The sequence below is a fragment of the Pseudomonas weihenstephanensis genome (assembly GCF_016812185.1).
Classification (GTDB): domain Bacteria; phylum Pseudomonadota; class Gammaproteobacteria; order Pseudomonadales; family Pseudomonadaceae; genus Aquipseudomonas; species Aquipseudomonas weihenstephanensis.
The window spans coordinates 396437-453325 of sequence record NZ_JAAEBV010000002.1 but is presented as its reverse complement, the minus strand read 5'-3'; the positions used below and the strand labels follow the sequence as shown (position 1 = coordinate 453325).

At 58.2% G+C, this 56889-nt stretch carries 53 protein-coding genes and 1 pseudogene (1 of these 54 running past the window's edge); 31 read left to right on the top strand and 23 right to left on the bottom strand.

Annotated elements, in window-relative coordinates; genetic code table 11:
- The 9 genes from coxB to GYN01_RS09490 all read left to right on the top strand — a co-directional run.
- A protein-coding gene (gene coxB / locus GYN01_RS09530; RefSeq protein WP_048363887.1) for a cytochrome c oxidase subunit II crosses the window boundary here: on the top strand, positions 1 to 657 show its 3' portion. The gene continues 471 nt to the left of window position 1, outside the view; 657 of the gene's 1128 nt are visible here — the last part of the coding sequence; its start codon lies beyond the left edge, outside the window; it ends in the stop codon at positions 655 to 657.
- 34 nt (positions 658 to 691) lie between these two features.
- Positions 692 to 2284, top strand: a complete 1593-nt coding sequence (gene ctaD / locus GYN01_RS09525) for a cytochrome c oxidase subunit I (protein ID WP_048402066.1) — start codon at positions 692 to 694, stop codon at positions 2282 to 2284.
- Between the two features lie 68 nt (positions 2285 to 2352).
- A complete protein-coding gene (locus GYN01_RS09520; protein ID WP_048402065.1) occupies positions 2353 to 2922 on the top strand; it encodes a cytochrome c oxidase assembly protein in 570 nt (189 codons plus the stop codon).
- Between the two features lie 12 nt (positions 2923 to 2934).
- Positions 2935 to 3822 carry a cytochrome c oxidase subunit 3 gene (locus GYN01_RS09515; protein ID WP_203306939.1) on the top strand — a complete coding sequence of 296 codons (888 nt, stop codon included), beginning with the start codon at positions 2935 to 2937 and terminating at the stop codon, positions 3820 to 3822.
- Positions 3823 to 3832: 10 nt separating this feature from the next.
- Positions 3833 to 4570 (top strand): SURF1 family protein, encoded by a 738-nt coding sequence (locus GYN01_RS09510; RefSeq protein WP_048402064.1) that lies wholly within the window; start codon positions 3833 to 3835, stop codon positions 4568 to 4570.
- Positions 4545 to 5138, top strand: a complete 594-nt coding sequence (locus GYN01_RS09505) for a hypothetical protein (protein WP_048363892.1) — start codon at positions 4545 to 4547, stop codon at positions 5136 to 5138. The genes GYN01_RS09510 and GYN01_RS09505 overlap by 26 nt, the downstream gene beginning before the upstream one ends.
- A 10-nt stretch (positions 5139 to 5148) precedes the next feature.
- A complete protein-coding gene (locus GYN01_RS09500) occupies positions 5149 to 6219 on the top strand; it encodes a COX15/CtaA family protein (RefSeq protein ID WP_048363893.1) in 1071 nt (356 codons plus the stop codon).
- A complete protein-coding gene (gene cyoE / locus GYN01_RS09495) occupies positions 6216 to 7115 on the top strand; it encodes a heme o synthase (RefSeq protein ID WP_048402061.1) in 900 nt (299 codons plus the stop codon). Before GYN01_RS09500 ends, cyoE begins: the two co-directional genes overlap by 4 nt.
- A complete protein-coding gene (locus tag GYN01_RS09490) occupies positions 7112 to 7747 on the top strand; it encodes an SCO family protein (protein ID WP_048363895.1) in 636 nt (211 codons plus the stop codon). Before cyoE ends, GYN01_RS09490 begins: the two co-directional genes overlap by 4 nt.
- A gap of 91 nt (positions 7748 to 7838) precedes the next feature.
- Here the strand turns inward: GYN01_RS09490 and GYN01_RS09485 are convergent, their stop codons facing one another.
- The 3 genes from GYN01_RS09485 to GYN01_RS09475 form a co-directional block, all read right to left on the bottom strand.
- Positions 7839 to 8609 carry a MetQ/NlpA family ABC transporter substrate-binding protein gene (locus GYN01_RS09485; protein ID WP_048363896.1) on the bottom strand — a complete coding sequence of 257 codons (771 nt, stop codon included), beginning with the start codon at positions 8607 to 8609 and terminating at the stop codon, positions 7839 to 7841.
- Positions 8610 to 8692: 83 nt separating this feature from the next.
- The gene (locus tag GYN01_RS09480) at positions 8693 to 9367 is read right to left on the bottom strand and encodes a methionine ABC transporter permease (protein WP_048363897.1); all 675 of its coding nucleotides are present in this window, start codon (positions 9365 to 9367) and stop codon (positions 8693 to 8695) included.
- A complete protein-coding gene (locus GYN01_RS09475) occupies positions 9367 to 10374 on the bottom strand; it encodes a methionine ABC transporter ATP-binding protein (protein ID WP_048363898.1) in 1008 nt (335 codons plus the stop codon). The genes GYN01_RS09480 and GYN01_RS09475 overlap by 1 nt, the downstream gene beginning before the upstream one ends.
- A 200-nt stretch (positions 10375 to 10574) precedes the next feature.
- On the opposite strand from GYN01_RS09475, the gene katE reads away from it, so the two are divergent.
- Entirely contained in the window at positions 10575 to 12767 is a 2193-nt protein-coding gene (katE, locus tag GYN01_RS09470; RefSeq protein ID WP_203307024.1) for a catalase HPII, read from the top strand.
- Positions 12768 to 12857: 90 nt separating this feature from the next.
- Here the strand turns inward: katE and GYN01_RS09465 are convergent, their stop codons facing one another.
- The 4 genes from GYN01_RS09465 to GYN01_RS09450 are packed head-to-tail and all read right to left on the bottom strand — an operon-like array spanning position 12858 to position 15663.
- On the bottom strand, positions 12858 to 13574 hold the full coding sequence (locus GYN01_RS09465; protein ID WP_048363900.1) for a PA5502 family lipoprotein: 717 nt from the start codon (positions 13572 to 13574) through the stop codon (positions 12858 to 12860).
- Between the two features lie 37 nt (positions 13575 to 13611).
- Positions 13612 to 14400, bottom strand: a complete 789-nt coding sequence (gene znuB / locus GYN01_RS09460; RefSeq protein WP_048363901.1) for a zinc ABC transporter permease subunit ZnuB — start codon at positions 14398 to 14400, stop codon at positions 13612 to 13614.
- Positions 14393 to 15181, bottom strand: a complete 789-nt coding sequence (gene znuC / locus GYN01_RS09455) for a zinc ABC transporter ATP-binding protein ZnuC (protein WP_048402058.1) — start codon at positions 15179 to 15181, stop codon at positions 14393 to 14395. The genes znuB and znuC overlap by 8 nt, the downstream gene beginning before the upstream one ends.
- On the bottom strand, positions 15181 to 15663 hold the full coding sequence (locus tag GYN01_RS09450) for a Fur family transcriptional regulator (RefSeq protein ID WP_048363903.1): 483 nt from the start codon (positions 15661 to 15663) through the stop codon (positions 15181 to 15183). Before GYN01_RS09450 ends, znuC begins: the two co-directional genes overlap by 1 nt.
- Before the next feature lie 66 nt (positions 15664 to 15729).
- Between GYN01_RS09450 and GYN01_RS09445 the strand changes: the two genes are divergently transcribed.
- Entirely contained in the window at positions 15730 to 16650 is a 921-nt protein-coding gene (locus GYN01_RS09445; protein WP_203306938.1) for a metal ABC transporter solute-binding protein, Zn/Mn family, read from the top strand.
- 89 nt (positions 16651 to 16739) lie between these two features.
- Here the strand turns inward: GYN01_RS09445 and GYN01_RS09440 are convergent, their stop codons facing one another.
- Positions 16740 to 17381, bottom strand: coding sequence for a transporter substrate-binding domain-containing protein (locus tag GYN01_RS09440; protein ID WP_203306937.1), 642 nt, complete (start codon positions 17379 to 17381; stop codon positions 16740 to 16742).
- Positions 17382 to 17517: 136 nt separating this feature from the next.
- Here GYN01_RS09440 and GYN01_RS09435 point away from each other — a divergent pair, with 136 nt between their 5' ends.
- Entirely contained in the window at positions 17518 to 17943 is a 426-nt protein-coding gene (locus GYN01_RS09435; protein WP_048363905.1) for a DUF4399 domain-containing protein, read from the top strand.
- 63 nt (positions 17944 to 18006) lie between these two features.
- Here GYN01_RS09435 and serA read toward each other — a convergent pair whose 3' ends face one another.
- Positions 18007 to 19236 (bottom strand): phosphoglycerate dehydrogenase, encoded by a 1230-nt coding sequence (serA, locus tag GYN01_RS09430; RefSeq protein ID WP_048363906.1) that lies wholly within the window; start codon positions 19234 to 19236, stop codon positions 18007 to 18009.
- 206 nt (positions 19237 to 19442) lie between these two features.
- Between serA and GYN01_RS09425 the strand changes: the two genes are divergently transcribed.
- From GYN01_RS09425 to GYN01_RS09395, 7 genes are all read left to right on the top strand, one after another.
- Positions 19443 to 20837: an FAD-binding oxidoreductase gene (locus GYN01_RS09425; RefSeq protein WP_203306936.1), complete on the top strand. Its 1395-nt coding sequence runs from the start codon at positions 19443 to 19445 to the stop codon at positions 20835 to 20837.
- 104 nt (positions 20838 to 20941) lie between these two features.
- Positions 20942 to 21607, top strand: coding sequence for a fumarylacetoacetate hydrolase family protein (locus GYN01_RS09420; protein ID WP_048402056.1), 666 nt, complete (start codon positions 20942 to 20944; stop codon positions 21605 to 21607).
- A gap of 145 nt (positions 21608 to 21752) precedes the next feature.
- A complete protein-coding gene (locus GYN01_RS09415) occupies positions 21753 to 22796 on the top strand; it encodes a DUF5924 family protein (protein WP_048363909.1) in 1044 nt (347 codons plus the stop codon).
- A gap of 51 nt (positions 22797 to 22847) precedes the next feature.
- The gene (locus tag GYN01_RS09410) at positions 22848 to 23996 is read left to right on the top strand and encodes an ABC transporter permease (RefSeq protein WP_048364282.1); all 1149 of its coding nucleotides are present in this window, start codon (positions 22848 to 22850) and stop codon (positions 23994 to 23996) included.
- A gap of 8 nt (positions 23997 to 24004) precedes the next feature.
- Positions 24005 to 24796, top strand: a complete 792-nt coding sequence (locus tag GYN01_RS09405; RefSeq protein ID WP_162207803.1) for an ABC transporter ATP-binding protein — start codon at positions 24005 to 24007, stop codon at positions 24794 to 24796.
- 1 nt (position 24797) lies between these two features.
- Positions 24798 to 25736, top strand: coding sequence for an MlaD family protein (locus tag GYN01_RS09400; protein WP_048402055.1), 939 nt, complete (start codon positions 24798 to 24800; stop codon positions 25734 to 25736).
- A complete protein-coding gene (locus GYN01_RS09395) occupies positions 25733 to 26359 on the top strand; it encodes an ABC-type transport auxiliary lipoprotein family protein (RefSeq protein WP_203306935.1) in 627 nt (208 codons plus the stop codon). Before GYN01_RS09400 ends, GYN01_RS09395 begins: the two co-directional genes overlap by 4 nt.
- A 44-nt stretch (positions 26360 to 26403) precedes the next feature.
- Here the strand turns inward: GYN01_RS09395 and GYN01_RS09390 are convergent, their stop codons facing one another.
- From GYN01_RS09390 to GYN01_RS09370, 5 genes are all read right to left on the bottom strand, one after another.
- A complete protein-coding gene (locus GYN01_RS09390) occupies positions 26404 to 27633 on the bottom strand; it encodes a nucleoside recognition domain-containing protein (protein WP_048402054.1) in 1230 nt (409 codons plus the stop codon).
- 104 nt (positions 27634 to 27737) lie between these two features.
- A complete protein-coding gene (gltP, locus tag GYN01_RS09385) occupies positions 27738 to 29057 on the bottom strand; it encodes a glutamate/aspartate:proton symporter GltP (protein ID WP_048402053.1) in 1320 nt (439 codons plus the stop codon).
- 557 nt (positions 29058 to 29614) lie between these two features.
- Positions 29615 to 30079, bottom strand: coding sequence for an inhibitor of vertebrate lysozyme family protein (locus GYN01_RS09380; RefSeq protein ID WP_048363915.1), 465 nt, complete (start codon positions 30077 to 30079; stop codon positions 29615 to 29617).
- Positions 30080 to 30081: 2 nt separating this feature from the next.
- Positions 30082 to 30246, bottom strand: coding sequence for a DUF1328 domain-containing protein (locus GYN01_RS09375; protein ID WP_019828122.1), 165 nt, complete (start codon positions 30244 to 30246; stop codon positions 30082 to 30084).
- Positions 30247 to 30332: 86 nt separating this feature from the next.
- On the bottom strand, positions 30333 to 30617 hold the full coding sequence (locus GYN01_RS09370) for a hypothetical protein (protein WP_048363916.1): 285 nt from the start codon (positions 30615 to 30617) through the stop codon (positions 30333 to 30335).
- A gap of 433 nt (positions 30618 to 31050) precedes the next feature.
- On the opposite strand from GYN01_RS09370, the gene algB reads away from it, so the two are divergent.
- Both algB and GYN01_RS09360 read left to right on the top strand, forming a co-directional pair.
- A complete protein-coding gene (gene algB / locus GYN01_RS09365) occupies positions 31051 to 32397 on the top strand; it encodes a sigma-54-dependent response regulator transcription factor AlgB (RefSeq protein WP_048363917.1) in 1347 nt (448 codons plus the stop codon).
- Positions 32398 to 32407: 10 nt separating this feature from the next.
- The gene (locus GYN01_RS09360) at positions 32408 to 34195 is read left to right on the top strand and encodes a KinB sensor domain-containing domain (protein ID WP_203306934.1); all 1788 of its coding nucleotides are present in this window, start codon (positions 32408 to 32410) and stop codon (positions 34193 to 34195) included.
- A 7-nt stretch (positions 34196 to 34202) separates the two neighbouring features.
- On the opposite strand, the gene GYN01_RS09355 is transcribed toward GYN01_RS09360, so the two are convergent.
- From GYN01_RS09355 to GYN01_RS09325, 7 genes and pseudogenes are all read right to left on the bottom strand, one after another.
- On the bottom strand, positions 34203 to 35840 hold the full coding sequence (locus tag GYN01_RS09355) for an EAL domain-containing protein (protein ID WP_239658775.1): 1638 nt from the start codon (positions 35838 to 35840) through the stop codon (positions 34203 to 34205).
- Positions 35841 to 35891: 51 nt separating this feature from the next.
- Positions 35892 to 36668 (bottom strand): N-acetylmuramoyl-L-alanine amidase, encoded by a 777-nt coding sequence (locus GYN01_RS09350; RefSeq protein ID WP_203306933.1) that lies wholly within the window; start codon positions 36666 to 36668, stop codon positions 35892 to 35894.
- A gap of 55 nt (positions 36669 to 36723) precedes the next feature.
- Positions 36724 to 38760, bottom strand: a complete 2037-nt coding sequence (locus tag GYN01_RS09345; RefSeq protein WP_203306932.1) for a GGDEF domain-containing protein — start codon at positions 38758 to 38760, stop codon at positions 36724 to 36726.
- Positions 38757 to 39635, bottom strand: coding sequence for an endonuclease/exonuclease/phosphatase family protein (locus GYN01_RS09340; protein WP_048402050.1), 879 nt, complete (start codon positions 39633 to 39635; stop codon positions 38757 to 38759). Before GYN01_RS09340 ends, GYN01_RS09345 begins: the two co-directional genes overlap by 4 nt.
- 15 nt (positions 39636 to 39650) lie before the next feature.
- Positions 39651 to 40295, bottom strand: coding sequence for a thiol:disulfide interchange protein DsbA/DsbL (locus GYN01_RS09335; RefSeq protein WP_048363922.1), 645 nt, complete (start codon positions 40293 to 40295; stop codon positions 39651 to 39653).
- A gap of 200 nt (positions 40296 to 40495) precedes the next feature.
- Entirely contained in the window at positions 40496 to 41116 is a 621-nt protein-coding gene (locus tag GYN01_RS09330) for a c-type cytochrome (protein ID WP_048363923.1), read from the bottom strand.
- A gap of 54 nt (positions 41117 to 41170) precedes the next feature.
- Positions 41171 to 41449 (bottom strand): annotated as a pseudogene (locus tag GYN01_RS09325) (c-type cytochrome).
- A gap of 190 nt (positions 41450 to 41639) precedes the next feature.
- Between GYN01_RS09325 and yihA the strand changes: the two are divergent.
- On the top strand, positions 41640 to 42284 hold the full coding sequence (gene yihA / locus GYN01_RS09320; RefSeq protein ID WP_048402049.1) for a ribosome biogenesis GTP-binding protein YihA/YsxC: 645 nt from the start codon (positions 41640 to 41642) through the stop codon (positions 42282 to 42284).
- A 268-nt stretch (positions 42285 to 42552) separates the two neighbouring features.
- On the opposite strand, the gene polA is transcribed toward yihA, so the two are convergent.
- Positions 42553 to 45318 (bottom strand): DNA polymerase I, encoded by a 2766-nt coding sequence (gene polA, locus GYN01_RS09315; RefSeq protein ID WP_048402048.1) that lies wholly within the window; start codon positions 45316 to 45318, stop codon positions 42553 to 42555.
- A 74-nt stretch (positions 45319 to 45392) separates the two neighbouring features.
- Between polA and GYN01_RS09310 the strand changes: the two genes are divergently transcribed.
- The 5 genes from GYN01_RS09310 (at position 45393) to GYN01_RS09290 (ending at position 49360) form a co-directional block, all read left to right on the top strand.
- A complete protein-coding gene (locus GYN01_RS09310; RefSeq protein ID WP_048363926.1) occupies positions 45393 to 45683 on the top strand; it encodes a DUF2782 domain-containing protein in 291 nt (96 codons plus the stop codon).
- A gap of 58 nt (positions 45684 to 45741) precedes the next feature.
- Positions 45742 to 46692, top strand: a complete 951-nt coding sequence (locus GYN01_RS09305; RefSeq protein WP_048363927.1) for a homoserine kinase — start codon at positions 45742 to 45744, stop codon at positions 46690 to 46692.
- A 217-nt stretch (positions 46693 to 46909) separates the two neighbouring features.
- Entirely contained in the window at positions 46910 to 47491 is a 582-nt protein-coding gene (locus GYN01_RS09300) for an alpha/beta hydrolase (protein ID WP_048363928.1), read from the top strand.
- Positions 47492 to 47541: 50 nt separating this feature from the next.
- Positions 47542 to 48435 (top strand): sigma 54-interacting transcriptional regulator, encoded by an 894-nt coding sequence (locus tag GYN01_RS09295; RefSeq protein ID WP_048402047.1) that lies wholly within the window; start codon positions 47542 to 47544, stop codon positions 48433 to 48435.
- A 142-nt stretch (positions 48436 to 48577) separates the two neighbouring features.
- A complete protein-coding gene (locus tag GYN01_RS09290; RefSeq protein ID WP_059765767.1) occupies positions 48578 to 49360 on the top strand; it encodes a MetQ/NlpA family ABC transporter substrate-binding protein in 783 nt (260 codons plus the stop codon).
- Between the two features lie 51 nt (positions 49361 to 49411).
- On the opposite strand, the gene GYN01_RS09285 is transcribed toward GYN01_RS09290, so the two are convergent.
- Positions 49412 to 50575, bottom strand: a complete 1164-nt coding sequence (locus GYN01_RS09285) for an AAA family ATPase (protein ID WP_203306931.1) — start codon at positions 50573 to 50575, stop codon at positions 49412 to 49414.
- A gap of 186 nt (positions 50576 to 50761) precedes the next feature.
- Between GYN01_RS09285 and GYN01_RS09280 the strand changes: the two genes are divergently transcribed.
- From GYN01_RS09280 to GYN01_RS09265, 4 genes are all read left to right on the top strand, one after another.
- On the top strand, positions 50762 to 51853 hold the full coding sequence (locus tag GYN01_RS09280; RefSeq protein ID WP_048363932.1) for an efflux RND transporter periplasmic adaptor subunit: 1092 nt from the start codon (positions 50762 to 50764) through the stop codon (positions 51851 to 51853).
- Positions 51850 to 52917 (top strand): efflux RND transporter periplasmic adaptor subunit, encoded by a 1068-nt coding sequence (locus GYN01_RS09275; protein ID WP_048363933.1) that lies wholly within the window; start codon positions 51850 to 51852, stop codon positions 52915 to 52917. The genes GYN01_RS09280 and GYN01_RS09275 overlap by 4 nt, the downstream gene beginning before the upstream one ends.
- Positions 52914 to 55976, top strand: a complete 3063-nt coding sequence (locus GYN01_RS09270) for an efflux RND transporter permease subunit (protein WP_048363934.1) — start codon at positions 52914 to 52916, stop codon at positions 55974 to 55976. The genes GYN01_RS09275 and GYN01_RS09270 overlap by 4 nt, the downstream gene beginning before the upstream one ends.
- A gap of 165 nt (positions 55977 to 56141) precedes the next feature.
- The gene (locus GYN01_RS09265) at positions 56142 to 56882 is read left to right on the top strand and encodes an SDR family oxidoreductase (protein WP_203306930.1); all 741 of its coding nucleotides are present in this window, start codon (positions 56142 to 56144) and stop codon (positions 56880 to 56882) included.
- Positions 56883 to 56889: the final 7 nt, after the last annotated feature.

Sequence of the window (56889 nt, the reverse complement as noted above, 5' to 3'; positions counted from 1 at the left end):
AAGGATGAGCATTACCTGCTCGAAGTGGATGAGCCGCTGGTGCTGCCGATTGGCGCCAAGGTGCGCTTTCTGGTGACCTCGGCCGATGTTATCCACTCCTGGTGGGTGCCAGCCTTCGCGGTCAAGCGTGACGCCATACCGGGTTTTATCAACGAGGCCTGGACCCGCGTCGAGAAACCCGGCGTCTACCGTGGCCAGTGCGCCGAGTTGTGCGGCAAGGACCACGGTTTCATGCCGATTGTGGTCGACGTTAAAACCCGACCCGATTACGACGCTTGGCTCGCGGAGCGCAAGGCCCAGGCTGCACAACTCAAGGAATTGACCAGTAAAGACTGGACCCGCGAGGAGCTGATCGCCCGTGGCGACAAGGTCTATCACACCGCCTGCGTGGCGTGTCACCAGGCTGAGGGCCAGGGCTTGCCGCCGATGTTCCCGGCGCTTAAAGGCTCGCCAATTGCCACCGGCCCTATTGAAGACCACCTGCACCGCGTGTTTTTCGGCAAGCCCGGCACCGCAATGGCCGCGTTCGGCAAGCAGCTGTCAGAAGTCGACATGGCGGCGGTCGTGACCTACGAGCGCAACGCGTGGGGTAACAACAAAGGCGACATGGTCACCCCTAAAGACGTGCTCGCGCTGAAACAGGCGCAAGGCAAATGAGCGGTTCATTGATGTGCGCGCAAGGAGTCAGAACATGAGTGCTGTGATTGATGACCACGGGCCTGCACACGACGACCACGCTCATGGCCCCGCCAAAGGCCTGATGCGCTGGGTGTTGACCACCAACCACAAAGACATCGGCACGTTGTACCTGTGGTTCAGCTTCTGCATGTTTTTACTCGGTGGCTCGTTCGCGATGGTCATTCGTGCTGAGCTGTTTCAACCGGGATTACAGATCGTCGAACCGGCCTTTTTCAACCAGATGACCACCATGCACGGGCTGATCATGGTGTTTGGCGCCGTGATGCCTGCCTTTGTCGGGCTGGCCAACTGGATGATTCCGCTGATGATCGGTGCGCCGGACATGGCGCTGCCGCGCATGAACAACTTCAGTTTCTGGTTGCTGCCCGCCGCGTTTTTGCTGCTGGTCTCGACCTTGTTCATGGCCGGTGGCGGGCCGAACTTCGGGTGGACCTTCTACGCTCCGTTGTCCACCACGTATGCACCCGAGAGCGTGACGTATTTCATTTTTGCCATCCATTTGATGGGTATTAGTTCCATCATGGGTGCGATCAACGTCATTGCCACCATCCTCAACCTGCGTGCGCCCGGCATGACCCTGATGAAAATGCCGCTGTTCGTCTGGACCTGGCTGATCACCGCGTTCTTGCTGATCGCCGTGATGCCCGTGCTGGCCGGTGTGGTGACGATGATGCTGATGGACATCCACTTTGGTACCAGTTTTTTCAGCGCTGCGGGGGGCGGTGACCCGGTGCTGTTCCAGCATGTGTTCTGGTTCTTCGGGCACCCCGAGGTGTACATCATGATCCTGCCGGCCTTCGGCGCTGTCAGTGCGATCATCCCGACCTTTTCGCGCAAGCCTCTGTTTGGCTACACCTCAATGGTCTACGCCACGGCAAGCATCGCTTTCTTGTCCTTTATCGTGTGGGCGCACCACATGTTCGTGGTCGGTATTCCACTGGTGGGCGAGCTGTTCTTTATGTACGCCACGTTGCTGATCGCGGTGCCGACCGGGGTCAAGGTGTTCAACTGGGCCAGCACCATGTGGCAAGGCTCGCTGACGTTTGAGACGCCGATGCTGTTCGCAGTGGCGTTTGTGATCCTGTTCACCATCGGCGGGTTTTCCGGGTTGATGCTGGCCATTGCGCCCGCTGACTTCCAGTACCACGACACCTACTTTGTAGTGGCGCATTTCCACTACGTACTGGTGCCAGGTGCGATCTTCGGCATCTTCGCTTCGACCTATTACTGGCTGCCGAAATGGACCGGCCACATGTACGACGAAACCCTCGGCAAGCTGCATTTCTGGTTGTCGTTTGTGGGCATGAACCTGACCTTCTTTCCGATGCACTTTGTGGGATTGGCTGGAATGCCGAGACGGATTCCTGACTACAACCTGCAATTCGCGGACTTCAACATGGTGTCGTCGATCGGTGGGTTTATGTTCGGCACGACGCAGCTGTTGTTTCTGTTCATTGTCATCAAATGCATACGCGGCGGGCCTAAAGCGCCGGCCAAGCCGTGGGACGGGGCCGAAGGCCTGGAGTGGAGCGTGCCTTCGCCCGCGCCGTATCACACCTTTACGACTCCGCCAGACATCAGGTGAACCGCTGGCCCTCACCCATCCTCTGCCGGTGGGAGAGGGTTGGGGTTTTATAGGCAACAGGAGCGTCTATGGCCGACTCAACATCCATTAAGCGCCTCGTCATCCGCCTGTCATTGATGGTGGTGGTGATGTTCGCTTTCGGCTTTGCCCTGGTGCCGATCTACGACGTGATGTGCCGCGCATTTGGCATCAACGGTAAAACCGCCGGGCAGTACGAAGGCGAGCAAGTGGTCGACACCCTCCGTCAGGTACGGGTGCAGTTTTTGGCCACCAATAATCTGGGCATGGTGTGGGAGTTTTACCCCAAGGGCGAACAGTTGGTGGTCAACCCCGGCGGCGTTTACGAGATGGTGTTTGTGGCGTCCAACCCCTCCGACCATCCGATGTCAGCGCAAGCGGTGCCGAGCATCTCACCGGCGCAAGCGGCGCAGTATTTTCACAAGACCGAGTGTTTTTGCTTCACCCAACAAGTGCTGCAACCGGGGCAGCGCATTGAAATGCCGATGCGCTTTATCGTCGACCGCGACCTGCCCAAGGACGTGAAGCACCTGACGCTGGCCTACACGCTGTTCGATATCACCGCGCGCCAACCGCCCGTCGCTGCTGCTGGCAATGACGTCGCCCGGCCAGCCCGATAAGGAGAACGCTCCATGGCAACCCCTGATCACTACTACGTCCCGGCTCAAAGCAAGTGGCCGATCATTGCCACCATCGGCCTGTTGGTGACGGTCTGCGGCCTGGCCACATGGTTCAACGACCTCAAGGCCACGCGTCCCGAGTCCCATGGCCCGTTGATTTTCTTTGTCGGCAGTCTGCTGGTGGCTTACATGATGGTTGGCTGGTTCGGGGCGGTGATCAAAGAAAGCCGCGCCGGGCTGTACAGCCCACAACTGGACCGCTCGTTTCGCTGGGGCATGACCTGGTTTATTTTTTCGGAAGTGATGTTTTTTGCCGCCTTCTTTGGCGCGCTGTTTTATGTGCGTCACTTTTCGGGTCCCTGGTTGGGCGGCGAAGGCAGCAAGGCGGTGGCGCATATGCTGTGGCCCAATTTCCAGTTTGCCTGGCCGCTGTTGCACAGCCCCGATCCGGTCCTCTACCCCGCGCCCAAAGACATCATCAACCCGTGGGGCTTGCCGCTGCTCAATACGGTGCTGCTGGTCAGTTCCAGCGTGACCCTGACCCTCGCTCATCACGCGTTGAACAAAGGCCAGCGCGGGGCATTGAAAGTGTGGCTGGGTCTGACGGTGCTGTTGGGGGTCGCGTTTTTGGGCTTTCAGGCCGAGGAATATATCCACGCCTATCAAGAGCTGGGGCTGACGCTGGGTTCGGGCGTATATGGCGCGACGTTCTTTATGCTCACGGGTTTTCACGGCGCTCACGTGACCATCGGCACCCTGATTTTGCTGGTGATGCTGACTCGCATTGTGCGCGGGCATTTTAATGCCGAGCACCAGTTCGGATTCCAGGCGGCGAGCTGGTACTGGCACTTTGTAGATGCAGTGTGGGTGGCGTTGTTCCTGTTTGTTTACGTGTTGTAAGCGGCCGGTCATGACGGCCTTTCGCCCAGGTCTGGTGCCCACGTTGGTGGTGGCTATGCTGTTGCCCATGTTGGTGTTGCTGGGGTTTTGGCAACTCCAGCGCGCAGAGCAAAAGCGCCAGTTGCTCGACACCTATGCCCAACACCGCAACGCTGCACCGCTCAGCGTGGAGCAATTGCTGAGCAGCCCTGAGCCGGCGTTTCGACGGGTGCACTTGCGCGGTCATCTGGATGCGCAACACAGCCTGTTGCTGGACAACCGCATACGGGACGGCAAGGTCGGTGTAGAGCTGTTGCAACCGTTTCAGGACCTGGCCAGCGGTCAATGGCTGTTGCTCAATCGTGGCTGGATCGAGTGGCCGAGTCGGCGTACACCGCCTGTGTTCAGCACCCCCGATCAACTGCTGGAACTTGAAGGCTGGGTGTATGCGTCACCCGGTGCGCCGTTCCAGTTGCACGCCGATCCGACGCAAGCCCACTGGCCGCGCCTGATAACCGCCGTATTCCCGGCCAGGTTGTGGGCCGAATTGGGACGATCAGGTAGTGCAGAGGAAATTCGTATTCAGCCAGGGCCTGTGGCGTATCAAGCCGACTGGTCGGTGATTGCCACGGGCATGGGCCCGGAAAAACACACTGCCTATGCCGTGCAATGGTTCGCTATGGCGTTGGCCCTTTGCGGTCTTTATCTGTACCTCGGTTGGCATAACGCGCAGGAGAAACGCCATGGGAACGGCCATCAATCCGCCTGATACGGCTCGCACTCAGGCATCTGCTTCACGGCGGCGCGGGCGATTGCAACTGCTCCTTATCCTGTTGCTGACCCTTGGCCCGATGGTATTGGCCACGGGTATGTACAAGCTCAAGTTCTGGGTGCCCGACAGCCGCAGCTATCACGGTGAAATGATTGGCAATGGTCAGGGCCGCGCCGCGCTGGGTGTGCAAACACAGGAGTCACGCTGGCAATTGCTGGTGACGGCGCCGCGCACGTGCGCCGTGGACTGCCAGCAACTGGTGTACCTGGCGCGACAGATTCAAGTGGGGCTGGGGCGCGATGCCTCACGCGCGACCCATGCGTTGGCAATGGCCCAACCGCTGGCGGATGACTACGCGGCTCTGCTGCAACGTGAATACCCGCAACTTCAGCGCTACCCGCTGGACCTGCCGAGTTATACACAGGGCGCGCAAGGCAATGGCGCCGCGCAACTGTGGATCATCGACCCTCACGGCAATTTAGTGCTGCGCTACGACCCACGGGTGAAAGGCAAGGACGTGCTCAACGACCTGCGCCACCTGTTGAAACTGTCCAACATCGGATAGGAATACCGCCATGGCCAAAGCCGGATTTCGCCTCGCGTTGTTTGCCACCCTGCTGGCACTGGTGGTGGTATTGCTCGGTGCTTATACCCGCCTGACCCACGCAGGCCTGGGTTGCCCGGACTGGCCCGGATGCTATGGCTTTATCAGCGTGCCCAACACGGACGCGCAGTTGGCCCATGCCGAGCTGCACTTTCCAGACACCCCCGTGCACGTCGAAAAAGGCTGGAGTGAGATGGTGCATCGCTATTTTGCGGGCACCTTGGCGTTAGTGATTGCCCTGCTGGCGGCGCGTGCCTGGCGCCAACGGCATGTGGCCGACCAGCCACTCAAGTTACCGGTGTTCATTCTATGGGTGGTGCTGGCACAGGCTGCGTTTGGCATGTGGACGGTCACGCTCAAGCTGTGGCCGCAGGTGGTGACGGGGCATTTACTCGGCGGTTTTGCGACCCTGAGCCTGCTGTTTTTACTGACGTTGCGTTTGTCCGGCGTGTTGCCCGCCCTCGCCGTGCCTCGGCGTTTACAGCGCTGGGCAACGGCCGGGCTGGTGTTGGCCATTGTGCAAATCGCACTGGGCGGCTGGGTCAGTTCCAATTACGCGGCGGTGGCCTGCGTCGATTTGCCGACCTGCCACGGTCAGTGGTGGCCAGACGCCGACTTTGCAAACGGTTTTCATCTTACGCAACACATTGGCCCCAATTACTTGGGGGGCCAGTTGGACAGCGATGCCCGTACCGCGATTCATCTCACCCATCGCCTGGGCGCACTGTTACTGACGCTGGTACTGCTGGGGCTGGCCTGGCAATTACGCCGCGTGGGCATGACGCGTCTGGCGGGGTTGCTGCTGTCAGCGCTGGCGCTCCAAATCTGCCTGGGCCTGAGTAATGTGCTGTTCGGTTTGCCGCTGGCCGTCGCAGTGGCACATAACGCGGGTGGCGCAGCGTTGCTGCTGACGCTGGTGCTGGTTAATTACCACGCGCGCACGGCGCTGGTCAGGGTTAAAGCCCCACGTCTGGCCCGTTGGCGTTTCAGCCCCCGGCGTCCGGCCCCCAGCCCCATCCTGCTCAAAGGAGAACTGCCATGACGACCTTGCTTGGCGAACGGCCGCGTCAGGCGTTGTGGCGTGATTATCTGGAACTGACCAAGCCCAAGGTGGTGGTGTTGATGCTCATCACCTCGCTGGTGGGCATGTTTCTCGCCACGCGCGCAGGTGTGCCGTGGACGGTGCTGGTGTTCGGCAACCTGGGCATCGGCTTGTGCGCGGGCGGCGCAGCGGCCGTTAACCATGTGGTGGACCGGCGCATTGATGCGCTGATGGCGCGCACTCAGCAGCGCCCGCTGGCGCAGGGGCGCGTGTCTGCTGCGTCGGCGTTGGCGTTTGCCCTGTTGCTGGCAGTCTGTGGGCTGGCGTTGTTACTGGTGTTCACCAACGCACTGGCGGCTTGGCTGACGCTGGCGTCTTTGCTGGGCTATGCGGTGATCTACACCGGCTTTCTCAAGCGCGCCACGCCGCAGAACATTGTGATTGGCGGGCTGGCCGGGGCTGCGCCACCGCTGTTGGGTTGGGTTGCCGTGACCGGGCATATCAGTGCCGAACCGCTGCTGCTGGTGCTGATCATCTTTGCCTGGACCCCGCCGCACTTTTGGGCGTTGGCCATTCACCGCAAGGCTGAATACGCCAAGGCCGACATCCCGATGCTGCCCGTGACCCACGGCGAGCACTACACCAAAGTCCACATCCTGCTGTACACCTGCATGCTGCTGGCCGTGAGCTTGCTGCCGTTTGTGATTCACATGAGCGGCGAGCTCTATCTGGCCTGTGCACTCGGGTTGGGCGCACGCTTTCTGCATTGGGCGTGGGTGCTGTACCGTGGCACCCTGCCGCACGCCGCGATCAACACCTTCAAGTACTCTATTTGCTACCTGTTTGCGTTGTTCATCGCGCTGCTTGTCGACCACTACTTAGTGTTGAACCTATGACTAAAACTCAAAAAACCGTCTATATCCTCGTTGCGCTGGTGGCATTGGTCATGGGCCTGACGTTTAACAAAATCATGTCGGGCAAAGGTCAGGCCGACAACACCACGCTGATCGATGCGGGGATCATCTTGCTGCCTCAGAGTCGCCAACTGCCGGACGTGAAAATGACCAACCAGGACGGCCAGCCGGTGGTGATGAATGAGCTGAAAGACAAGTGGAGCCTGCTGTTCTTTGGCTACACCTTCTGCCCGGACATCTGCCCGACCACCCTGGCCCAGCTGCGTCAGATCAAAAGTGAATTACCTAAAGAGGTGCAGGACAAACTGCAAATCGTGCTGGTCAGCGTCGACCCCAATCGCGATACGCCGCAGCAGCTCAAGCAGTACCTGGGCTACTTCGACCCGCAGTTTGTGGGCCTGACGCCCGGCTCCATTGAGGCGCTGCAAACGTTGGCCAACGCGGTGAGCATCCCGTTTATTCCGGCGGACACCAGCAAGCCGAACTACACGGTCGATCACAGCGGCAATTTGGCGCTGATTGGTCCGGACGGCACCCAGCGAGGTTTCATCCGCGCACCGTTCAACAACCAAAAGATGGTTGCCCAGTTGCCGGGGTTGGTTGAGAGGAAGTAAGTGGGGGTAAAAGTGTCTGTAGGCGCTGGCGCAGGCTGCGAGCTTTTAAAATCAACTGCTCGCAACCTGCACCCGCTTCTAGGGGCAGTGCTTAGAACGCCGGGACGATGGCGCCTTTGTATTTCTCAAGAATGAAGGCTTTCACTTCAGGCGTGTGCAGTGCGGCAACCAGCTTTTTCATGTCTGCCGAGTCTTTGTCGTCCGGGCGAGCCACCAAAATGTTCACGTAAGGCGAGTCGCTGCCTTCGATCACCAGCGCGTCTTTTTCCGGGTTCAGCTTGGCTTCCAGCGCGTAGTTGGTGTTGATCAGCGCCAAGTCAACCTGGGTCAGCACGCGCGGGATGGTGGCGGCTTCCAGTTCGCGGAACTTCAGGTTTTTCGGGTTTTCGGTGATGTCTTTGAGGGTGGACAGAATGTTGGTCGAGTCTTTGAGCTTGATCAGGCCCGCCTTGTCCAGCAGCAACAGCGCACGGCCGCCGTTGGTGGCATCGTTGGGGATCACCACGTTAGCGCCGCTTGGCAGCTCGTCCAGCTTCTTGTGTTTGGCGGAGTAAGCACCCAGTGGCTCAAGGTGAACACTGGCCACGCTGACCAGTTGCGTGCCTTTGGCCTTGTTGAATTCATCCAGGTACGGCTGATGCTGAAAGAAGTTGGCGTCCAGGCGCTTTTCGGCCACTTGTACGTTTGGCTGGATGTAGTCAGTGAACACCTTAACCTTCAAGTCCACGCCTTCTTTGGCCAGCGCGGGTTTCACAAACTCCAGAATCTCGGCGTGCGGCACGGGCGAAGCCGCCACGGTCAACGTGTCGGCTTGTGCCGAAAACGCCGCTACAGCGGCCACAGCAGCAAATAACTTCTTCATTCAGCAACTCCTTGTGAACACCTGACTTCAGGTGCCTGCCAGCCGCGAAGCTGGCGGTTACGTTTATTAACGAGAGGTCGCGCTTACTTGCGCGAAAAGTGCACCACCAGCCGATCGCCAACGGTTTGCAGAATTTGCACCAGAATCAGCAACAGCACCACCGTGACAATCATCACGTCAGGTTGAAAGCGCTGGTAGCCGAAGCGGATGGCCAAGTCGCCCAAGCCACCTGCGCCGACAACGCCTGCCATCGCGGTGTAGCCCACCAGCGTAATGGCGGTCACCGTAATCGCAGCAAAGATGCCGGGGCGTGCTTCGGGCAACAACGCATTGGTAATGATCTGACGCGTGTTGGCGCCCATTGCCTGAGTGGCTTCGATGATGCCGCGGTCCACTTCACGAAAGGCCGTTTCAACCAGCCGCGCAAAGAACGGCGTGGCGCCCACCACCAGTGGCGGAATCGCGCCTGCCACACCCAGTGAGGTGCCGGTAATCAGCACGGTGAACGGGATCATGACCACCAGCAAAATGATGAACGGCAGCGAGCGCAGAATGTTCACCACAAACGACAGGCCTGCATACAGGGTCTTTTGTTCGAGCAACTGGCGCGGGCTGCACAGGAACAACAGGATGCCCAGCGGCAAACCGAGCAGCACCGTGAACAGCAGCGAGCCGCCGAGCATGATCATGGTGTCGCCAGTGGCCAGCCAGATTTCGTACCAGTCGATATTAGAGAAGAAGCTCAAGAGGGTTTCCATTAGCGCAGCACCTCCATATGGACGTCGGCGGCGGTGAAGCGCGCGAAAGCAGCGTCCATGTCGCCACCGGTGATGGCGAGGGTCAGTTGCCCATAAGGGGTGTCTTTGATGCGGTCAATGCGGCCAGCCAGGATGCTGTAGTCCACACCGGTTTCACGGGCGATGGTGCCCAGCAAAGGTGCGTAGGTAGCTTCGCCCTGGAAGGTCAGGCGCACGATGCGGCCTGGCACGTGAGCGAAGTCGTCGCGCTGTTCGCTTTCGTCGACTTGCTCGTCTTCCTGCACAAAACGCCGGGTGGTCGGGTGCTTGGGGTGCAAGAACACATCGGCCACCGGGCCTTGTTCAACGATCTTGCCCGCATCCATGACCGCGACCACATCACACACGCGACGAATCACGTCCATCTCGTGGGTGATCAGGACGATGGTCAACTTCAACTCGCGGTTGATTTCGGCCAGCAATTGCAGCACCGAGGCCGTGGTTTGCGGGTCGAGGGCGCTGGTGGCTTCGTCACACAGCAGCACTTTGGGCTTGGTGGCCAGGGCGCGGGCAATCCCCACCCGTTGTTTTTGGCCGCCCGAGAGTTGCGCCGGGTACTTTTTGGCGTGGTCAGCCAGGCCGACACGGGCCAGCAGTTCAGCGACGCGCTGCTCGATCTCACTGCGCGACAGTTCGCCAGCCAGCGTCAGCGGCAGCGCCACGTTGTCAGCCACCGTCTTGGAGGCCAGCAGGTTGAAGTGCTGGAAGATCATGCCCACCTGCTGACGGAAACGGCGCAGACCGTTGGCGTCCATCGCAGTGACGTCTTCGTTGTCGACGATGATCTGGCCACCGCTCGGTGTTTCGAGGCGGTTGATCAGGCGCAGCAATGTACTTTTGCCCGCGCCGGAGTGGCCAATCAGGCCAAACACCTGGCCGCTCTCGACACGCAAACTGGTGGAGTGCAGCGCGGGAATGTCCTTACCGGCGACCCGGTAAGTTTTATGAACGTTATGAAACTCAATCACGTAGCGAACCTTGTGGGGCGCGTAAAAAGAAGATCAGCGGTAAGCCGGGCGCGCATTTTAGCCTGTCCGTATAGAGGTTCTTAGCATTTATTTGTGCGCGAACCTTTGATTTGGCAATAAGACGATCAAAGGTCAGAAAAAAGGAACGCTGCCAAGGGCCGCCAGTCACTAGTGGAGCAACTCACTTCCCGTCTCGGGACATTTGTCTACAAAGCCCGGCCAATGGGGCTTTTGCCAACAAGGAGTTTAGTCTGATGAGCAGCAAAAAACCGTCTTCGAACAAGAGCCAGATGGCCGGAACCGACACCTTGGATCGTGGCAACACGAACGTCAAACTCGACAGCCTCCAACCTTTTCGTGATGACGCGACCGATCAAGCGCTGCGCACCAACCAGGGGGTGAAGATTGCAGACAACCAAAACACCCTCAAAGTGGGCGCCAGAGGCCCTTCGTTGCTGGAAGACTTCATCATGCGCGAGAAGATCACGCATTTTGACCATGAGCGCATTCCTGAGCGCATCGTGCATGCCCGTGGCACCGGCGCACATGGCTACTTTCAGACCTACGAAGCGCATTCGGCGTTGACCAAAGCAGGATTCCTGCAAGATCCGAGCAAAAAGACGCCTGTATTTGTGCGTTTTTCGACCGTGCAAGGGCCACGCGGCTCCGGCGATACCGTGCGCGATGTCCGCGGGTTTGCTGTGAAGTTTTTCACCGACGAAGGCAACTTCGACCTGGTCGGCAACAATATGCCGGTGTTCTTCATTCAGGATGCGATCAAGTTTCCTGACTTTGTACATGCCGTAAAGCCTGAGCCGCATAACGAGATTCCTACAGGCGGTTCGGCGCATGACACCTTCTGGGACTTTGTGTCGCTGGTGCCAGAGTCTGCGCACATGGTGATTTGGGCGATGTCTGACCGGGCCATTCCCAAAAGCCTGCGCAGCATGCAGGGCTTCGGCGTCCATACCTTTCGGCTGATCAATGCTGAGGGTACGTCCAATTTCGTCAAATTCCATTGGCGCCCCAGCGCGGGCACCTGTTCGTTGGTGTGGGATGAAGCGCAAAAACTCGCAGGCAAGGACACCGACTTCCATCGCCGCGACCTATGGGACTCGATTGAAGTCGGCGATTACCCGGAATGGGAGTTGGGGGTACAGATCATTAGCGAGGCGGACGAGCATAAGTTCGAGTTCGACATCCTCGACCCTACCAAGTTGATCCCCGAAGAGTTGGTGCCGATCACCCCGCTGGGCAAGATGGTGCTCAACCGCAACCCCGACAATTACTTTGCCGAGACCGAGCAGGTCGCCTTCTGCCCCGGTCATATCGTGCCGGGGATCGACTTTTCCAACGACCCGTTGCTGCAAGGTCGACTGTTTTCCTACACCGATACGCAGATCAGCCGTCTGGGCGGGCCCAACTTTCATGAGATACCCATTAATCGCCCGGTAGCGCCCTTCCATAACAACCAGCGCGATGCGCAACATCGCAGCACGATTCATACCGGTCGGGCATCTTACGAGCCGAACTCCATTGATGGTGGCTGGCCGAAAGAAACACCGCCGGCTGCACGCGATGGGGGGTTTGAAAGCTACCCGGAACGCATTGATGCGAACAAAATTCGCCAGCGCAGCGACTCGTTCAGCGATCATTTTTCGCAAGCGCGGCTGTTTTTCCACAGCATGAGCAAGCATGAACAAGAGCACATCATCTCGGCGTACAGCTTTGAGTTGGGCAAGGTCGAGCGTGAGCACATTCGGGCACGCCAAGTGAATGAGATTCTGGCCAACATTGATCTTGAGTTGGCCAAGCGTGTGGCCGACAACCTCGGGCTGCCTGCACCCAAGGCGGGCACGGTAGCCGCACGCAAAACCAGCCTCAGTCAGTCGCCCGCGTTGAGCCAGGTCAACTTGTTGCCGGGCAATATCAAAACCCGAAAAGTGGCGATTCTGGCGGCCAACGGTGTTGATGGTGCGGCGATTGAGGCCATCAAACAGGCGCTGGCGGCAGAGGGCGCGCACGCCAAATTACTGGGGCCGACTTCGGCGCCAGTGAAAACGGCCGAAGGCAAGTTGTTGCCTGTGGATGCGTCGATGGAAGGTTTGCCTTCGGTGGCGTTTGACGCGGTGTATGTGCCGGGCGGTGCGGCCTCAATCAAGGCGCTCAGCGGCGACGGGGTGGCTTTGCATTATTTGCTGGAAGCCTACAAACACTTGAAGGCCATTGCCTTGCACGGCGAAGCCAGCCAGCTCCTGGACGTGCTGCATGTGCAGGCGGACGAAGGGTTGTTGGTGCTCAAGGACGCCAAGGACGTTAAAGCGTTCTTTGCCGCCATTGGCCAGCATCGGGTATGGGCGCGGGAGCCGAAGGCTAAGGCGATTCCGGCGTGATGTAGCACTGTTTAACAGAGGGGGCAGGCTGCGATCGATCAAAAGATCGCAGCCTGCGGCCACCCGCAGGAGCTGACGGGGCGCGCGGATTTAGGGTTTGCTGGGGATCAGTACCATTTGCGCCGGTACGTGGCGCACGATCTGGCGTTCAAGCTTGAGGTCGAAATCCGGGTTGAGCTTTTTAACGCGTTTGCTGATCAGCGTGGCCAGCCAAGGGTAGTCAGCCGTGCGCGGCACCTGCAAGGTGACGCCACATTGGTAATTGACGATATCCTGCGCGATCAAGTCTAGTTGATGGCGAAGTTTCTTAATATCGGCGATGTTCAACGCCACCGTGGTGCTTTCGGCGGCGGGATCGATGACTTTGGCCGGTGGGCGCGCTTCGGCAGCCTTCAGGGCGGCTTCGGCTTTGTCCAGTTCGGCCTTGCGTGCATGGGCAATGGCACTGTTGACGCCGCTGGTCAGTGCAGGCGCCTTGGGCATCAAGGTGCGGGCACGGCTGAGCGCCGTGGCGGCTGCATTCACATCGCCCTTTTGCAGGAAGATCTGGCTGCGTTGCAAGTAGGCTTCAGCCAATTGGCGCTGGTACTGCACCCACTGCGGGTCGTCCGGGGTTTGGGCTTGCAAGGTCGCCAATTCGTCTTCGGCGGTGGCAAGTTCGCTGCTGGCCAGGTTTTGCTCCAGCTGAGCGATGGCCGCAGCACGTTGTTGCTGCGCGATCTGGTCGGCAGTCGGTGTGCTTTGGCAAGCACCCAGCAGCACACAAAATGCGGCCAGGAGCCTATATCGATAGTTGAACAGCTTCATTCCTGCGGCTCTCTAAGTGCGCAAAAAACGAGCAAGTCTACACCCCTCGACGGGGCAGAACAAAACTCAGCAGAAACAGTGCAGCGGCACACACCACAATTGACGGCCCGGCGGGCGTGTCTTTGAACCATGACAACGCCAGGCCACCACACACGGCCACTATCCCCAGCAAACTGGCGCCCAACGCCATCTGTTCAGGTGAACGGGCGTGACGTTGCGCAGCGGCCGCCGGGATAATCAGCAGCGAGGTAATCAACAGCACCCCGACGATTTTCATCGCGACCGCAATCACGACGGCAATCAACAGCATCAGGGTCATGCGCAATGCGGCAACCGGCAAGCCTTCAACGGTGGCCAGCTCCTCGTGCACTGTAATGGCCAGCAGCGGTCGCCACAATGCGACCAATAGCGCCAGTACGGCGGCGCTGCCGCCGATGATCCACATCAGGTCTGTGGGGCTGATCGCCAGCAGGTCGCCAAACAGGTAGGCCATGAGGTCGATCCGCACTTCATGCATGAAGCTTAGTACGACCAGCCCGAGGGACAAGGTGCTGGGTGCGAGAATTCCGAGCAGCGTGTCGGAAGCCAGTGGCTGACGTTGCTGCAACGTGACCAGCAAGATGGCCAACAGCAGGCAACCGACGGTCACGGCAATGGTGGGGCTGATGTCCAGCAAAAAGCCCAGGGCGACGCCCAGCAGGGCGGCATGGGACAACGTGTCGCCGAAGTAGGCCATGCGGCGCCACACCACGAATGAGCCCAGTGGGCCTGCGACCACCGCCAACGCCAAACCTGCCAGCAGGGCGTAAAACAGAAAATCAGCCATGCTTGCAGCCTTCTCCATGAACGTGTGCCGGTGCCGGTGCGGCACCTTCGTTGACCACCGAGCCATGCAAGTCATGGGCGTGGTCGTGATGGTGGTGATAAATCGCCAGGCTTTGTGCGTTTTTGCCGAATAGCTCAACGAATGCAGGGTCGCCGCTGACCTGTTCCGGGTGGCCCGAGCAGCAGACATGGCGGTTGAGGCACACCACCTGGTCGGTGGTGCTCATGACCAGATGCAGGTCGTGAGACACCATTAACACGCCGCAGCCATGACGATCACGCAGGCGGGTGATGAGCGCGTACAGCTCGGACTGGCCTGCTACGTCGACGCCTTGCACCGGTTCGTCGAGCACCAGCAGTTCGGGTTTGCGCAACAAGGCCCGGGCCAGCAGGACACGCTGCATCTCGCCACCCGAGACACTTTGCACCGGGCTATCGATGACCTTCTCGGCACCCACTTCTTTGAGTGCGTCCAAGGCTTGATCGCGATCAACGCCTGGCACCAGTCGCAAAAAACGCAGCACCGACAAGGGCAGCGTCGGGTCAACGTGCAGCTTTTGCGGCATGTAACCCACGCGCAGTTTGGGTTTGCGCCATACGCTACCGCTCGTCGGTTTCAGCAACCCGAGCACCGCCTTGACCAATGTGGTCTTACCGGCGCCGTTGGGGCCAATCAGAGTCACGATCTGGCCCGGCTCAACCGTCAGCTCGATATTGTCCAGCACGTTTTGCCCGGAGTACGTCACGGTGACGTGTTCAAGACGAATCAACGCAGTGCTCATCAGGCCTCCCGGCAACCCGAACAAAGCCCGACCACTTCGACGGTCTGGCCTTCGACAGTAAAGCCGACATCGCGTGCGCTGTTGACGATGGCGTCACTGATGGACTTTTGTTCAAGTTCAATGGCCGCGTGGCAGGTGCGGCAAATCAGGAATTGACCCTGATGCGGGTGCTCAGGATGGCTGCACCCCACAAACGCATTGAGTGACGAAATACGATGCACCAGGCCGTTTTCCAGCAGGAAGTCCAGTGCCCGATAAACGGTCGGCGGAGCGGCGCGGCGCCCGTCCTGTTCGCTGAGCACGGCCAGAATGTCATAGGCGCCCAGCGGTTTGTGGCTCTGCCACACCAGTTCCAGGACACGTTTGCGCAGCGCGGTCAGGCGCAGGCCCTTTTGCGCGCACAAGGTATCGGCCTCGCTGAGGGCGCTGTGAACGCAATGGGAATGGTCGTGAGGACGGCTGGCAAGCGGCGTAATAGGCATGGGCGGCGACGATCTTTGAGAGAGACGTTATTATGTTACCCGTTTCAACCACTCTGAGTGCTCATCGTGTCCCGTCTTTTTTCGATTTTTCTTGCTTTCAGTGCCAGTTTTCTGGTGATTGGCCCGGTTCAAGCGGACGTTAACATGCTGACCAGCATCAAGCCCCTGCAATTGATTGCCGCGGCTGTACAGGACGGTGTGGGCCAGCCCGAAGTGCTGCTGCCGCCCAATGCATCGCCCCACAGCTTTGCGCTGCGCCCCTCCGACGTACGGCGGGTGCAGTCCGCTGACCTGCTGTACTGGGTTGGCCCGGACATGGAAGGGTTCTTGCCGCGGGTGCTGACGGGGCGTGCCGCGCCTTCGGTGTCTGTTCAGACCTTGCCGGGTCTCAAACTGCGCCATTTTGCTGAAGACAGTCATTCGCATGATGAGGATGCGGCCGAGCATGATCACGATCATCGCCCCGGCACCCTGGATGCCCACCTGTGGCTGGCGCCAGACAACGCCCGGGTCATCGCTGCAAAAATGGCCGCGGACCTCAGCGCGATAGACGCGCCGAACGCGGCCAGATACCAGCGCAATCTGAAAGCGTTCAATGAGCGCCTTGACGCATTGGATGCCCGCCTCAAAGCGCGTCTGGCCGGGATCGCCGACAAGCCGTTCTTCGTCTTCCACGAAGGGTATGACTACTTCGAAAGCACTTACGGCCTCAAACATGCGGGCGTGTTCAGTGTGGCGTCCGAAGTACAGCCGGGTGCACAGCACGTGGCGGCCATGCGTAAACGTCTGGAGGAAGTGGGCAAGACGTGCGTGTTCAGTGAACCGCCCTTGCGTCCGCGTTTGGCTGAAACCCTGACGGCCGGGATGCCGGTCAAACTGGCAGAGCTGGATGCTTTGGGTGGCTTTACCCCTGCGACGGCCCAAGGCTACGAGCAGTTGCTGGAAAAACTGGGTAACGACTTGGCGAGTTGTCTGGAAAGCCTGTAAGGCGTGTAGACGCAAGCTCACCAGGTTACCCATCAGCCCCCCGCTTTCAGGGCATTTGCCTGATGGCGAGGGGGGGGAGTGGGCCACGCCTACGGCTGAGGCGTTTGCGCCCCCAGCCATTTCTGCGACAGGGCCGCTAGCCGGCCATCGGCCTTTATCCGCTGGAGCGCTTTGTCCAGGCTGTTGTGGAATGCCGGGTTGCCTTTCTGAAACGGGATCGCCAACGTCACCCTCTGATCTTCAACCGGGCGTGTGTCCTCGACGGTTACTCGTGGCGGATGTTCGACAAACGGGCTGCCCTGAACTACGCCTATGAGCTGACCCTGAAAGGTTTCAGGGGCAGTGGGCGTTGGTGGTTGCGCAGCTCGATTGATTGCGCGCGCGTGGGTGTAACCGTAAGGCTCACTGAAATCGAACCGATTCTCAAGGTCCGGAGTCAAAGCCATGTGGTTGAGCGCGACATCGTATTTACCGCTCTCAACCCCTTGCAGCAGGTCGTTGCTGTCGGTCACCAGCAGGGAGGCATTCACGTCCAGCTCCTGCGCCAGCAGCTCGCCCAATTCCACTTCAAAGCCGGTCAAGTGCCCGTCCTGTTTGAAGCTGTAGGGCGGCACGTCAGCTTCAAGGGCAATGCGCAGCTCGCCCCGATCGTTAACGTCATCGATTAATTCGGCTTGAGCCAAAGTGCTCACCAGCGGCAATAACAGCATCAGGCCAGGCAAAAGGCGCATGGTCACTCCTTTGAACGGATGCAAGCGATTCGCAATAGGCGCTCACTTTGCTTTATGTTGGTCAACTGCGGGTTGGACAGCGTAGCGACGCGAAGTTGTCTTAACCCTATGAATTTTGTGAAAAACGGAGAAATAAATGAACAATCTACTGTCTCGCGTTGCACTGGCTTCCATGTTGATGGGCGCTTCGGTCATGGCCATGGCTGCGACTGTGGCCCCTGAAGGCGCAAAAGTTTCCATCCTTTCCCCGGCTGACGGCGCCACCGTGGACAAAACCTTCACCGTCAAATTCGGTGTTGAAGGCATCAAGCTGGCACCCGCTGGCGACCAGACCCCCCACACGGGCCATCATCACCTGTTGATCGACGTCGACCAGCCGATTGCGGCGGGCCAGGTGATCCCGGCAGATGCCAACCACGTGCACTTCGGCAAAGCGCAGACCGAAACCGAAGTGACCCTGGCCCCCGGCAAGCACACGTTGCAGCTGGAGCTGGCTGATAAAAACCACATGGCCTTCGAGCCGGTGATCGTGTCGAAAAAAATCACGGTCAACGTGAAGTAATAACGCCCGCGCATAAAAAAGGGAGACCCGAGGGTCTCCCTTTTTCGTACAGCGCTTTGCTGCTTAGAACAGCACGCGGCAACGGATGGTGCCGGTGATGCTTTGCAGCTTCTCTTGCGCCAGGTCCGAGGACTCGGCGTCGACGTCGATGACCACGTAGCCAACTTTCTCGTTGGTTTGCAGGAACTGGCCGGAGATGTTGATGCCGTTTTCGGCAAAGACCTTGTTGATCTCGCTCATCACACCCGGAATGTTCTGGTGGATGTGCAGCAGACGGTGCTTGCCAGGGTGAGCCGGCAGGGCCACTTCCGGGAAGTTGACCGACGATACCGACGTACCGTTGTCGCTGTACTTGACCAGCTTCTCTGCCACTTCCAGACCGATGTTGGCTTGCGCTTCAGCGGTGGAACCGCCGATGTGCGGGGTCAGGATCACGTTGTCCAGGCCGCGCAGCGGGCTTTCGAACACGTCGTCGTTGGAGCGCGGCTCAACCGGGAACACGTCGATGGCGGCGCCGATCAGGTGCTTGTCCTTGATCGCGTCGGCCAGGGCGTCCAGTTCAACCACGGTGCCACGGGCAGCGTTGATCAAAATGCCGCCCTTTTTGATGGCACGGATTTCTTTCTCACCGATCATCCACTGGGTGGCGGCGGTTTCTGGAACGTGCAGGGTCACGATGTCCGACATGCCCAACAGCTCGTGCAGGTTGCCCACTTGCGTGGCGTTACCCAACGGCAGTTTGGTCACGGTGTCGTAGAAGAACACCTGCATGCCCAAGCCTTCAGCCAAGACCGACAGCTGTGTGCCAATCGAGCCGTAGCCGACGATACCCAGCTTTTTGCCCCGGATTTCGAAGGAGTTGGCTGCGCTTTTAATCCAGCCACCGCGGTGGCAGGAAGCGTTTTTCTCAGGAATACCGCGCAGCAACAGGATCGCTTCTGCCAGCACCAACTCGGCCACCGAACGGGTGTTGGAGTAAGGGGCGTTGAAAACAGCGATACCGCGTTCGCGAGCAGCGTTGAGGTCGACCTGGTTGGTACCGATGCAGAAACAGCCAACAGCCACCAACTTCTTGGCGCAATCGAACACTTCTTCGGTCAGCTGAGTACGGGAACGGATGCCGATAAAGTGGGCATCGGCGATCTTTTCCTTCAGCTGGGCTTCAGGCAAGGAACTGGTGATGTACTCAATGCTGGTGTACCCGGCGGACTTGAGAACATCAACAGCGGATTGGTGGACGCCTTCAAGAAGAAGGAACTTGATCTTGCTCTTATCGAGAGAAGTCTTGCTCATCTGCGTAAACCTGTGTCCCAGAGAAAAATGGCAGGGAAGTGGACAGCCTGAGCTGACCTGGCCGGCGTGAAGACCGGCACCGAGAATCGTCCTACGTCTCGATTCTACGGGGGGGCCGTATGCTAGCATAAGCGCCCCGCTAAACACCCATTCCTGCGACGTGAAGCGTTCTCAGGATGACCATGAATTGTTCGAGAGTTCTGTTGATGACCCATCCTGCCGTAATTGATGAGCTAAAGACCCTGGTAGAGCCTGGAAAGGTTCTGACCGACGCCGATTCCCTCAATGCTTATGGCAAGGACTGGACCAAGCATTTCGCCCCGGCCCCCGTGGCCATTGTGTTCCCCAAAACCACTGAGCAAGTGCAGGCCATTGTGCTGTGGGCCAACGCGCACAACGTGGCATTGGTGCCTTCAGGCGGGCGCACCGGTTTGTCGGCAGCCGCCGTGGCGGCCAATGGCGAAGTGGTGGTGTCATTCGACTACATGAACCAGGTGCTGGACATCAACCTGACCGACCGCACCGTGGTCTGCCAGCCGGGGGTTGTGACTCAACACCTGCAAAACATCGCGCAAGAACATGGCCTGTACTACCCGGTGGATTTCGCGTCGGCGGGTTCCAGCCAAATTGGCGGCAACATCGGCACCAATGCTGGCGGGATCAAGGTAATTCGCTACGGCATGACCCGTAACTGGGTGGCGGGCATGAAAGTCGTCACGGGCAAGGGCGACGTGCTGGAGCTGAACAAAGACCTGATCAAAAACGCCACCGGCTACGACATGCGTCAGCTGTTTATCGGGGCTGAAGGGACGTTGGGCTTTGTGGTCGAAGCCACCATGCGCCTGGACCGTGCGCCGAAAAACCTGACGGCGATGGTGCTCGGCACGGCCGACTTTGACTCGATCATGCCGGTGCTGCATGCCTTCCAAAACAAGCTGGACCTGACCGCGTTCGAGTTTTTCTCTGACAAAGCGTTGGCCAAAGTCATGGCGCGTGGCGATGTGCCTGCCGCGTTCGAAACCGACTGCCCGTTCTACGCGTTGCTGGAGTTTGAAGCGAGCACTGAAGAGGTGGCCAACGCGGCGCTGGAAACCTTCGAGCACTGCATGGAACAAGGCTGGGTGCTGGACGGTGTGATGAGCCAGAGCGAAACCCAGCTGCAAAACCTGTGGAAACTGCGCGAGTACATCTCCGAAACCATTTCCCACTGGACGCCGTATAAAAACGACATTTCGGTCACTGTGTCGAAAGTCCCGGCCTTTTTGAAAGACATTGACGCGATTGTCGGTGAACACTACCCCGACTTCGAAATCGTCTGGTTCGGTCACATCGGCGACGGCAACCTGCACTTGAACATCCTCAAGCCTGAAAACCTGAGCAAGGACGAGTTTTTTGCCAAGTGCGCGACGGTGAACAAGTGGGTATTTGAGACGGTTGAGAAATACAACGGCTCGATCTCGGCCGAACACGGCGTGGGTATGACCAAGCGCGATTACCTGACGTACAGCCGCTCGCCGGTGGAGATCGAGTACATGAAGGCGATCAAGGCCGCGTTCGACCCGAACGGCATCATGAACCCAGGCAAGATTTTTGCGATTTAATCCATGAAGGTGTAGTCGCTGGCACAGGCTGCGATGGCCTGGCAACCCCCATAGCAACCTGCGCCAGCGACTAAAGAAGCAGCATCCAACAGCGGAGTCGGTCAATGAGCTATCAGCACCAGTATCTCGACGGTACCCGGATTCACTTTCCTATCGGCAAAGTGGTGTGCATCGGACGTAACTACGCCGAGCACGCCAAAGAGCTGGATAACCCGATCCCGACTGAACCTTTGTTGTTTATCAAGCCCGGCAGTTGTGTGGTGGCGCTTGAAGGCGGTTTCGCCATCCCGGCCGAGCGCGGTTCGGTGCATTACGAAGCCGAAATTTCGGTGCTGATCGGCAAGCCGTTGTCCAACAACCCAAGCGCCGAAGAAGTACTGGACGCCCTCTCCGGTTTCGCGCCGGGCCTGGATCTGACCCTGCGCGACAAGCAAGCCGAGCTGAAAAGCAAAGGCCTGCCGTGGGAAATCGCCAAGTCGTTCGACGGCGCCTGCGTGCTGGCGCCGTTTGTACCGAGCTGCACCTTTCCTGATCTGGAAGACATCGGCATCCGCCTGACCATCAACGGTGAAGAGCGTCAGGACGGCAACAGCGCCCTGATGCTCAACAAGATTGTGCCGATGATTCAGCACATGGCGGCCTGCTTTTCGCTGCAAGCCGGCGACGTGATCATGACCGGCACCCCGGTGGGCGTTGGCCCGCTGAATATCGGGGATGAACTGGTGCTGGAGTTGCCGGGCGTGAGCCGTTTCGAAAGCCGCGTTCGCTAATCTGACTAAGCCGCGTAGGCACTGTCGCAGCCTGCGCCAGTGCCTACGCGGAGATTCGCCTGTCAGATATCAGTAGTCGCGGACGCGACAGCCTTAAAACGCTATTCTGCTGAGGTTTTTTCCTACACAGAATGTGAACCGCCGAATGCCAAACTGGAACCACTACGTACAGCGCATCCTTGAGTTGATGAAGCGCTATCCAGGGCTGATCGCGCTGTTTGGTTTCTGCTCGGGTGTGGCCAGTTTCATTCTGGTGGACCGCCAGCAAGGCATGGCCCGCTGGATCGCGGTCATCCTGTTGGTCAGTTGGGTCTGGCTGATGCTGGAAAACACCTTCACCCAGCTGTTTACGCGGGTGTTCAAACGCGAAATCCCGCCGCCCCTGCTGCGTTACGCCACGCAGATGATTCATCAGGAAAGTCTGTTTTTCGTGTTGCCGTTTTTCTTCATTACCACCACCTGGAACAGCGGCCAATTGGTGTTTACCGGGTTGCTCGGCGCCACGGCACTGGTGACGATTACCGACCCGCTGTATTACAAGTGGCTGGCGCCCAAGCGCTGGCTGTATCTGGCGCTGCACACCCTTGCGCTGTTTGCGGCGCTGCTGACCGCGCTGCCGATCATCCTCAACCTCACCACGTCCCAGAGCTACAAACTGGCGTTGGGCACCGCCGTACTCTTGTCCATTCCTAGCCTGGCCGTGAGCTTGCCGCTCAAAACCCTGCGTGGCTGGCTGATATTGCCGATGATCGTACTCGCACTCGGCGGCACCGGCTGGTGGCTGCGTTCATGGGTGCCGCCCGCCACGCTGTGGATGACCGAGGTGGCGGTTACCCCACAACTGCAAGACCGCACGCCCGGTGAGAGCATCAAGCACATCAGCGTCAATGAACTGCGCGCGCGTGGCCTGTATGCCTACACCTCGATCAATGCCCCGCGCGGTCTGAACGAGCGGATCTATCACGTGTGGCAACTCAATGGCCAGGAAGTGGACCGCATCGCGCTGGACATCAAGGGCGGTCGCAAAGAGGGTTACCGCGCCTGGACCCATAAACAGAACTTCCCGCCCAACCCGGTGGGCCGCTGGCAAGTGCGGGTGCTGACCGAAGACGGGCAAATGATTGGCGTGTTGCGCTTTCGGGTAACCGACGCAGATCAATCCTCTTCAGCATCGAGTCAGGCAAACTGACGCAATTGTGCTATTACCTATGGTCTGCGTATTCGCGAACCGAGCTTGGAGCTGACGATCATTACTGCTAAGGCTGGCGATGCCCAATTAGACACTTCAAGCACTGCGGCCAAGCTGCACATCAGTGGCGAATGGACGCTGGCCAATTATGCGCGCCTCAAACAACTGACCGACCAACTGGCGGGTCAATACGACGACAGCACCCAGGTTGATCTCAATGATGTCACCCGCCTTGATACGGCCGGTGCTTCGCTGCTGGTGGAGTTGCTAGGCTCGGAACGTGTCAGCCAGTTGGCCGAGACCACGCCCAAGCTGCCTGCCGCCGACCGCGCCTTGCTGCAAACGGTTTATTCCTCGATGCGCGATTTCTGTGTGCCGGTCAAAGAACCCGAGCAAAACACCGGCATTCAGGTACTCAGCCGTATTGGTTGCGCCGTCGACAAGCTGTGGCAAGACTGCCTGCAACTGCTGGGTTTCATTGGTTTGATTCTGCAAACCCTGACGCGCAACTTTTTTCGGCCCAAGCAATGGCGCATCACTCCGGTGGTGGCGCACATCGAGCAAATCGGGTTGAACGCTGCCCCGATTGTGGTGCTGCTGACGTTCATGGTCGGCGCGGTGGTGGCGTTTCTCGGGGCTACGGTGCTGGCCAACTTCGGCGCGGGGATTTTCACCGTCGATCTGGTGGCCTTTTCCTTCCTGCGTGAATTTGGCGTGTTGCTGACTGCCATCCTGCTCGCAGGCCGTACCGCCAGTGCATTTACCGCACAGATCGGATCGATGAAAGCCAACGAAGAAATCGACGCCATTCGCACCCTGGGCCTTGATCCAATGGACTTGCTGGTGTTGCCACGGGTGCTCGCGCTGCTGATCGCCCTGCCGCTGTTGACCTTCCTGGCCATGATGGCGGGCATTTTGGGTGGCGCGATGGTGTGCATTGTTTCGCTGGGCATTTCACCGGACATGTTCATTTCGCTGTTGCACTCGGACATCGGCGTGCAGCACTTCTTGGTGGGCATGGTCAAAGCGCCGTTTTTCGCCTTTCTGATCGCTGCAGTCGGTTGCCTTGAGGGCTTCAAAGTCACTGGCAGTGCAGAGTCCGTGGGCGCGCACACCACGTCCAGCGTGGTGCAATCGATCTTTATCGTCATCGTGCTTGATGCGGTGGCGGCGTTGTTCTTCATGGAGATGGGCTGGTGAGTGCGTCTGTGCAAAAAAACCGCGAGGCGGTGATTGAAGTGCGCGGCCTGTGCAATCGCTTTGGCAGCCAGACCGTGCACGAAAACCTCGACCTGGATGTGTACAAAGGCGAAATTCTGGGCGTGGTGGGCGGCTCCGGGACAGGTAAATCCGTGCTGTTGCGCAGTATTGTTGGCTTGCGTCGACCCACCGAAGGCGAGGTCCGGGTTTTCGGTCAGGACCTGCTGAGCTTGCCTGAAGAAAAGCGCTCGCTGATCGAGAGACGTTTTGGCGTGTTGTTCCAGAAAGGTGCGCTGTTTTCGTCACTGACGGTGACTGAGAACATCGCCCTGCCCCTGATTGAACACGCGGGCCTGAGCCGCCCGGACGCCGAACACCTGGCGCTGGTCAAGCTGGCCCTGGCCGGTTTGCCGCTGTCTTCGGCCGACAAATACCCCTCTTCGCTGTCGGGCGGCATGGTCAAGCGCGCAGCGCTGGCCCGCGCATTGGCACTGGACCCGGACATTCTGTTTCTGGACGAACCCACCGCGGGGCTTGACCCGATTGGCGCCGCCGCGTTCGATCAACTGATTTTGACCTTGCGCGATGCGCTGGGATTGAGCGTATTTTTGGTCACCCACGACCTCGACACGCTGTACACCATCACTGACCGCGTGGCGGTGTTGTCGCAAAAACGCGTGTTGGTGGCCGAACCGATCAAGCAGGTCGAAGATTACGACGACCCGTGGATTCATGAGTATTTCCATGGCCCCCGTGGCCGCGCCGCGTATGAAGCGGCAACCCAGCGTAAGGAGCAATGACATGGAAACCCGCGCCCATCATGTATTGATTGGCTTATTCAGCGTGTTGGTTATCGTGGGGGCCATGTTGTTTGGCCTGTGGCTGGCCAAAGCCAGCATGGACAGTACTTTCAAGGATTACGAAGTGGTGTTCAACGAAGCCGTCAGTGGTTTGTCCAAGGGCAGTTCGGTGCAGTACAACGGCATCAAGGTCGGTGACGTGATCGAACTGCGGCTCGACGACAAAGACCCGCGCCGGGTACTGGCGCGCATCCGTCTGGCTGCCAACACACCGGTCAAGGTCGACACCAAGGCCAAGCTGGCTCTGACCGGCGTGACCGGCACCTCGATCATTCAGCTCAGCGGCGGCGACCCCAACAGCCCGCCGCTCAAGGGTAAAGAGGGCAAATTGCCCGAAATCGTGGCCTCGCCCTCCCCGATTGCCCGCCTGCTGACAGACGGCTCTGACGTGATGGCCAACGTCAACATGCTGCTGCACAACGCCAATCGCCTGTTCTCCCCGGATAACGTCGACCGCGTGGGCAAGACCCTCGACAACCTTGAGCAAACCACGACGGCCATTGCCAGTCAGCGCGGGGATATTTCCCAGACCCTTAAGCAACTGGCTCAAGTGGGCAAACAAGCCAGTATCACGCTCGAACAAACCACTGCGCTGATGCGTAACGCCAATGGCCTGTTGAGTACCCAGGGCAAACAGATGTTCGGCAGCGCCGAGCAAGCGATGCAGTCGCTGGAACACAGCGCGGCCACCATCAACACCTTGCTCAACAATAATCAGGAATCGTTGAACAATGGCATGCAGGGGCTCAATCAGCTCGGCCCGGCGGTCAATGAGCTGCGTGAAACCCTGAGCACGCTGCGCTCGATATCGCGGCGTCTGGAAGCCAATCCAAGCGGTTACTTGCTGGGCCGCGAACAGAACAAGGAATTCACGCCATGAGTCGTACTTATCGCCTGGCCGGTTCAATCGTATTGGCGGCGAGCCTGAGCCTGCTCAGCGCCTGCTCGATCCTGCCCAAGCCCGAGCAGGTGGATGTGTATTGGTTGCCGTATGCGCAAACCCCGATTGCTGCGAGCCACAGCGCGCCAGTGAACTGGTCGCTGCGCCTCGACAAGCCGATGGCGAGCAATGCGCTGAACAGCCAGAACATTGCCGTGGTGCCCGAAGGCAACTTGATCAGCAACTACAAAGGGGCGCGTTGGAGCGACCCGGCACCGGTCTTGCTGCGCAATCGCTTGCTGGATGCGTTCTTGCAGGACGGCCGCATTCAGGGCCTGAGTACAGACGACAGCAACCTGCAGGCCGATTACGAACTGGGTGGGGAATTGTTGGCGTTTCAGACCCACTACAACGGCAAAAGCCCGCAGGTGTTGGTGCAGTACAACGCGCGGCTGGTGCGCACCAGCGACCAGCGGGTGATTGCCTCCAAACGCTTTGACGTGCGTCAGCCGCTCAACAACCCGCTGGTGCCGGGGGTTGTGGCAGGTTTTGGCCAGGCGAGCGACGTGCTGATGCCGCAAGTTGTGCAATGGGTGCTGCATCAAGGCCAGGCACAGCGCTAACCCCGCGTGGTAGGCGCTGCCAAAGGCTGCGAGGTACGGGTTTGTTAACCGAAGAACCAGTAACACACGGCAATGGCAGCGACTACGCCTGAGAACTCCGCTAATAACGCGCAACCTACTGCGTGTCGGGCGCGTTGGATGCCCACGGCGCCAAAGTACACCGCCAGCACATAGAACGTCGTCTCAGTGCTGCCCTGCACGGTTGCCGCCACTAACGCCGGGAAGCTGTCCACACCCTGGTTTTGCATGGTTTCGATCAGCAAGGCCCGTGCGGCACTGCCTGAGAACGGTTTAACCATCGCCGTCGGCAAGGCGTCGACAAAGCGCGTGTCCCAGCCCAACCATTCGACCGCATGGCGAATGCCGTCCAGGCCAAAATCCAAAGCCCCCGACGCCCGTAGCACGCCCACCGCGCACAACATCGCCACCAGATAAGGCAGCAAGGTTTTGGCCACGTCGAAGCCTTCTTTTGCGCCTTCGACAAACGCTTCGTAGACCTTGACCTTACGCAGCGCGCCGATCACCAGGAACAGCATGATCAGCCCGAACAGGGTCAAATTGCCGAGGATCGACGACAAACTGGCCAATGCCGTCGCTGACAAACCCGCCAGCAAGGCCATAAAGCCGCCCAGTATCAGTGCGCCGGGCAGCACGTACGCCAAGACCACCGGGTCCCATAGCCGCAAACGCTGCATGAAGGCCACTGAGAGCAGCCCTACGAGCGTTGAAGCACTGGTCGCCAGCAAGATCGGCAGGAAGACCAGCGTCGGGTCAGCAGCGCCCTGCTGAGCGCGGTACATGAAGATGGTGACGGGTAACAGGGTCAACGAGGAGGCATTGAGCACCAGAAACAGGATTTGCGCGTTACTGGCGCTGGTCGGGTTGGGGTTGAGTTCTTGCAGTGCCCGCATCGCCTTAAGGCCAATGGGGGTGGCGGCGTTATCCAGGCCCAGACCGTTGGCGGCAAAGTTGAGGGTGATAAACCCTAATGCCGGATGACCGGGCGGCACTTCAGGCATCAAGCGTTTAAACAGCGGGCCCAGCGCCTTGCCCAGCCAATCCACGATCCCGGCTTTTTCGGCGATGCGCAAAAAACCCAGCCATAAGGTCAGCGTGCCGAACAGCAGAATCATCACCTCAACCGACAGCTTGGCCATGGCAAAGATGCTTTCCACAATCGCCGCAAAGATCCCGGCGTTGCCCCCCACCAGCCATTGGGCAAGCGCCGACACGGCCGCGACCACGAAAAAGCTGAGCCATAGGCCGTTAAGCATCGAAAGAACTCCTTAAAGATGCCGCGAATGATAGCGGCCAACCCCCAGAAACAACAAACCCCGGACAAGTCCGGGGTTTGTGGGGCGAAGCGTGCGCGGGGCGATTATTCGCCTTTTGGCAGGGCTTCCTTGCTGCGCCAGTGCGGCAGCGAGTTCCAGTAGCGCTCGCCTTTGGCGTCGTCGTACATGCCTTCCCAACGCGAAATCACCAGTACCGCCAAGGCGTTACCAATGACGTTCAGCGCGGTACGTGCCATGTCCATCACACGGTCAACACCTGCGATAAAGGCCAAACCTTCCAGCGGGATACCTACGCTGCCCAGGGTGGCCAGCAGTACCACGAAGGACACGCCCGGTACGCCGGCGATGCCTTTGGAGGTGACCATCAGGGTCAATACCAGCAGCAGTTGCTGGCTGATCGACAAGTCGATGCCATACAGCTGGGCAATAAAGATCGCCGCGATGCTCTGGTACAGGGTCGAGCCATCAAGGTTGAACGAGTAACCGGTCGGCACCACGAAGCTGCAAATAGCTTTTGGCGCGCCGTACGCTTCCATCTTCTCGATCACGCGCGGCAGCACGGTTTCGGAGCTGGCGGTGGAGTAAGCCAGTACCAACTCATCCTTGAAGATGCGCATCAGCTTGATCACGGAGAAGCCAAACAGCTTGGCGATCAGGCCCAGTACCGCAAAGGCGAAGAACAAGATGGCGGCGTAAACCAGTATCACCAGCTTGGCCAACGGCACGAGCGAAGCAAAACCGAAGTTGGCGACGGTCACGGCGATCAGCGCAAACACACCGATTGGCGCGTAGTTCATGATCATGTGAGTCACTTTGAACATCGACTCGGACACGCCCTGGAAGGTTTTCACCAGCGGGTCGCGCAGTTCGGCGTTCAGGCTCGACAAGCCGAGGCCAAACAGTACCGAGAAGAAGATGATCGGCAGCATCTCACCGCGAGCCATGGCTGCGAAGATGTTGGATGGAATCAGGTTGAGGATGGTTTCGATGAACGCATGTTCATGCTGAACTTCTGCGGCAGTGGCCTGATATTTGGAAATATCAACCGTGCCCAGCGTGCTCATGTCGATCCCGGCGCCGGGATGGAACACGTTGGCCAGCACCAGGCCGACCAGGATCGCGATGGTGGTCACCACCTCGAAGTAAATGATGGTTTTAAGACCGATGCGACCGAGTTTCTTCGCATCTCCCACGCCTGCAATCCCGACAACCAGTGAGGAAATCACGATTGGGATTACGATCATCTTGATCAGACGGATAAAGATATCGCCAGCGGGTTGCAAGACGTTACTGATCCACCAGGCCTTTTCAGCACTGAAATGGTTAAGCAGCGCGCCGATTGCAATACCCAGGACCAGACCGATTAGGATCTGCCAGGCGAGGCTAAGTTTTGCCTTCTTCATGTCATTACCCTTACTTCAAGTGGACTCGGGAAGAGGCTCAGACTAGAGCGCTTTGAAGCGCTGAATTCTACAACCTCTGCCCCCGTAGAAGGTCGCCCAAATCGAGCCAGAGAGGCTCTTTGGCAGGCGAAAAAAGGCGCAACTATTCCCATGCAAGAGGAAGCCGTCTAATGCCGTAAACGCCTACCCTATGCCGAATCGGCATGGATATTGTCCGACAAGAGCTCAAATTCACGGGGTATCAAAGTCACAGAATAGACGACATAAGCGCCGCAGACCGGCTGTTTCAAGGTCTTTTTGCCGCAGGCGGGACGGCGTAAATCACGCCCAGTACTCAGAAATATCCGACAACATAAATCGAATAGAGAGAAGAAATCATTTTGCTATTAGTCGATAGATGGTCGACGTTCTCAAGGGCCATCCGAGCCACATTTGTTTTTAAAAAAATGAGCAGTGATAAGGTTTTACGACTAAAAAAACATTTTTTTAGACCCAAAAAAACCAAGGCAATGCCTTGGTTTTTTGGTGTTTAACAGCTGAAGAAACTGCCCAAATGATCAGTACCAGTTAGGGTCTTTCTTCAATTGTTCTTTAAGCAGCGCTTGTATCCCGACATCAGGTTGGCCCAAGAATCGGTAATCGGCATGACGTGTTGGCGACTTGTCGGCCGGCAAACCTGCCGGGACTTCGACCAACATGGCATAGGCGTGCTTCTTGTCCAGACTGACGGCAACGATCAGGCGTTTGTTCAAACAGGTCTGAGCGGTTTCGCACAAAGGCCCGACTAAATACTGATCGCCGTCTTCGTTGACTGCGTTCATCTGTTCGGCACTGCCCGACAGGTTCATCACCCATTCAGGCAAGCGATCTTCTTTTTTGACCACTTTTTGCCAGGTATCACGATAAGCAGCATCGTTTAACAGTTCGTTGGCACGCGACTGGCCATCATTGGCGGCCAGCGCCATAGCACTGCCGCCCATCAACAGGGCAGCAGTCATTGCCTTAAAGGATCGGCTAAACATGGTTACCCTCGACCACGGCGGCCAAAGATGAACGACACGACGAACATCACCAGGAAGACGACAAAGAGAATCTTGGCGATACCGGTGGCGGTGCCCGCGATACCACCAAAGCCCAGAACGGCTGCGATGATGGCGATAATCAGGAAGGTAATTGCCCAACTCAACATGGTGATTCTCCTTATTACTGTGGGAAAGCGTGGTGATGCCGCTGCTGCGTCTTAACGCCCTGCAAGGGCCTCAAGGTTGTGAACACTTAAAACACCCAACGTTCCTGCGGCACGTCTGAAGATGCGATTTGCGTGTCATCGGCAGCCGCTAGCGCATAGCCGTTGGTCGCCTGATGGTTTGAGCTGATCGCACTGAAGTGTGTTTGCGGGGCGGCTTGATGCAATACGGCCTGAACCGGCTGCGGTGCCTGTTCAAAACGCACAAGTTGCTGACCACCGATCAATGTCACCAACAACGCGAGGCTGGCGAACAGACCTTGTTGAAGGTGCAGCGAAGTAAGGCGAATGCGGGGGAAACCTTGACGATTCATGCTCAGACTCCTGCCACTCGGTGGTCAATGTTGGATTTGCCTTCAGCCCGGTAGCGCTGAATGACTGGGTTGCATGAGTTATTGCAGGCGGCATGCCAAGTCTTGAGTCTTAATAAAAGTTATATAAATCAAACACTTGTAGTAAATGTGAGTGCAACTGTACACGCATCCTGCACGATGGACTCTTCAAGCGTCGGGCGTTCTGCACGATTGGCCAAGGACCCTATACGTTCTTTTATAGAGGGGGCAAAAAACAGAACTGTTTTGTCCGGCAAACGTCGAGTCAAATCGGCTCTAATTAGTGTTAAATCAGACAGTTACAGCATGCAGGCAAGTGGCTACCCTGCTAGCCTCTTAATGAATCGTGAAAAATCATGCAACTTGCCCGATTATTCCGACACTAACCAACATCACTCATTAAGGAACGTAGGAAATGGAGTCTGCCAAAGAGCACCAAGGCCGCATTCTGCTGGTCGACGATGAGTCCGCCATCCTGCGTACATTCCGCTATTGCCTCGAAGACGAGGGTTACACCGTCGCCACCGCTAACAGTGCCGCTCAAGCCGATGCCCTGTTGCAGCGCCAAGTATTCGATGTGTGCTTTTTGGACCTGCGCCTGGGCGAAGACAACGGCCTGGATGTGTTGGCCCAAATGCGTATTCAAGCGCCGTGGATGCGTGTGGTGATTGTGACCGCCCACTCTGCGGTCGACACGGCAGTGGACGCGATTCAGGCAGGCGCCGCCGATTATCTGGTTAAACCGTGCAGCCCGGATCAATTGCGACTGGCCACGGCCAAGCAACTGGAAGTGCGCCAACTGTCCGCTCGCCTCGAAGCCCTTGAGGGCGAAGTGCGTAAGCCCAAGGACGGCCTTGATTCTCATAGTCCGGCGATGATGGTGGTACTAGAAACAGCCCGCCAAGTGGCTGGCACGGATGCCAACATCCTGATTCTGGGTGAATCCGGCACCGGTAAGGGTGAGCTCGCCCGGGCAATTCATGGTTGGAGCAAACGGGCGAAAAAGTCCTGTGTGACGATTAACTGCCCGTCTTTAACCGCCGAGCTGATGGAAAGCGAGCTGTTCGGTCACACCAAAGGTGCGTTCACCGGGGCCAGTGAAAGTACCCTGGGCCGGGTCAACCAGGCCGATGGCGGTACGTTGTTCCTCGACGAAATCGGTGATTTCCCGCTGGCTTTGCAGCCAAAGCTGCTGCGATTTATTCAGGATAAAGAATACGAACGCGTTGGCGACCCCGTGACGCGCCGCGCCGATGTGCGCATTCTGGCGGCCACCAACCTCAACCTTGAAGACATGGTGCGCGATGGCCGCTTCCGTGAAGACTTGCTCTACCGCCTGAACGTCATCACTTTGCACTTGCCACCGTTGCGTGAGCGCAGCGAAGACATCCTCACGCTGGCGGACCGCTTTCTTGCACGTTTCGTAAAAGAGTATGCACGCCCTGCCCGCGGCTTCAGCGAAGAAGCCCGCTTGGCGCTGGCGAACTACCGTTGGCCGGGCAACATTCGTGAACTGCGCAACGTGGTGGAGCGCGCGAGCATTATTTGCCCGCAAGAAGTGGTTGAGGTGAGCCACTTGGGCATGGCCGAGCAAACCATCCCGAACGCCCCGCGCATTGGTGCAGCGTTAAGTCTCGACCAGTTGGAGAAGGCACACATCGGCGCCGTGTTGGCCACCAGTGAAACCCTCGACCAAGCGGCCAAAACCTTGGGCATTGATGCGTCCACGCTGTATCGCAAACGCAAGCAGTACAACTTGTGAGCAGGCCGCGATGAAACTCGCTATCAAGCTGCGAACACGCCTGTTTCTGAGCATCTCAGCGCTGATCACGGTCGCGCTCATGGGATTGGTGCTCGGCGTATTCGGCGTGCTGCAAATGGCTAAAACCCAAGAAGCCTTGATCCGCAACAACTTCATCACCCTTGATCTGGGTTTGAAACTGCGCCAGACGTTGGGTGACCAACTGATTCTGATGCTGCACAACGAGCCTGACACGGTGGCGCTCAAAGCCTCGTCAGAGCAGTACATGAAGTTGCTCGATGAAGGCATTGCGCATGAACAAAAAAACCATTTGCCCAGCGGTTTTGTTCGGGCGCGGGCCGACTATCAAAGCTTTTTAGAGGCCTTTAACCAGTCGCATCACCGGGGCATCAACCTCAGCAACGACGACGACCTCACCACACGTTTCAATGCGTTGCGTAACGGGCTGATTGACGAGCATCGTAAAGCGCTGGAAAGCATCAACCACGCACAAGCCCAGGCGCGCGACCGGGCAATGTTGATTGCGACGGTATTGGGCCTGGTGGGTGTCGCGGTATTGATCATTGGCTTTATCACGGCACATGGTATTGCCCGACGTTTTGGCGCCCCCATCGAGGCGCTGGCCAAAGCGGCGGACAACATTGGCAAAGGTAACTTTGAAGTGGTGTTGCCGCTCTCCTCGGCCACCGAAATGAACCTGCTGACGCGGCGTTTCGGCATTATGGCCGAAGCGTTGCGCCAGCATCAGGCAACCAACGTGGACGAGTTGCTCGCGGGTCAGCAACGCTTGCAGGCCGTGCTCGATAGTATTGATGACGGCTTGCTGATGATTGATCAACAAGGTCGCCTCGAACACTTGAACCCGGTGGCACAGCGCCAGTTGGGCTGGGACGAAGCGCGTTTGGGGCAGTCATTGGGTGAGGCCTTGCAACGGCCCGAACTCGATCAACAATTGCTGACTGTATTGTGCGGTGGGAGTCTGGAGCGTTTGCCCGAGGACCTGAGCGTTGATATCGAAGGCGAAACGCGCTTGCTGACGTACAGCCTGACCCCGGTGAGTCAGCCCAAGGGGCCGATTCTGGGTGCGGTCATGGTGCTGCATGACGTGACCGAACAGCGCGCATTTGAGCGCGTGCGCAGTGAGTTTGTGTTGCGCGCCTCTCACGAGCTGCGTACGCCGGTCACCGGTATGCACATGGCATTCGGGCTATTTATGGAGCGGGCGCGCTTTGACCCTCAATCGCGCGAGACCGACTTGCTCAACACGGTCAACGAAGAGATGCAGCGGCTGATGCAGTTGATCAACGACCTGCTGAATTTCTCTCGCTACCAGAACGGCATGCAAAAACTGACGTTGGCACCTTGCGACCTGCAAGAAATGCTCGAACAGGCGCGCGCACGCTTCGCTGATCGGGCGGTGGCAAAAGATGTCGAGATCCTGATTGACCTGCAACCGCCATTACCGCGCTTGAATGCCGATCAGGGCCAGCTTGAACGCGTTCTGGATAACTTGATGGATAACGCCCTGCGACACACTGCCATTGGCGGGCAAATTCGCTTGCAGGCCCGGCGTCATGGCGAACGCGTGATCATCAGTGTCGAGGACAATGGCGAAGGCATCGCGTACAGCCAGCAAGGGCGAATCTTCGAACCCTTCGTGCAAGTAGGACGCAAAAAGGGCGGCGCAGGGCTTGGTCTGGCCTTGTGCAAGGAAATTGTGCAGTTGCACGGCGGACGCATCGGCGTGTACTCGCGCCCTGCTCAGGGGACGCAGTTTTATATGGCGCTGCCGTTATAGGCGAGGTTCACACCTGGTCTTCTGCGCGGCGCGGGCCTTGTCGGCGCCCGCCGGTGATGCGCTCGCGAAATTGGTGAGCGTTCAACGGTTTGTCGAACAGCCAGCCTTGGCCATAACTCACGCCTTCACTGCGCAGCAGTTCTGCCTGGTACTCGTGCTCAATCCCTTCGGCAATCACAGTCAGGTTCAGCGCATGCGCCATGCGGATAATGTGCGGCGCCACCCCGCTGCTGGCGGCGTCATAACCCAGCGCATCAATAAACGCCTTGTCGATTTTCAGGCAGTCCACCGGCAAGGTTTGCAGGTAAGCCAGGCTGCTGTAACCGGTGCCAAAGTCATCAATGAGAATCCGGTGCCCTTCGTCTCGCAGGGCCTGAAGCTTGAGCTTTGCGATTTCTACATCAACCATGCCGCGTTCAGTGACTTCAAACGCGATCTGTCGGGGTGCCACGTCATGCAGGGCCAGCAAGCGCGCCACCACCTTGCCGATGCGCGGGACCATCACGTCGCACGCTGACAGGTTGATGGACACATACAAGTGCGGGTTGGCCCTTAACAGCGGGCCGAGTTGTTCCAGTGTGCGTTGCAGGACGAAATCAGTCAGCTGTCGGATCTGCCCGGTGCTTTCGGCCACGGGAATAAACAGCTCGGGGCTGGTCATCGTGCCATCCGCATGCCGCCAGCGAATCAGCGCTTCTGCGCCCACGCACTGGCGCGTGTTGAGGTCAACAATGGGCTGATAATGCACCGTGAATTCGCCCCGGCGCAGAGCGCCCTGCAACTCCCCGCCCAAGGATTGACGCTGTCGTGCCACATGCAAGGCCAGCGCGCCCAGGCACAGGGCAATCAATAGAATGCCTGGCAACATCCACCCCAGCTGCGACAGGTACTGCGAGGTGTCGGCACGCGGCATGCTCAACACCAATTGGTAATCTGAATTGTCGGTGGGCAAGCGATAGAGCACGCGATAGTCAGTGACGACCACCTCTCCATCGCTCGGCGGCCAACCGGGGCTGGGCGGCCAATCCTGTGCCTGCCCCAATACCGGCAGCGCCCGCTGGTCATCATCGACCACCACCAGCAAGCTCCCGCCGGGCGGCAGATCGACCGCATCGCTCAAGTGCCCGCGAGATGTCGTCACCTCGAAGTCGCCACGGCCCAGCATCAAACCGGCCAGGTTGTCGTCGGGTTGTTCAGCGGTGTTCAGCCAATAGCGATAGACCGGCCCCTTGATATCGGGCTCACGGCCCGGCGAAGGCGTCAGGCTGAGGTTCGCAGGCCAGTTGGAGCAGACCTGGGTGCCGTCATAGAAGATGGCTTCATAAATGAAGCGGTACTTGAAGCTGGTCTTTTGCAGCTGCGAGGTCATCAACGGGCTGCATTCGCGCAGCGGCTGCTTGTTCAAGTCGTCCAGCCCTCTGCGAAGCTGGGTGAACAACTGTTCGAGCCGTTCAAGCAAACGCTCGCCCTCCACGCTCATCCGTTCGCGTTCACGCTGGTGCACTTGATGCATGACGACGGGGACGCTCAGCGCCAGTAAAACGCTGGCGCTGAGTAACGTAGCGACAATCGCCAGCGACCAAGGGCGATACAGCCGGTTACGTATACGCTTGATAAATGTGCGCGGCGTTCTGCGTCCTGGCACCAATCCTTGCTCCTGATAACGTGCTGACGGTGGCTGGGGCTTTCACTGCTGTTATTTGGCGGTGTTTAACACCTTCAAAATAGCTGCACTTTCGGCATCCGGGGTGCCGTCGAAACGGGTGGGGCGAAAATGCATTTGAAACGCAGCCAGTACGTGCCGTGTAGCGACGTCAAGCTCACCGGTTTGCGGGGTTTCGTAACCCAGTAACGCTAACTGTTGTTGAAACCAGGTGATGCTCGGCAATTGATTGGCATACAGCGCTTGCTCGCGGGCGACGGCTTGCGCATTTGGCCAAACGCCAAAACCGGCTTGTGCCAGTCGTTGCCACGGGAACAGCGGTCCCGGATCCAGTTTGCGCAGCGGAGCAATATCGCTGTGACCAATGATGTTATGCGGGTCAATTTTGTAGCGCGTGGAGATGTCTTTGAGCAAGACGATCAAGGCTTGAATTTGACCTTCGGTGTACGGATACCAAATCCGACCCTGGGGCGTATCACGGAAACCCTTGTTGACGATTTCGATCCCGATGGAGCTTGAGTTCAACCAGGTACGGCCCTTCCATTGGCTTTCGCCCGCATGCCAGGCGCGCTGGTTTTCATCCACCAGTTTGTACAGCGTCGGCGGCGTGTCACCAATCAGGTAATGGCTGCTGACGGGACCGTGGGTCAGCAGCTCAAGTGAGTGCTCAAGAGACGTCGAGGTGTAATGCAGCACAATAAATTGCACACGGCTGTCATGGTTGACCGAAGGATGGCGGGTGTCCATGCGCGGTCCGCTGGCGCAACCGGCCAGGAGCAGTGCAGACAACATCAAAGCAAATAATTTCATAGTTTAGACAGTGGCGTGAGGGCAGACAGGGCACAGCATAACGCACGGCTAGGTTTTAACCCTGTTGAATGGTGTTACGTCCGGCGGCTTTGGCACGATAAAGCGCTTCATCCGCGCGTTTTAGCACTTGATCACTGCGATCACCCGGCTTGAACGCTGCCAGACCGATAGACACCGTAACGGTGACCGGCTCACCTTTGAAGTGGAATGGGCACGCTTGAATCGCCGCGCGCAGTTTCTCGACCAACTGCAAGCCTACGGCCATCGAGGTATTGGGTATCAGCAAAACAAACTCTTCACCGCCAAAGCGAGCAATAAAGTCGGTGGGACGCAGGCGTTTGCGCAGTTGCGTGGCGATGATCTTCAACACTTTATCGCCTGCTAAATGGCCATAGCCATCATTGATGCGCTTGAAGTGATCCAGGTCGAGCATGGCCACCAGCAGCAGGTTGCCGTGAAGTTGCCACTGTTCAACCTCATGGGCCAAACGCTCGCCCCAGGCCGCACGATTGGGCAAGCCGGTAAGCGGGTCGATCAGGGCTTTTTGGCGCTGCTCTTCAAGGTGTTCACGGTAGCCCTGGGCCTCCTGCTCCATGTGCGCCACACGCTCGGCCAGCCCTTGCAGGTGCGCCGCGACTTCTTGCTCGCGTGCATCGCGTTGTTGCTGGTGCTGGTCCATTGTGCCCAACAGGCCTTCCAGACGGCTTTCAAGGATGTGCTTGAGGCTGCTGAGGTCGCAGGCTTCTTGCACACTGCTTTGCAGGTCGTCGACGTGCTCGCGCATTTGGGTGTGCAAGTCATCGGCCGCCGTTCGGCCTTCTGCATGGCCTTCACTGGCGGCCTGGAGGTTGCCCTGGAACGACTCCAGGCGCTCGTTGAGTTGCTTGAGGTAAGCCTCGAACTCATGTTGGCCGCTGTCAGTGATGGCCAGCATCAGCACGGCAAGATCATCGAGGATAGGTAGCAATTCGTACCAGTTAAGCCCTTTTTCAAGACGGCTGCGCATGGCTTCGACTTGCGGTCGATGGTGTTCGGGCAACGAAAGGTCGTTCAACAGCCCCAGCAACGTGGATTCGATGTGGGTCGCTACCGAGCTGTAGGATGGCTCTGGCGTGCTTGGCAGCGCGTAAATCGGGTCTTCTTCAAGGGGCTCAAGGGGCTCAAGCTGATCAAGGTCAGCACGGCTGTCTTCTGGTGCTTGAGTTTGGCTGATATGCGCTTGCGCCAACGCGACCACTGACTCCAGCGCGCCTCCCGCCCCCTCGTCAACAGCATCCACCACCTCCTGCACTTCAAGTAGCTGCACCGGTGAGGGTGGTTCCAGGGGTGGGGGCGATTTGATGTCGTCGTCAACGTGCGACAAGGGGAGGTTGTGTGGCACTTGCACTTCAACAACAGGCGGCGTCACCACCGGTTGAGGGGCCGTGTCTTGAGCAACCTCAATAGCAGCGGCTTGAGCCGGAGTCGCCTCATCGACAGGCTCGTGGTTCGCCACTGGCACGACGACGGCTGCCGCAGCTTGCGGGGTTTGCACTGTGACAGGCTCTGGAACGGCTTTATCGGCTTCGCCGCTGCCAAACAGACGCTGCAACAAGCCCGGTTTGGCGGGTTCTGCGTTGTGCAGTTGCGGTGCTAGTGCCTGGCCCTGTAATTGGCTCAGTTCGCCCAGTAGCAGCGGTATTTCACGCGCCTGGGTGACGCGACTGTCGAGCTGCTTGGCGAATGTCTTAAGCGGTTTGCTGACTTCACGCGGTAACGGTAGCGCTTGCAGCTGAGTCACCAAGGTACTGAGCGCGGTACTGACTTGCTCAACCCGGGTTTCGCGGCGCTGTTCGGAGTCGAGCACGGCTTTTTCCAGGCGCGGCATCAATGCCGCCAATGCCGCGTCCATTTCGTCTGTGCGCACGGCCTCGCGCATTTCTTTCATGCATTGGTCGACTGTGCGGTCAGAGCCCTCGGCCGCCAAGGTGCTGCGCACCAGGCCGCGACGCAGTAAGTCGAGGCGGGCATTCCAGCGACGCTCTAGTTTTTCTTGTTGCTCGATACTTTTGAGGTACTTCTCTTTCCAGCGTTTTGCGTCGTCGGCGGTCATGCAAGGGGCTCACTGGCGGAAGGACTCAACACTGGCAGTGAATCTCCACCAATAGAGCCCGGCAAACGGATTTCAACCGCGACCGGCAAATGGTCTGAAATGGGCTGATCCAGCACTTGCACCCGTTCAAGGGTCAGGCTGGGGCTGAGCAAAATATGATCAAGGCAACGTTGCGGGCGCCAACTGGGGAAGGTGGCTTGCATTTGTGGCGCCAGCAAACCCAAATCCCGCAAAGGGGATGTTTGTAACAGATCACTGGCATGGGTGTTCATGTCGCCCATCAATACTTGGTGCTGATAACCACCAATCAGCTCGCGTACGTAGGCCAGTTGCAGGGTTCGGGTCTTGGCACCCAACGCCAGATGCATCATGACCACGACCAGCGCGTCGGCACCTTCGCCAAAACGTACCAGAATAGCGCCACGACCAGCGGGGCCGGGCAGGGGATGATCCTCAATCGCGGTAGGCCGCAAACGGCTGAGCACACCATTGCTGTGCTGGGCCAGGCGACCCAGATTGCGATTGAGTTGCTGATACCAGTAAGGGAATTCGCCCTGTTGGGCCAGGTATTTAACCTGGTTGATGTAGCCGGATCGGTGGCTGCCACCGTCTGCTTCTTGCAGAGCGACCAGATCGAAGTCGCTCAACAAGTCGCCAATTTTGTCCAGATTACCGGTCCGCCCTTTGTGTGGCAGCACGTGCTGCCAGCTGCGGGTCAGGTAGTGGCGGTAACTCTGGGTGCTGTTACCGACCTGGATATTGAAGCTGAGCAAACGCAAACGTCGATCATCCGACAGCCCGCTTGCCGCCAGATGATCTTCGTTAACCTGCGGTTCATGCAGGCCAACAATTCGCTCGCTTTTCCAGCGCCGCACGGGGGAGGGCGCCGCTTACTTCGCCGCCTTGGCTGCACGCTCTTTGGCGATCAACTGGTCGGCCACGTTCAAGGCTTGCTCCGGGCTACCGGCAGTGCCGAGGTCGAAGCGATATTTGCCGTCGACGATCATGGTTGGAACGCCAGAAACTTCGTATTTCTTGGCAAGCTCTTTAGCTTTTACGATTTGGCCCTTGATGGCGAATGAGTCAAAAGTTGCCAAGAATTTGTCTTTGTCCACGCCTTGAGTGGCGAGGAACTCAGCCATCTCTTCAGGTTTTGTCAGCGGCTTGCGATCCTTCTGGATGGCGTTGAACACAGCTGAGTGAACCTTGTTCTCAACGCCCATCGCTTCAAGGGTCAGGAACATCTGACCGTGAGCGTCCCACGGACCACCGAACATGGCCGGAATGCGCACGAAATGCACGTCAGCAGGGAGTTTTTCCGCCCACGGATTGATCACCGGCTCAAACGAATAGCAGTGCGGGCAGCCATACCAAAACAGCTCAACGACTTCGATTTTGCCAGGCTCGGCAACCGGAACGGGGTTGCTCAACTCAACGTACGTTTCACCTGCTACAAGCGGCACATCGGCGGCTTGAGCGGACATGCCAAACAGGCTGGCACTGACGAGAGCGGCGCTGAGGATCAGATTACGCATGCTTTACTCCTGGGCTAATAAGGTCGCAGTCACGTGACCTGTATTCAGACAGGTCCGTGCTGGCTTGAGTTCGGTAGTGTAACGGCAGATGCCATAAAAAAGGGCAGCCAAAGCTGCCCTTTTAAACTCACATGCAAGGATTAAACGATCGTTAACGTTGCCAAAAGCGTCAAGCCCTGGCGGTACCGACCGTTTTTGCCTTAGTGCAGGCCTTGAATGTATTGGGCCAGTGCTTTGATGTCCTTGTTGCTCAGCTTGGCCGCGATGGTGCGCATGGTCATCGCGTCGCCGTCGTTGGTACGGTCGCCTTCGCGGAAGTCTGTCAGTTGTTTCTCGATGTAGCTGGCGTGCTGGCCACCCAGATGCGGGAAACCGGCAGGTGCATTGCCTTGACCATCGGGCGAATGGCAGCCGGTGCAAGAAGGCAGACCTTTCTCGACGTCCCCACCACGGAACAACGCCTGGCCGCGCTCGACCAGTGCCGGGTCAGCTGCACCCACGCTGTTTTTCTGGCTGGAGTAGTAGGCCGCGATGTCAGCCAGATCCTGATCGCTCAGGTTGGTCAGCAGGCCGGTCATTTCCAAGACCTGACGCTTGCCGTCTTTGATTTCGTGCAACTGCTTGAGCAGGTATTTATCACCTTGCCCGGCCAGTTTTGGGAAGTTTGGCGCCATGCTATTGCCGTCTGGACCGTGACAAGCGCCACACACAACGGTTTTTGCCTGACCGGCAGCAGCATCGCCCACAAGAGCAGTGCCTGCGGCCTGGGCAACACCGGTGACGCCCAAGGTCAACAGCAGACTCACGAGTAATTTGTTCATCAGCTAATCCAACTACGGCTAAGGGTTAAAGAGTTATGGGCCGGGTTTACTCATTCATCGCACGATGATCAATCGGTAAACCTCGGCACTGCAGTCCATGCACAAACCACGCGGCGGCATCGCCTTGAAACCCTGGGGCACGTGTCGCACCAGCGCTTCCATACCCTGCTCTCTAGCTGGCTCCAGGCTTTGCGACGACCGGTTTCGGCTCGGTTGGCAACTGGCCAGTATGGCAGGCAATACAAACGCGGTTGTACACGGCTTCCGGATCCTGTGTAGCCTGAGCGCTATTCACGGCATCAAGATACCGGCAGCTAGCAGCCATTTCGTCATAAAACGACCTTTTCAGGGTTGGGAGCTTGCTGCGTTCTAATGCGCAACCTAGGTCTATCGCTCCCGTGTACTTCATCCTACGCTGGGACAAAGCGCACACAAAATCTGCGGCATTATATACTGGCGCCACTGAAACGGAAACGACACGCTCGCCGCGTCCATTCCTGACGCCGCTCACATCGGAAATCCCATGCAACTCAAGAACCCCATCCTCGGCCTGTGCCAACAGGCTACCTTCATGCTCAGCGCTGCCAAAGTCGATCAATGCCCTGACGACGAGGGCTTTGAAGTCGCCTTTGCCGGGCGTTCCAACGCCGGTAAATCCAGCGCCCTGAACACGTTGACCCACGCCAGCCTGGCGCGCACCTCAAAAACGCCGGGCCGTACTCAACTGCTCAACTTCTTCCAGCTCGATGAAGATCGTCGTCTGGTCGACTTGCCGGGTTACGGCTACGCCAAAGTGCCTATCCCGCTAAAAATGCACTGGCAGCGTCACCTTGAAGCGTATTTCGGCAGCCGGGAAAGTCTCAAAGGCGTCATTTTGATGATGGATATTCGTCATCCAATGACCGATTTCGACCTGTTAATGCTCGACTGGACCGTCTCCAGCGGCATGCCGATGCATATTTTGATGACCAAAGCCGACAAACTGACGTACGGCGCTGCGAAAAATACCCTGCTCAAAATTCAGGCAGAAATTCGCAAGAAGTGGGGCGACAGCGTCACCATCCAGTTGTTCTCCACCCCTAAGCGCATGGGCCTGGAAGAGGCGTACACCGTGCTCGCCAAATGGATGGAATTGCCTAATAAAGGCGAAGAAGAGACCGGCGAATAACAAATCGCAGGCAAAAAAAACCCCGGACTTCGTATGGGGAGGGGGAAGTTCGGGGTTCAAGTACTGAACCGCTAGGGCGGGGTTCAGAATTCTGCCAACACTTAACACAACATTAGGAGCATTGAAGGGCTTCACCACCCATTCAGTAGATCTGAGTGGTGAAGGCAGATTTAGTTCAAAACGCCTAAAAACGATTTGATCTAAGCCCATACCCTTTACAACTAATGGCATATTGCCTGCGACTATTGGCCGCAGGCTTTTCGCACTGTTAGTGCGCTTGATCCCAGTTGTTGCCCACGCCCACTTCAACCACCAGCGGCACGTCGAGCTGGGCCGCTTCGCTCATGTGCTTGCGCACTTCGTCGCGTACCTGGTCCACCAGGTCTTCGCGCACCTCCAGCACCAATTCATCGTGTACCTGCAAGATGACGCGTGCATCGAGATCAGAGGCGCTCAACCAGTTATCCACAGCCACCATGGCTTTCTTGATGATGTCTGCTGCCGTGCCTTGCATCGGCGCGTTGATCGCTGTGCGTTCAGCACCTTTGCGCAGCGCAGGGTTTTTCGCGTTGATTTCTGGCAAGTACAGGCGACGACCAAAAATGGTCTCGACGTAACCTTGCTCGGCCGCTTGAGTCCGCGTGCGCTCCATGTAGTCCAATACGCCGGGATAACGTGCGAAATAGCGGTCGATGTACGCCTGCGACTGTTTGCGGTCGACACCAATCTGCTTGGCCAAGCCAAACGCGCTCATGCCGTAAATCAGACCGAAGTTGATCGCCTTGGCACTGCGCCGCTGATCGGTCGTGACGTCAGCCAATTCAACACCGAAGACTTCGGCAGCCGTGGCGCTGTGCACGTCAAGGTTATTACGGAAGGCATGCAGTAAACCTTCGTCCTTGGCCAGGTGGGCCATGATCCGCAATTCAATTTGCGAATAGTCCGCTGCTAACAGCTTGTAGCCTTTAGGCGCCACGAACGCCTGACGAATCCGACGCCCTTCAGCCGTGCGAATCGGGATGTTTTGCAGGTTAGGATCGCTGGACGACAAGCGCCCGGTCGCCGTGACTGCTTGGTGATAGGACGTGTGAATCCGGCCTGTGCGCGGGTTGATTTGCTCTGGCAGGCGATCGGTGTAGGTGCTTTTCAGCTTGCTCATCGAGCGGTACTGCATCAGCACTTTAGGCAGCGGGAAGTCTTGCTCGGCCAGCTCCGCGAGCACGGCCTCGGCGGTGGACGGCTGACCTTTTGCGGTTTTGCTGATAATCGGCAAACCCAGCTTTTCGTACAGGATCACGCCCAATTGCTTAGGCGAGCTGAGGTTGAATTCTTCGCCTGCAATCTCAAATGCCTCACGCTCAAGCGCGACCATTTTGTCGCCCAGTTCAACGCTCTGCACGCCCAGCAGCTTGGCGTCCACCAGCGCGCCTTGGCGCTCAATGCGCGCCAACACAGGCACCAGCGGCATTTCAATGTCCGTCAGTACGCTGTTCAACGTGGGGATGGCGGCCAGTTTTTCGTGCAGCGTGTTGTGCAAGCGCAGCGTCACGTCCGCGTCTTCGGCTGCGTAGGGGCCAGCCTGCTCCAACGAAATCTGGTCGAAGGTCAGTTGTTTGGCACCTTTACCCGCGATGTCCTGAAAACTGGTGGTGGTGTGACCCAAGTACTTGAGCGCCAGGCTGTCCATATCATGGCGCGTGGCGGTGGAATCGAGTACGTAGGATTCAAGCATCGTGTCGAAGGCAACGCCTTGCACCATGATCCCGCACGCCTGATCGCCACCGATGGCGCAGTTGGCCAGGATGTTGATATCAAATTTGGCGTGCTGGCCGACTTTGGCTTTGTTCGGGTCTTCAAGCAGGGGCTTGAGCGCGAGCAACACCGTGTCCCGGTCCAACTGCTCGGGCACGCCCATGTAGGAATGCGTCAGCGGAATGTAGGCTGCCTCGCCCGGTTTGACTGCGAACGATATGCCTACCAGTTGTGCTTGCTGAGCGTCCAGCCCGGTGGTCTCGGTGTCAAAGGCGATCAGCTTGGCGGCCTGCAACTTCTTCAGCCACACATCGAAACGGGCCTGATCGAGGAGGGTTTCGTACTGTGATTTAGCTTCAGCCACCACCGGCGCTTCTTGCGTAATCACCTGCCCGGCACGCTTGGCTTCACGCTCGACGTCGGCAATCCAGCTTTTGAATTCCAGTTCGGTGTACAGCTCAATCAGCTTTTCACAATCCGGGGCCTTGAGGTGCAGGTCGTCAAGGCCGATATCCAGTGGCACATCAATTTTGATCGTGGCCAATTGATACGACAAAAATGCCATTTCTCGGTGTTCTTCGAGTTTGGCCGGCAAATTTTTAGCGCCGCGAATCGGTAACGTCGGCACGATATCGAGCTTCTCGTACAAGTCCACCAGGCCGCCGCCTACACCTACCAGCAAGCCAGATGCTGTCTTCGGCCCAATGCCCGGCACGCCAGGGATGTTGTCGGACGAGTCGCCCATCAGTGCGAGGTAATCAATGATCTGCTCCGGCGAAACGCCGAACTTCTCTTTGACGCCTTCAATGTCCAGCACACTGCCGGTCATGGTGTTAACCAGCGTGATGTGGCCATCGACCAGTTGCGCCATGTCCTTGTCGCCGGTCGAGATCACCACCGGGCGGTCGGCTGCTGCGCTGCTGCGCGCCAGCGTACCGATCACATCGTCGGCCTCAACGCCCTCAACGCACAGCAACGGGAAGCCCAGCGCTATCACGCTGGCATGCAAAGGCTCGATCTGCACGCGCATGTCATCGGGCATGCTGGGACGATTAGCTTTGTATTCGGCGTACATGTCATCACGAAATGTACCGCCCTTGGCATCGAAAACGACCGCAAAGGGGCTGTCCGGATACTGCTTGCGCAGGCTTTTCAGCATATTCAGCACGCCCTTCACGGCACCTGTCGGCAGGCCCTTGGACGTGGTCAGCGGTGGCAGCGCGTGGAAAGCGCGATACAGATATGAAGAACCGTCCACCAGGACGAGGGGGGCTTGGCTCATGAGCAGGATCAACCTTTTCGGCGAGTCCGGCGCTAGAATGTCCGGACCAATGACGACAAAGGGACAAGGTTATCATGCGCACACTTAATCGCCTGTTGCTCACCGGCTTGATTGCAGCCATTCCGCTGGTAACCTTTGCGGCCGATGACGCACCTGGCGCGGAGCCAGAGGTCACCATTCGCACGGAAGGCGATAAAACCATTCAGGAGTACCGTCAAAACGGTTTCCTATATGCCATCAAGGTCACCCCAAAAGGAGCGCCGCCGTACTTTTTAGTGCGTGCTGATGGTACTGATGCCAATTTCATCCGCTCCGACCAGCCGGATATGCTGATTCCTTCGTGGAAAATCTTCGAATGGAAGTAGCGTCTTAACTTTAATCGGCGCCGCACGCCTGCGGCGCCCGTACTGGCAGTTTTAAACCATGTCTGTTTTCACGCAACTGGCTCGTCCCGAGCTGGAAACCTTTCTTGCACCTTATGGGCTTGGCCGTCTGCTGGATTTTCAGGGGATCGCCGCGGGTAGCGAAAACACCAACTATTTCATTAGCCTGGAGAAGGGCGAATACGTCCTGACTCTGGTTGAACGTGGCCCTATCAATGAAATGCCGTTCTTTATTGAACTGCTGGATGTGCTGCACGACGCGGATTTACCCGTGCCCTATGCGCTGCGCACCCAAGACGGGCAGGCCCTGCGCGAATTGAAAGGCAAGCCCGCGCTGCTGCAACCACGTCTGGCGGGCAAGCACATTCGCCTCGCCAACGCTCAGCACTGCACGCAAGTGGGTGAATTGCTCGGGCATCTGCATTTAGCGACCCGTGACAAAGTGCTGGAGCGCCGAACCGACCGTGGACTGGACTGGATGCTGGCCGAAGGCCCTGCGCTGAAAGCGGACCTGGCCCCCGAATCCGCCGACCTGCTGCAAAAAGCGCTCGACGAAATGACCGCGCGCAAAGCGCACATTTTGGCGCTGCCACGGGCTAATTTGCACGGTGACCTGTTTCGCGATAACGCCATGTTTGAAGGGACACACCTGACCGGGCTGATCGACTTTTACAACGCCTGCTCAGGCCCGATGCTGTACGACGTGGCCATTGCCCTGAATGATTGGTGCGCGGACGACGCAGGCAACATCGACGCCCCACGTGCCCGCGCCTTGCTGGGTGCTTATGCGGCCTTGCGCCCATTTACGGCCAGCGAGGCCGAGCTGTGGCCCACCTTGTTGCGCGTCGCCTGTGTGCGCTTCTGGCTATCGCGCTTGATCGCCGCACACGCCTTTGCCGGCCAAGACGTGCTGATTCATGACCCTGGCGAGTTTGAACAGCGGTTGGCCGCTCACCAAAAGGTCAGCATCCAGTTGCCATTTGCGCTGTAAATTGCGCTACGCCGCTTGAAGTTACACAGGTGCTGCGGGCTGTAATGTCGCCCGCAGATTTTTATCCCAATCCCCGACATCAGGTGGGGTCCGTTTCAGCAGATACGGGCTTTACTGGCTTTTTGGTTATTAATAAATAGCTTCTTATTCCTTAGCGAATCTAAAAACCCTCCCTATACTGGCCCGGTAACGCACACAAAGCAGGAGGCGCACACCCATGGGCAACGAGTCGATTCGCTATTTGATAGTGCCGGGCTGGCAAGGTTCTGCCGACGATCATTGGCAAACCCACTGGCAGAACAGCCTGCCCAACGGTGCCCGTGTGGAGCAGGCCAACTGGTTGACGCCACGGCGCGAAGACTGGATTGCGGCGCTGGCCGAAGCCATTGCGGCCGACAGCACGCCGGTGATTGTGATCGCACACAGCCTGGGGTGCATCACCGTGGCTCATTGGGCCGAACGCGCCCCCGCCAGCCTGTTAAGCCAGGTACGCGGCGCGCTTTTGGTGGCCCCGGCCGATGTCGAACGGCCTGCCTGCGCGCCTGCCCTGCGCAACTTTGCACCCATCCCGACGAGCGTTTTGCCGTTCCCGAGCCAGATTGTCAGTTCCGACAACGACGCCGCTGTCAGCGCCCCGCGGGCGTTGGAATTTGCTCGCAACTGGGGCGCCGAAGTCGGAATTATCAGCGGTGCTGGCCACATCAACGTCAAGTCCGGGCATCAGCGCTGGGAGCAAGGCTTCGCCTTCCTGTATCGCCTGCAAACCCGCATCGAGCACGACGCCCTGCGACGCGCGTGAATTATTTGTAACGCCCGCGCCCACCCTTCGGCGGCGGGCGGGAGCCTGCCATGAGCCTGAATGAAACCTTTGGTCAGCCGCTGCTGACCTTTCCCGACGCTGAAAAAAGCCCGCTCAGCATTCGCGCCAAGGCGCTGGTGTTTGTCGACCCGCGTTCACGCCAACTGCGTAACGATCTGGAGCTGTTGGCGCCGCGTGCGCTGCCCGTGCTGATCCGTGGCGAAACCGGCAGCGGCAAAGAGTTGCTCGCCCGTCACATTCACCGCGCCAGCGACCGCACCGGCTTGTTTGTATCGGTCAACTGCGGGGCGATCAGCCCGACGTATGCCGACGCCGAGTTGTTTGGATACGCTGCCGGCGCCCACAGCAGCTCGGCCAGCAGCCGCGCCGGGTGGTTCGGATCGGCCAATGGCGGCACCTTGTACCTGGATGAAATCGGGGACTTGCCACTGGCCATTCAGACCAAGTTATTGGCCGCGCTGGAAACCCATGAAGTTACCCGCGTGGGCGCGCATCAACCGAGTCCGGTGGATGTGCGCTTAGTCGCGGCCACCAGCATCGATCTGGCGCAGGCTGTGGCAGCGGGCAAGTTCCACGAACGGCTGTATCACTATTTAAGCGAAGGGCGACTGGACTTGCCCGCGTTGCGCGAGCGGCCGGGGGATATTTTGTCGTTGGCTGAATACTTTTTGGGCATCTACAGCCAGCGACTGAACCTCGCCGTGCCGTTTATCAGCGAGCGCGCCCAACGGGTACTGGAGCGCCACAGCTGGCCGGGCAACACCCGCGAGCTGGAGAACGTGATCCATTTTGCGTTGTTGGTGAGTACGGGGGAGGAGATTGAACCCGAGCACTTGAATCTGCCGGATGCACTGAGCCAGATCGCCTTGTTTATCAAAGGGGCGACGGCGCAGGAGCTGGCAGCGCTTAAAAACCTGCTTTAAAGAGTGGCGACTTGCAAGTGAACAAAATGGAATAAGAAGCTGAATAAATATTATTGTTCGGGAATAAAGAATCTCGGTATTGTCCGCAGCGTCTTCCCATAAAAACCGTCATCCGAACGGTCACTCGCACTAGGGGCATTGCATGAAAAAGGTTCTGTTGTTTACCGCACTGGCGGCTGCTTTGACGGCAGGCCTGGCACAGGCTAACGAGAAACTGGTGGTCGCCGCGACCCCGGTTCCCCACGCTGAAATCCTTGAACTGATCAAACCGACCCTCGCCAAAGAAGGCGTGGATCTGGAAATCAAGGTCTTCACTGACTACGTGCAGCCCAACGTGCAAGTCGATCAAAAGCGCCTGGACGCCAACTACTTCCAGACCCTGCCGTACCTCAAAAGCTTCAATGAAGGTAAAGGCACTGATCTGGTGACCGTGATCGGCGTTCATGTTGAACCGTTCGGTGGTTATTCGAAGAAAGTTAAATCTTTGAGCGAACTCAAAGACGGCGCCACCATTGCGATCCCGAACGAGGGCAGCAACAGCGGCCGTGCGTTGATCCTGCTGCAAAAGGCCGGCCTGATCGAGTTGAAAGACCCGAAAAACGCTGTCGCCACACCCAAGGACATCGCTAAAAACCCGCACAACTTCAAGTTCAAGGAGCTTGAGTCCGCCATGCTGCCTCGTGTTCTGGATCAGGTTGATTTGGACATGATCAACACCAACTACGCGCTGGAGGCGGGCCTGAACCCGGCCACCGACGCGTTGATCATTGAAGGCGCTGACTCGCCCTACGTGAACTTCCTGGTTGCACGCCCAGACAACAAAGACAGCGACGCCATCCAGAAACTGGCCAAAGCCCTGACCAGCCCTGAAGTGAAAGCGTTCATTGCTCAAAAATACAAAGGTGCTGTGCTGCCAGCGTTCTAAACCTGCGCAGCTTCACTGAAAACGCCGACGGCTTGCACTGCGTCGGCGTTTTTATTTGTCTGGCCAATACCACGCGGGTTGATCCAGCAGGCGTTGGCCGACGACTTCGGTCTGGCCGAGGTTTTTTTCCAGCACGATGCAATTGCATTCCGGGTCTTGCTGCAACGCTGCGATCAGGCGGCGGGCATGGGACACAACCCATACCTGAGTGTGCTGCGAAGCATTGATAATCAGCCGCGCCAGCGCGGGCAGCAGGTCAGGGTGCAGGCTGGTTTCGGGTTCGTTGAGCACCATCATGGTCGGCGGACGCGGGGTGAGCAGGGCAGCCACGAGTAACAGATAGCGCAAGGTGCCGTCTGACAGCTCGGCGGCTGACAACGGGCGCAGCAGCCCTTCCTGATAAAACTCGATATAAAAATGCCCGCCAAGCTCGCTGTCTATTGCCAGTTTGGCGCCGGGAAAGGCGTCGCTGATAGCCGCATGCAGGGCCTCAGCCTTGCCGATTTCAAGGATGGTTTGCAGCGCTGCCGCCAGGTCACGGCCATCGTGATGCAGTACCGGTGTGCGTGTGCCCAGTTGCGGTTGACGCACGGGCGCGTCGGGGTCGGTGCGAAAGTGATCGTAAAAACGCCAGCCCCGAATAGACTCGCGCAATTGCAAGACTTCGGGCGATGCGTGCAAATTGCCAACCTGATCGAACAGACTGTCGAACATCGGCGTGTGTTGCGCCAGTACCTGCCAGTTGCGACCGTCGCGAGCACGGATCATGGGCCCTTTACGCTCAACCAGCTCGCTGGCGAGACGGTAACAAGGACCTGCCCAAATGCTTTCATGCTTGATTTGAGGGTCTAGGGTGAATGCTGAGCCCTCAGGGATCGGCAGGCCCATAACGATCGCGTAACTGAAGTCAACGGCTGAAAACCCCAGACGCAGGCGCAAGGTTTCCTTGCGTACGTTGCCCTCGATGTGCACTTCGCCTTGCTTCATGCGCCGAGAGGTCACCTCGGGGCCTGCCCAGAATGTGGACGTAAGGCCGCCTTCACGGGCCAGGGCATTGACCACACCGCCCTGGGCGGTTTCGGCCAACAAGCGCAGGGCACGATAAAGATTGGATTTGCCACTGCCATTGGGGCCGGTGATCAGGTTCAGTCTGGCCAAAGGCACTACCAACTGCTTAATGGAGCGGTAGTTGGCCACCGCCAGGGTTGTTAGCATCTGTGACCTCTTGGAAACATGCGGAAATTATGCACCCAGTCGCAGCCTCAGGCTGCTGTGTGTTTATATCGCAGCCTTCGGCAATCACTACAGATGTTTCGTATGCAGAGCCCGACAGACACTGAACCCTGTTCTACGCTGTCAGTCGTATCGTCAGCTAAATCAGCATCACGCAAAGGAGCCTGCATGGCTGGTCCACGAAGTCAGGTTGTATTGGGCATGAGCCTGTTGGTGCTACTCACCGCGTGCGGCAAAGAGGCCCCCCAAGAGCCTTTGTCGCCACGGGTGTATGTGCAGCAAGTCAGCACACGCGAGTTTGCTCCGCCTATTCAGCTCAGCGGAGACATTCAGGCGCGGGTCGAAACCCAACTTTCATTTCGCGTCGGCGGCAAAATCATCGAGCGCTCGGTGGATGTGGGTGATCACATTCAAGCCAATCAAGTGTTGGCGCGTCTGGACCCCAAAGACTTGAAAATCCAGGTTGCTACCGCTCAGGCCAGCGTCAATGCCCAGCAGGCGCAAGTTGTACAAACCCGTGCCGCGTTTATTCGCCAGCAAAAGTTACTGCCTAAAGGCTATACCAGCCAAAGCGAATACGACGCGGCCAATGCTGCGCAGCGTAGCGCACACAGCGCGTTAGCGGCCGCGCAAGCGCAATTGGCCAATGCCCGTGAACAACTGAGTTACAGCAACCTTGAAGCCGAAGCGTCGGGCGTTATCACTGCACGCCAGGCCGAAGTCGGGCAAGTGGTGCAGGCCACCATGCCGATTTTTACCTTGGCCCGCGACGGTGCTCGAGATGCGGTGTTTAACGTCTACGAGTCATTGTTTATCGACCCCCCCAAAGACCCGACGGTGCAGGTCACGCTGCTGAGTGATCCGCACATCAAGGTCAACGGCAAGATCCGCGAAATCACCCCAACGGTGGCAGCGCAAAGCGGCACACTGCAAATCAAAGTGCAACTGGAGGCGCTGCCCAAGGGCATGGATCTGGGCGCTATCGTGAGCGTTAACCTCACACCGGCCGCCAGCCGCAGCATCGAACTGCCCTGGTCGGCACTGACCAAAGACGTCAGTGAGCCTGCCGTCTGGCTGGTTGACGACAAAAACAGCGTGCACCTGAAGCGGGTCAAGGTCGGGCGTTATCTGACCGGTAGCGTGATCATCAGTGAAGGCCTCAAGGACGGAGAGAACGTGGTGGTCGCAGGCGGGCAACTGCTAAACCCAGGCATGCGGGTCGAAATTGCCCCCACGCCTGAGGGGGGCGCCCAACTATGAAGTGTTTGTGGATAGTGCCGTTCGCTGCCGCACTGCTGGTCGGCTGCTCTGAAGATCTCCCCCCCCAAGCGGTACGCCCCGCCTTATACGTTGTAGTGCAGCCCGAACGGTCAGAGCACCTTGGGCGTTTTGCCGGCAATATCGAAGCCCGCTACGAGAGCACCTTGGGCTTCCGCGTACCGGGGCGCATCGTGCGCCGCTTCTACGACGTGGGCGCAGTGGTTAAACAGGGGGACATCCTGGCTAATCTGGACCCGACCGATCAGCAAAACCAATTGCGCGCAGCCCAAGGCGACTTGGCCAAAGTGCAGGCACAGTTGATCAACGCACAGGCTAACGCCCGCCGCCAGCAAGAACTGTTCGACCGGGGTGTCGGCGCGCAAGCACAACTGGACACCGCTCAGGCTGACCTCAAAACCACTGCTGCCTCGATGCAGCAGGCCGTCGCTGCGGTGAATCAGGCGCAAGACCAACTCAGTTACTGCAACCTGCGCGCCGACCATGACGCGGTCATTACCGACTGGAAAGCCGAAGCAGGCCAAGTGGTCAGCATCGGCGAAGAGGTGGTGACTCTGGCGCGGCCCGAAATCAAGGAAGCGGTGATCGATCTTCCCGGTCCTTTGGCCGAGGCGCTGCCCAAAGGCATTGAATTTCAGGTCGCGGGGCAGCTTGATCCCAATGTCAAAACCACTGCTCACGTGCGTGAAATCGCCCCGCAAGCCGACAGTGCCACCCGTACCCGTCGTACACGGCTGACACTGGACCAAACCCCTCCCGCGTTTCGTTTGGGCAGCTCCGTGAGCGTGACCGTGAGCACCCCGATTGTCGAGCACTTCGAGTTGCCCGTCACCGCGTTACAGGACGTCGATGGCAAAACCCGCGTGTGGGTCATTGACACGCAGACGCAAAGCGTCAGCCCGCAGGATGTGACCGTGCTCAGTCGCGATACCCAGAATGCACTGCTGACCGGTGGTCTCAAACCAGGCGACAAAGTCGTCATTGCCGGCGTGAACAGCCTCACCCCCGGGCAGAAAGTCAGACTCGATAAGGAAAGCTCGCAATGAATGGGAAGTTCAACCTGTCTGAGTGGGCCCTGAAGCATCAGTCGTTTGTCTGGTATTTGATGTTTGTGTCTGTGCTCGCCGGGATTTTTTCGTACATGAACCTGGGGCGTGCCGAAGACCCGAGTTTCGCGATCAAAACCATGGTGATCCAGACGCGCTGGCCGGGTGCCACGGTCGATGAAACCCGGCTTCAGGTCACCGACCGCATCGAGAAAAAACTCGAAGAGCTCGACTCGCTCGACTACGTGCAAAGCTACACCCGCCCAGGCGAGTCCACGGTGTTCGTGTTCCTCAAGGACACCACAAACGCCAAGGCCATCCCGCAGATCTGGTATCAGGTTCGCAAGAAGATCGATGACATTCGTGGCGATTTCCCTCAGGGCATTCAAGGCCCGGGATTCGACGATGAATTCGGAGACGTGTACGGCACAATCTATGCCTTCACCGGCGACGGCTTTACCATGCGCCAATTGCGCGATTACGTGGAACACGTGCGCACCGGCGTTCGTGACGTGCCCAATCGCGGCAAGGTGACGACCATTGGTGAGCAGGACGAAACGTTCTATCTGAATTTCTCCACCCGCAAACTGGCCGCCTTGGGCCTTGACCAGCAACACGTGCTCGAAAGCCTGCAAGCGCAAAACGCCGTCACCCCGGCGGGGGTGATCGAAGCGGGGCCGGAGCGCATGTCGGTGCGCACCTCGGGCCAGTTCCAAACCACCGAAGACCTTGAGGCCGTCAACCTGCGGGTCAACGACCGTTTTTATCGACTGGCAGATGTTGCCGAAATCACTCGCGGCTACGTCGACCCTGCCTCACCCATGTTCCATTACAACGGTAAACCGGCTATCGGCCTGGCGATTGCCATGAACGATGGCGGCAACATTCAAGCCTTCGGCAAACAACTGCATCAACGTATCGACGAACTCACCGCCGAGCTGCCGGTGGGCGTGGATGTGCACATGGTGTCCGATCAGGCTCAGGTGGTTGAAGTGGCCGTGGGCGGCTTCACCAGCGCACTGTTTGAAGCGGTCATCATCGTGCTGGGGGTGAGCTTCATCAGCCTCGGCTTGCGTGCGGGACTGGTCGTCGCCATCTCGATCCCGCTGGTGCTGGCGCTGGTGTTTGTGTTCATGGAGTTTGCTGGCATCGCCATGCAGCGCGTGTCGCTGGGTGCGCTGATCATCGCGCTCGGGTTGTTGGTGGATGACGCCATGATCACGGTGGAGGTCATGATCACACGACTTGAAATGGGCGAAAGCAAAGAGGAGGCAGCGACATTTGCTTATCATTCCACGGCCTTCCCCATGCTCACCGGCACCCTGGTGACCGTTGCAGGCTTCGTGCCCATCGGCCTCAACAACAGCTCGGCGGGGGAGTACACCTTCACCCTGTTCGCAGTGATTGCCGTGGCGATGCTGGTGTCGTGGGTGGTGGCCGTGCTGTTTGCGCCGGTGCTGGGCGTGCATATCCTGAGCACCAAGGTCAAACCCAAACCAGAAAAACCGGGGCGACTGGCCCATGCCTTCGACACCGGTTTACTGTGGTGCATGCGTCATCGCTGGATGACCATTGGTGCCACGGTACTGATGTTCGTGCTCTCGGTGTTTGGCTTGGGACTGGTGCAAAACCAGTTTTTTCCGTCCTCGGACCGCCCCGAAATTCTGGTGGATTTGAACCTGCCACAAAACGCATCCATCGAGGAGACCTTAAAAGTCACCCAACGGTTCGAGCAAACCCTCAAGGGCGACCCGGACATCGTGCGTTGGAGCAGTTACATCGGCGAAGGGGCCATTCGTTTTTACTTGCCGCTGGACCAACAACTGCAAAACCCGTTCTTTGCACAGTTGGTTATCGTCAGCACCGGCCTGGAAAATCGCGATGCCTTGATGGAGCGCTTGAACAAACGCCTGCGTGATGACTTTGTCGGTGTGGGCACATTCGTGCATACCCTTGAGCTGGGGCCTCCGGTGGGGCAGCCGCTGCAATACCGCGTCAGCGGCCCCAACATTGACCAAGTGCGCAAGCAGGCGATTGATCTGGCCACGGTGCTGGACGCCAATCCAAATGTCGGTGAAATAAACTTCAACTGGAACGAACCGGGCAAAGTGTTGCGCATCGATATCGCGCAAGACAAAGCACGCCAATACGGTTTGTCGTCCGAAGATGTGGCTCATGTGATGAACAGCATTGTCACGGGGGCGGCCGTCAGCCAGGTCAAAGACAACATCTACCTGATCAACATCGTGGGCCGGGCGGTGGGCAGCGAACGCGGCAGCCCTGAAACCTTGCTCAACCTGCAAATCACCACCCCGAGCGGGACATCCATCCCGTTGTTGGCTTTTGCGTCCGTACGCTACGAACTGGAGCAACCGTTGATCTGGAGCCGTGACCGCATTCCGACCCTGACACTCAAGGCTTCGGTGCGCGGCAGCCTGCAACCCACCGATCTGGTCGCGGATCTCAAACCCGAGATCGAGAAGTTCGCGGCCAACTTGCCGCACGGATATACGCTGCAAACCGGCGGCACGGTTGAGGAAAGCGCCAAGGCGCAAGGCCCGATCGCCAGGGTGGTGCCGTTGATGCTGTTTTTGATGGCGACCTTCTTGATGATTCAGTTGCAGAGCGTGCAGAAGATGTTTTTGGTGGCCAGTGTGGCGCCGCTGGGCCTGATCGGCGTGGTGTTGGCGCTGGTGCCAACCGGCACGCCGATGGGCTTTGTGGCCATCCTGGGAATCCTGGCGCTGGTGGGCATCATCATTCGTAACTCGGTGATCCTGGTCACCCAAATCGATCAGTTCGAACGTGATGGCTACGACCCTTGGCATGCCGTGGTACAGGCCACCGAGCACCGTCGCAGGCCGATCTTGCTCACGGCAGCCGCAGCCAGTCTGGGCATGATCCCTATCGCTCGCGAAGTATTTTGGGGGCCGATGGCCTACGCCATGATCGGCGGCATCATATCGGCAACCTTGCTAACGTTGCTGTTCCTGCCCGCGCTGTATGTGGCCTGGTACAAAATCAAAGAATCGAAGGAGCCAAGCCCGGTGGCTAAATAACCTGTGCCCGCGCCTGCTTGCTTGCGAGGATTTGTCGCGAGCAAGCGCGGCTACACCGCTGGATTGTTTAGAATTTCAGAATACTGGTATTAATTTATGAGGCTTTATCTGCGCTAACCGAACTGTGAATCTAGCGGCACACCTTTTCCACTCTGGAGTGTTGCCATGACCACTACACCCACGCGCGTTGTCATCATCACCGGCGCCTCGCGCGGCATTGGTGCCTTCATTGCCAGGCAACTGGCCAGCGAAGGGTTTGCCGTCGCCATCAACTACGTCAGCAGCGCCCGCGAAGCTTCTGCGCTGGTGGTTGAATTGCGCCAGGCCGGGCATAAAGCGATGGCCGTGCAGGCAGACGTCGCCAACGCCGCTGACGTGGCGCGCCTGTTCACTGAAACCGAGCAGCAACTGGGCAAGGTGGATGTGCTGATCAACAACGCGGGCATGCTCACCGTGATGCCGTTGGCACAACACAGCGACGAGCTGTACGACCAGACTTTCAATATCAACACCAAAGGCACGTTTAATACCCTGCGTGAGGCGGCTACGCGGCTGAACAGCGGGGGACGCATTGTGAATTTTTCGAGCAGCACCGTGGGTATGAACCTGCCGGGTTATGCGGTGTACATCGCGAGCAAGGCCGCCGTCGAATCACTGACCCAGGTGTTTGCCAAAGAGCTGCGCGGACGGCAGATCACGGTCAACGCCATTGCACCGGGACCAGTGGCCACGCAGCTGTTCTTGCAGGGCAAGACCGAGGAGCAAATCCAGGCATTCGCTAAAATGCCGCCGCTGGAGCGTTTGGGCCAGCCGCAAGACATCGCCCGCATCGTCTCATTTCTGGTCAGCACTGCCGCTGACTGGGTCAACGGGCAAGTGCTGCGAGCGAATGGAGGGTTGGTCTAAGCAGTCA

Excerpts from the sequence above, each read along its gene's own strand:
- ctaD (WP_048402066.1), top strand. The coding sequence starts at position 692 with ATGAGTGCTGTGATTGATGACCACGGGCCTGCACACGACGACCACGCT.
- GYN01_RS09520 (WP_048402065.1), top strand. The coding sequence starts at position 2,353 with ATGGCCGACTCAACATCCATTAAGCGCCTCGTCATCCGCCTGTCATTG.
- GYN01_RS09515 (WP_203306939.1), top strand. The coding sequence starts at position 2,935 with ATGGCAACCCCTGATCACTACTACGTCCCGGCTCAAAGCAAGTGGCCG.
- GYN01_RS09510 (WP_048402064.1), top strand. The coding sequence starts at position 3,833 with ATGACGGCCTTTCGCCCAGGTCTGGTGCCCACGTTGGTGGTGGCTATG.
- GYN01_RS09505 (WP_048363892.1), top strand. The coding sequence starts at position 4,545 with ATGGGAACGGCCATCAATCCGCCTGATACGGCTCGCACTCAGGCATCT.
- GYN01_RS09500 (WP_048363893.1), top strand. The coding sequence starts at position 5,149 with ATGGCCAAAGCCGGATTTCGCCTCGCGTTGTTTGCCACCCTGCTGGCA.
- cyoE (WP_048402061.1), top strand. The coding sequence starts at position 6,216 with ATGACGACCTTGCTTGGCGAACGGCCGCGTCAGGCGTTGTGGCGTGAT.
- GYN01_RS09490 (WP_048363895.1), top strand. The coding sequence starts at position 7,112 with ATGACTAAAACTCAAAAAACCGTCTATATCCTCGTTGCGCTGGTGGCA.
- GYN01_RS09485 (WP_048363896.1), bottom strand. The coding sequence starts at position 8,609 with ATGAAGAAGTTATTTGCTGCTGTGGCCGCTGTAGCGGCGTTTTCGGCA.
- GYN01_RS09480 (WP_048363897.1), bottom strand. The coding sequence starts at position 9,367 with ATGGAAACCCTCTTGAGCTTCTTCTCTAATATCGACTGGTACGAAATC.
- GYN01_RS09465 (WP_048363900.1), bottom strand. The coding sequence starts at position 13,574 with ATGAAGCTGTTCAACTATCGATATAGGCTCCTGGCCGCATTTTGTGTG.
- znuB (WP_048363901.1), bottom strand. The coding sequence starts at position 14,400 with ATGGCTGATTTTCTGTTTTACGCCCTGCTGGCAGGTTTGGCGTTGGCG.
- znuC (WP_048402058.1), bottom strand. The coding sequence starts at position 15,181 with ATGAGCACTGCGTTGATTCGTCTTGAACACGTCACCGTGACGTACTCC.
- GYN01_RS09450 (WP_048363903.1), bottom strand. The coding sequence starts at position 15,663 with ATGCCTATTACGCCGCTTGCCAGCCGTCCTCACGACCATTCCCATTGC.
- GYN01_RS09440 (WP_203306937.1), bottom strand. The coding sequence starts at position 17,381 with ATGCGCCTTTTGCCTGGCCTGATGCTGTTATTGCCGCTGGTGAGCACT.
- GYN01_RS09435 (WP_048363905.1), top strand. The coding sequence starts at position 17,518 with ATGAACAATCTACTGTCTCGCGTTGCACTGGCTTCCATGTTGATGGGC.
- serA (WP_048363906.1), bottom strand. The coding sequence starts at position 19,236 with ATGAGCAAGACTTCTCTCGATAAGAGCAAGATCAAGTTCCTTCTTCTT.
- GYN01_RS09425 (WP_203306936.1), top strand. The coding sequence starts at position 19,443 with ATGACCCATCCTGCCGTAATTGATGAGCTAAAGACCCTGGTAGAGCCT.
- GYN01_RS09420 (WP_048402056.1), top strand. The coding sequence starts at position 20,942 with ATGAGCTATCAGCACCAGTATCTCGACGGTACCCGGATTCACTTTCCT.
- GYN01_RS09415 (WP_048363909.1), top strand. The coding sequence starts at position 21,753 with ATGCCAAACTGGAACCACTACGTACAGCGCATCCTTGAGTTGATGAAG.
- GYN01_RS09400 (WP_048402055.1), top strand. The coding sequence starts at position 24,798 with ATGGAAACCCGCGCCCATCATGTATTGATTGGCTTATTCAGCGTGTTG.
- GYN01_RS09395 (WP_203306935.1), top strand. The coding sequence starts at position 25,733 with ATGAGTCGTACTTATCGCCTGGCCGGTTCAATCGTATTGGCGGCGAGC.
- GYN01_RS09390 (WP_048402054.1), bottom strand. The coding sequence starts at position 27,633 with ATGCTTAACGGCCTATGGCTCAGCTTTTTCGTGGTCGCGGCCGTGTCG.
- gltP (WP_048402053.1), bottom strand. The coding sequence starts at position 29,057 with ATGAAGAAGGCAAAACTTAGCCTCGCCTGGCAGATCCTAATCGGTCTG.
- GYN01_RS09380 (WP_048363915.1), bottom strand. The coding sequence starts at position 30,079 with ATGTTTAGCCGATCCTTTAAGGCAATGACTGCTGCCCTGTTGATGGGC.
- GYN01_RS09375 (WP_019828122.1), bottom strand. The coding sequence starts at position 30,246 with ATGTTGAGTTGGGCAATTACCTTCCTGATTATCGCCATCATCGCAGCC.
- GYN01_RS09370 (WP_048363916.1), bottom strand. The coding sequence starts at position 30,617 with ATGAATCGTCAAGGTTTCCCCCGCATTCGCCTTACTTCGCTGCACCTT.
- algB (WP_048363917.1), top strand. The coding sequence starts at position 31,051 with ATGGAGTCTGCCAAAGAGCACCAAGGCCGCATTCTGCTGGTCGACGAT.
- GYN01_RS09360 (WP_203306934.1), top strand. The coding sequence starts at position 32,408 with ATGAAACTCGCTATCAAGCTGCGAACACGCCTGTTTCTGAGCATCTCA.
- GYN01_RS09350 (WP_203306933.1), bottom strand. The coding sequence starts at position 36,668 with ATGAAATTATTTGCTTTGATGTTGTCTGCACTGCTCCTGGCCGGTTGC.
- GYN01_RS09345 (WP_203306932.1), bottom strand. The coding sequence starts at position 38,760 with ATGACCGCCGACGACGCAAAACGCTGGAAAGAGAAGTACCTCAAAAGT.
- GYN01_RS09335 (WP_048363922.1), bottom strand. The coding sequence starts at position 40,295 with ATGCGTAATCTGATCCTCAGCGCCGCTCTCGTCAGTGCCAGCCTGTTT.
- GYN01_RS09330 (WP_048363923.1), bottom strand. The coding sequence starts at position 41,116 with ATGAACAAATTACTCGTGAGTCTGCTGTTGACCTTGGGCGTCACCGGT.
- yihA (WP_048402049.1), top strand. The coding sequence starts at position 41,640 with ATGCAACTCAAGAACCCCATCCTCGGCCTGTGCCAACAGGCTACCTTC.
- polA (WP_048402048.1), bottom strand. The coding sequence starts at position 45,318 with ATGAGCCAAGCCCCCCTCGTCCTGGTGGACGGTTCTTCATATCTGTAT.
- GYN01_RS09310 (WP_048363926.1), top strand. The coding sequence starts at position 45,393 with ATGCGCACACTTAATCGCCTGTTGCTCACCGGCTTGATTGCAGCCATT.
- GYN01_RS09305 (WP_048363927.1), top strand. The coding sequence starts at position 45,742 with ATGTCTGTTTTCACGCAACTGGCTCGTCCCGAGCTGGAAACCTTTCTT.
- GYN01_RS09300 (WP_048363928.1), top strand. The coding sequence starts at position 46,910 with ATGGGCAACGAGTCGATTCGCTATTTGATAGTGCCGGGCTGGCAAGGT.
- GYN01_RS09295 (WP_048402047.1), top strand. The coding sequence starts at position 47,542 with ATGAGCCTGAATGAAACCTTTGGTCAGCCGCTGCTGACCTTTCCCGAC.
- GYN01_RS09290 (WP_059765767.1), top strand. The coding sequence starts at position 48,578 with ATGAAAAAGGTTCTGTTGTTTACCGCACTGGCGGCTGCTTTGACGGCA.
- GYN01_RS09285 (WP_203306931.1), bottom strand. The coding sequence starts at position 50,575 with ATGCTAACAACCCTGGCGGTGGCCAACTACCGCTCCATTAAGCAGTTG.
- GYN01_RS09280 (WP_048363932.1), top strand. The coding sequence starts at position 50,762 with ATGGCTGGTCCACGAAGTCAGGTTGTATTGGGCATGAGCCTGTTGGTG.
- GYN01_RS09275 (WP_048363933.1), top strand. The coding sequence starts at position 51,850 with ATGAAGTGTTTGTGGATAGTGCCGTTCGCTGCCGCACTGCTGGTCGGC.
- GYN01_RS09270 (WP_048363934.1), top strand. The coding sequence starts at position 52,914 with ATGAATGGGAAGTTCAACCTGTCTGAGTGGGCCCTGAAGCATCAGTCG.
- GYN01_RS09265 (WP_203306930.1), top strand. The coding sequence starts at position 56,142 with ATGACCACTACACCCACGCGCGTTGTCATCATCACCGGCGCCTCGCGC.